This is a genomic window from Nonomuraea maritima, assembly GCF_900100395.1.
Lineage (GTDB): Bacteria > Actinomycetota > Actinomycetes > Streptosporangiales > Streptosporangiaceae > Nonomuraea > Nonomuraea maritima.
This window is the reverse complement of sequence record NZ_FNFB01000001.1, coordinates 54507-110095: the sequence shown is the minus strand read 5'-3', so window position 1 is coordinate 110095 and position 55589 is coordinate 54507. Positions and strand designations below refer to the sequence as shown.

The 55589-nt window shown below is 72.1% G+C and carries 55 protein-coding genes (2 of these 55 cut by a window edge); 33 read left to right on the top strand and 22 right to left on the bottom strand.

Going from position 1 to position 55589, the window contains the following annotated elements; all coding sequences use genetic code 11:
- From BLR04_RS00555 to BLR04_RS00505, 11 genes are all read left to right on the top strand, one after another.
- Positions 1-644, top strand: the 3' portion of a protein-coding gene (locus BLR04_RS00555; protein WP_090758421.1) for a Gfo/Idh/MocA family protein. Its footprint begins 214 nt before the window's first position; the window shows 644 of its 858 coding nt (coding positions 215-858); the start codon falls outside the window, past its left edge; its stop codon occupies positions 642-644.
- Positions 645-843: 199 nt separating this feature from the next.
- Complete coding sequence (locus BLR04_RS00550; RefSeq protein WP_090758419.1) at positions 844-1803, top strand: ABC transporter substrate-binding protein; 960 nt, start codon at positions 844-846, stop codon at positions 1801-1803.
- A 4-nt stretch (positions 1804-1807) separates the two neighbouring features.
- The gene (locus tag BLR04_RS00545) at positions 1808-2839 is read left to right on the top strand and encodes a FecCD family ABC transporter permease (RefSeq protein ID WP_245739918.1); all 1032 of its coding nucleotides are present in this window, start codon (positions 1808-1810) and stop codon (positions 2837-2839) included.
- A complete protein-coding gene (locus BLR04_RS00540; RefSeq protein ID WP_090758418.1) occupies positions 2836-3609 on the top strand; it encodes an ABC transporter ATP-binding protein in 774 nt (257 codons plus the stop codon). The genes BLR04_RS00545 and BLR04_RS00540 overlap by 4 nt, the downstream gene beginning before the upstream one ends.
- Entirely contained in the window at positions 3606-4268 is a 663-nt protein-coding gene (locus BLR04_RS00535; RefSeq protein ID WP_090758416.1) for an adenosylcobinamide amidohydrolase, read from the top strand. The genes BLR04_RS00540 and BLR04_RS00535 overlap by 4 nt, the downstream gene beginning before the upstream one ends.
- Positions 4269-4322: 54 nt before the next feature.
- Positions 4323-4925 carry a Uma2 family endonuclease gene (locus tag BLR04_RS00530; protein ID WP_176902868.1) on the top strand — a complete coding sequence of 201 codons (603 nt, stop codon included), beginning with the start codon at positions 4323-4325 and terminating at the stop codon, positions 4923-4925.
- Between the two features lie 227 nt (positions 4926-5152).
- On the top strand, positions 5153-6619 hold the full coding sequence (locus tag BLR04_RS00525; RefSeq protein ID WP_090758412.1) for a hypothetical protein: 1467 nt from the start codon (positions 5153-5155) through the stop codon (positions 6617-6619).
- Positions 6619-8265 carry a serine/threonine protein kinase gene (locus tag BLR04_RS00520; RefSeq protein ID WP_090758410.1) on the top strand — a complete coding sequence of 549 codons (1647 nt, stop codon included), beginning with the start codon at positions 6619-6621 and terminating at the stop codon, positions 8263-8265. Before BLR04_RS00525 ends, BLR04_RS00520 begins: the two co-directional genes overlap by 1 nt.
- 171 nt (positions 8266-8436) lie before the next feature.
- On the top strand, positions 8437-10512 hold the full coding sequence (locus BLR04_RS00515; RefSeq protein ID WP_090758408.1) for a DUF6421 family protein: 2076 nt from the start codon (positions 8437-8439) through the stop codon (positions 10510-10512).
- Entirely contained in the window at positions 10509-11138 is a 630-nt protein-coding gene (locus tag BLR04_RS00510) for an SDR family NAD(P)-dependent oxidoreductase (RefSeq protein ID WP_090758406.1), read from the top strand. Before BLR04_RS00515 ends, BLR04_RS00510 begins: the two co-directional genes overlap by 4 nt.
- A complete protein-coding gene (locus BLR04_RS00505; protein ID WP_090758404.1) occupies positions 11135-12187 on the top strand; it encodes a threonine aldolase family protein in 1053 nt (350 codons plus the stop codon). Before BLR04_RS00510 ends, BLR04_RS00505 begins: the two co-directional genes overlap by 4 nt.
- 1 nt (position 12188) lies before the next feature.
- On the opposite strand, the gene BLR04_RS00500 is transcribed toward BLR04_RS00505, so the two are convergent.
- Together BLR04_RS00500 and BLR04_RS00495 are read right to left on the bottom strand one after the other, a co-directional pair.
- Positions 12189-13595: a phytoene desaturase family protein gene (locus BLR04_RS00500; protein WP_090758402.1), complete on the bottom strand. Its 1407-nt coding sequence runs from the start codon at positions 13593-13595 to the stop codon at positions 12189-12191.
- A gap of 6 nt (positions 13596-13601) precedes the next feature.
- Positions 13602-14228 carry a DUF305 domain-containing protein gene (locus tag BLR04_RS00495; protein ID WP_245739916.1) on the bottom strand — a complete coding sequence of 209 codons (627 nt, stop codon included), beginning with the start codon at positions 14226-14228 and terminating at the stop codon, positions 13602-13604.
- A gap of 133 nt (positions 14229-14361) precedes the next feature.
- Between BLR04_RS00495 and BLR04_RS00490 the strand changes: the two genes are divergently transcribed.
- Positions 14362-15066: a thioredoxin-like domain-containing protein gene (locus tag BLR04_RS00490; protein WP_090758398.1), complete on the top strand. Its 705-nt coding sequence runs from the start codon at positions 14362-14364 to the stop codon at positions 15064-15066.
- 44 nt (positions 15067-15110) lie between these two features.
- Here BLR04_RS00490 and ald read toward each other — a convergent pair whose 3' ends face one another.
- Positions 15111-16226, bottom strand: a complete 1116-nt coding sequence (gene ald / locus BLR04_RS00485) for an alanine dehydrogenase (protein WP_090758396.1) — start codon at positions 16224-16226, stop codon at positions 15111-15113.
- Positions 16227-16377: 151 nt separating this feature from the next.
- Between ald and BLR04_RS39450 the strand changes: the two genes are divergently transcribed.
- Positions 16378-17457 (top strand): excalibur calcium-binding domain-containing protein, encoded by a 1080-nt coding sequence (locus tag BLR04_RS39450; RefSeq protein ID WP_143021911.1) that lies wholly within the window; start codon positions 16378-16380, stop codon positions 17455-17457.
- On the opposite strand, the gene BLR04_RS00475 is transcribed toward BLR04_RS39450, so the two are convergent.
- The 3 genes from BLR04_RS00475 to BLR04_RS00465 form a co-directional block, all read right to left on the bottom strand.
- Positions 17454-18833 (bottom strand): NCS2 family permease, encoded by a 1380-nt coding sequence (locus tag BLR04_RS00475; protein WP_090758394.1) that lies wholly within the window; start codon positions 18831-18833, stop codon positions 17454-17456. The two genes, BLR04_RS39450 and BLR04_RS00475, sit on opposite strands and share 4 nt — an antisense overlap.
- A 136-nt stretch (positions 18834-18969) precedes the next feature.
- The gene (locus BLR04_RS00470) at positions 18970-19203 is read right to left on the bottom strand and encodes an EF-hand domain-containing protein (RefSeq protein WP_090758392.1); all 234 of its coding nucleotides are present in this window, start codon (positions 19201-19203) and stop codon (positions 18970-18972) included.
- Positions 19187-21418, bottom strand: a complete 2232-nt coding sequence (locus tag BLR04_RS00465; RefSeq protein ID WP_090758390.1) for a molybdopterin cofactor-binding domain-containing protein — start codon at positions 21416-21418, stop codon at positions 19187-19189. Before BLR04_RS00465 ends, BLR04_RS00470 begins: the two co-directional genes overlap by 17 nt.
- A 95-nt stretch (positions 21419-21513) precedes the next feature.
- Between BLR04_RS00465 and BLR04_RS00460 the strand changes: the two genes are divergently transcribed.
- Complete coding sequence (locus BLR04_RS00460) at positions 21514-23007, top strand: helix-turn-helix domain-containing protein (protein WP_090758388.1); 1494 nt, start codon at positions 21514-21516, stop codon at positions 23005-23007.
- 159 nt (positions 23008-23166) lie between these two features.
- Here the strand turns inward: BLR04_RS00460 and BLR04_RS40375 are convergent, their stop codons facing one another.
- The gene (locus BLR04_RS40375) at positions 23167-23304 is read right to left on the bottom strand and encodes a hypothetical protein (RefSeq protein ID WP_176902867.1); all 138 of its coding nucleotides are present in this window, start codon (positions 23302-23304) and stop codon (positions 23167-23169) included.
- Between the two features lie 59 nt (positions 23305-23363).
- Between BLR04_RS40375 and BLR04_RS00455 the strand changes: the two genes are divergently transcribed.
- The 4 genes from BLR04_RS00455 (at position 23364) to BLR04_RS00440 (ending at position 27936) form a co-directional block, all read left to right on the top strand.
- Positions 23364-24647 carry a helix-turn-helix domain-containing protein gene (locus BLR04_RS00455; protein WP_090758387.1) on the top strand — a complete coding sequence of 428 codons (1284 nt, stop codon included), beginning with the start codon at positions 23364-23366 and terminating at the stop codon, positions 24645-24647.
- A 44-nt stretch (positions 24648-24691) separates the two neighbouring features.
- A complete protein-coding gene (locus BLR04_RS00450; RefSeq protein ID WP_090758386.1) occupies positions 24692-25312 on the top strand; it encodes a copper resistance CopC family protein in 621 nt (206 codons plus the stop codon).
- The gene (locus BLR04_RS00445; protein WP_090758384.1) at positions 25309-27339 is read left to right on the top strand and encodes a bifunctional copper resistance protein CopD/cytochrome c oxidase assembly protein; all 2031 of its coding nucleotides are present in this window, start codon (positions 25309-25311) and stop codon (positions 27337-27339) included. Before BLR04_RS00450 ends, BLR04_RS00445 begins: the two co-directional genes overlap by 4 nt.
- Positions 27340-27546: 207 nt before the next feature.
- Positions 27547-27936 (top strand): sensor histidine kinase, encoded by a 390-nt coding sequence (locus tag BLR04_RS00440; protein ID WP_143021909.1) that lies wholly within the window; start codon positions 27547-27549, stop codon positions 27934-27936.
- A gap of 61 nt (positions 27937-27997) precedes the next feature.
- Here BLR04_RS00440 and map read toward each other — a convergent pair whose 3' ends face one another.
- Entirely contained in the window at positions 27998-28846 is an 849-nt protein-coding gene (map, locus tag BLR04_RS00435) for a type I methionyl aminopeptidase (protein ID WP_090758379.1), read from the bottom strand.
- A gap of 5 nt (positions 28847-28851) precedes the next feature.
- Between map and BLR04_RS00430 the strand changes: the two genes are divergently transcribed.
- On the top strand, positions 28852-29058 hold the full coding sequence (locus BLR04_RS00430; RefSeq protein WP_090758378.1) for a hypothetical protein: 207 nt from the start codon (positions 28852-28854) through the stop codon (positions 29056-29058).
- Here BLR04_RS00430 and BLR04_RS00425 read toward each other — a convergent pair whose 3' ends face one another.
- Both BLR04_RS00425 and BLR04_RS00420 read right to left on the bottom strand, forming a co-directional pair.
- Entirely contained in the window at positions 29059-29709 is a 651-nt protein-coding gene (locus tag BLR04_RS00425; RefSeq protein ID WP_090758376.1) for a cyclase family protein, read from the bottom strand. It abuts the gene before it with no gap.
- Complete coding sequence (locus BLR04_RS00420) at positions 29706-29966, bottom strand: CBU_0592 family membrane protein (RefSeq protein WP_090758374.1); 261 nt, start codon at positions 29964-29966, stop codon at positions 29706-29708. The genes BLR04_RS00425 and BLR04_RS00420 overlap by 4 nt, the downstream gene beginning before the upstream one ends.
- A 73-nt stretch (positions 29967-30039) precedes the next feature.
- On the opposite strand from BLR04_RS00420, the gene BLR04_RS00415 reads away from it, so the two are divergent.
- Positions 30040-30981, top strand: coding sequence for a LysR family transcriptional regulator (locus BLR04_RS00415; protein WP_090758372.1), 942 nt, complete (start codon positions 30040-30042; stop codon positions 30979-30981).
- On the opposite strand, the gene BLR04_RS00410 is transcribed toward BLR04_RS00415, so the two are convergent.
- Positions 30978-31556, bottom strand: a complete 579-nt coding sequence (locus tag BLR04_RS00410; RefSeq protein ID WP_176902866.1) for a hypothetical protein — start codon at positions 31554-31556, stop codon at positions 30978-30980. The two genes, BLR04_RS00415 and BLR04_RS00410, sit on opposite strands and share 4 nt — an antisense overlap.
- A gap of 119 nt (positions 31557-31675) precedes the next feature.
- On the opposite strand from BLR04_RS00410, the gene npdG reads away from it, so the two are divergent.
- Positions 31676-32329 carry an NADPH-dependent F420 reductase gene (gene npdG, locus BLR04_RS00405; RefSeq protein WP_090758368.1) on the top strand — a complete coding sequence of 218 codons (654 nt, stop codon included), beginning with the start codon at positions 31676-31678 and terminating at the stop codon, positions 32327-32329.
- 9 nt (positions 32330-32338) lie between these two features.
- On the opposite strand, the gene BLR04_RS00400 is transcribed toward npdG, so the two are convergent.
- A complete protein-coding gene (locus tag BLR04_RS00400; RefSeq protein ID WP_090758366.1) occupies positions 32339-33760 on the bottom strand; it encodes an aminotransferase-like domain-containing protein in 1422 nt (473 codons plus the stop codon).
- Positions 33761-33819: 59 nt separating this feature from the next.
- On the opposite strand from BLR04_RS00400, the gene BLR04_RS00395 reads away from it, so the two are divergent.
- Entirely contained in the window at positions 33820-35016 is a 1197-nt protein-coding gene (locus BLR04_RS00395) for a trans-sulfuration enzyme family protein (protein WP_090758364.1), read from the top strand.
- A 41-nt stretch (positions 35017-35057) separates the two neighbouring features.
- The gene (locus tag BLR04_RS00390; RefSeq protein ID WP_090758363.1) at positions 35058-35984 is read left to right on the top strand and encodes a serine/threonine dehydratase; all 927 of its coding nucleotides are present in this window, start codon (positions 35058-35060) and stop codon (positions 35982-35984) included.
- A gap of 4 nt (positions 35985-35988) precedes the next feature.
- Here BLR04_RS00390 and panB read toward each other — a convergent pair whose 3' ends face one another.
- A complete protein-coding gene (panB, locus tag BLR04_RS00385) occupies positions 35989-36819 on the bottom strand; it encodes a 3-methyl-2-oxobutanoate hydroxymethyltransferase (protein ID WP_090758361.1) in 831 nt (276 codons plus the stop codon).
- Between the two features lie 130 nt (positions 36820-36949).
- On the opposite strand from panB, the gene BLR04_RS00380 reads away from it, so the two are divergent.
- The 3 genes from BLR04_RS00380 (at position 36950) to BLR04_RS39445 (ending at position 39155) form a co-directional block, all read left to right on the top strand.
- On the top strand, positions 36950-38191 hold the full coding sequence (locus BLR04_RS00380) for an MFS transporter (RefSeq protein WP_090758359.1): 1242 nt from the start codon (positions 36950-36952) through the stop codon (positions 38189-38191).
- 128 nt (positions 38192-38319) lie between these two features.
- The gene (locus BLR04_RS00375) at positions 38320-38613 is read left to right on the top strand and encodes a hypothetical protein (RefSeq protein WP_090758357.1); all 294 of its coding nucleotides are present in this window, start codon (positions 38320-38322) and stop codon (positions 38611-38613) included.
- 254 nt (positions 38614-38867) lie between these two features.
- A complete protein-coding gene (locus BLR04_RS39445) occupies positions 38868-39155 on the top strand; it encodes a hypothetical protein (RefSeq protein ID WP_143021908.1) in 288 nt (95 codons plus the stop codon).
- Positions 39156-39411: 256 nt separating this feature from the next.
- Here BLR04_RS39445 and BLR04_RS41555 read toward each other — a convergent pair whose 3' ends face one another.
- Positions 39412-39909 (bottom strand): DUF6518 family protein, encoded by a 498-nt coding sequence (locus tag BLR04_RS41555; protein WP_281191292.1) that lies wholly within the window; start codon positions 39907-39909, stop codon positions 39412-39414.
- The gene (locus BLR04_RS42655) at positions 39795-40082 is read right to left on the bottom strand and encodes a DUF6518 family protein (RefSeq protein WP_425413422.1); all 288 of its coding nucleotides are present in this window, start codon (positions 40080-40082) and stop codon (positions 39795-39797) included. Before BLR04_RS42655 ends, BLR04_RS41555 begins: the two co-directional genes overlap by 115 nt.
- A 1071-nt stretch (positions 40083-41153) precedes the next feature.
- Between BLR04_RS42655 and BLR04_RS00365 the strand changes: the two genes are divergently transcribed.
- Together BLR04_RS00365 and BLR04_RS00360 are read left to right on the top strand one after the other, a co-directional pair.
- Positions 41154-42704: an MFS transporter gene (locus BLR04_RS00365; RefSeq protein WP_090758355.1), complete on the top strand. Its 1551-nt coding sequence runs from the start codon at positions 41154-41156 to the stop codon at positions 42702-42704.
- 7 nt (positions 42705-42711) lie between these two features.
- The gene (locus BLR04_RS00360; protein ID WP_090758353.1) at positions 42712-43314 is read left to right on the top strand and encodes a TetR/AcrR family transcriptional regulator; all 603 of its coding nucleotides are present in this window, start codon (positions 42712-42714) and stop codon (positions 43312-43314) included.
- A 125-nt stretch (positions 43315-43439) separates the two neighbouring features.
- Here the strand turns inward: BLR04_RS00360 and BLR04_RS00355 are convergent, their stop codons facing one another.
- Both BLR04_RS00355 and BLR04_RS00350 read right to left on the bottom strand, forming a co-directional pair.
- Complete coding sequence (locus BLR04_RS00355; protein ID WP_090758351.1) at positions 43440-45215, bottom strand: NAD+ synthase; 1776 nt, start codon at positions 45213-45215, stop codon at positions 43440-43442.
- A 79-nt stretch (positions 45216-45294) separates the two neighbouring features.
- Positions 45295-46500 carry an MDR family MFS transporter gene (locus tag BLR04_RS00350; RefSeq protein WP_090758349.1) on the bottom strand — a complete coding sequence of 402 codons (1206 nt, stop codon included), beginning with the start codon at positions 46498-46500 and terminating at the stop codon, positions 45295-45297.
- A 59-nt stretch (positions 46501-46559) separates the two neighbouring features.
- Here BLR04_RS00350 and BLR04_RS00345 point away from each other — a divergent pair, with 59 nt between their 5' ends.
- Positions 46560-47525, top strand: a complete 966-nt coding sequence (locus BLR04_RS00345; RefSeq protein WP_090758347.1) for a DUF5937 family protein — start codon at positions 46560-46562, stop codon at positions 47523-47525.
- A gap of 21 nt (positions 47526-47546) precedes the next feature.
- Here BLR04_RS00345 and BLR04_RS00340 read toward each other — a convergent pair whose 3' ends face one another.
- Together BLR04_RS00340 and BLR04_RS00335 are read right to left on the bottom strand one after the other, a co-directional pair.
- Entirely contained in the window at positions 47547-48533 is a 987-nt protein-coding gene (locus tag BLR04_RS00340; RefSeq protein ID WP_176902865.1) for a terpene synthase family protein, read from the bottom strand.
- Positions 48534-48724: 191 nt separating this feature from the next.
- A complete protein-coding gene (locus BLR04_RS00335) occupies positions 48725-49270 on the bottom strand; it encodes an EF-hand domain-containing protein (protein WP_090758345.1) in 546 nt (181 codons plus the stop codon).
- A gap of 153 nt (positions 49271-49423) precedes the next feature.
- Here BLR04_RS00335 and glnA point away from each other — a divergent pair, with 153 nt between their 5' ends.
- Entirely contained in the window at positions 49424-50785 is a 1362-nt protein-coding gene (gene glnA, locus BLR04_RS00330; RefSeq protein ID WP_090758343.1) for a type I glutamate--ammonia ligase, read from the top strand.
- Here glnA and BLR04_RS00325 read toward each other — a convergent pair.
- Complete coding sequence (locus BLR04_RS00325) at positions 50767-51363, bottom strand: AAA family ATPase (protein WP_245739912.1); 597 nt, start codon at positions 51361-51363, stop codon at positions 50767-50769. The two genes, glnA and BLR04_RS00325, sit on opposite strands and share 19 nt — an antisense overlap.
- Before the next feature lie 462 nt (positions 51364-51825).
- Between BLR04_RS00325 and BLR04_RS00320 the strand changes: the two genes are divergently transcribed.
- A complete protein-coding gene (locus BLR04_RS00320) occupies positions 51826-52539 on the top strand; it encodes a PaaI family thioesterase (RefSeq protein WP_090758339.1) in 714 nt (237 codons plus the stop codon).
- A gap of 52 nt (positions 52540-52591) precedes the next feature.
- Here the strand turns inward: BLR04_RS00320 and BLR04_RS00315 are convergent, their stop codons facing one another.
- Positions 52592-53446, bottom strand: a complete 855-nt coding sequence (locus tag BLR04_RS00315; RefSeq protein WP_090758336.1) for an alpha/beta hydrolase — start codon at positions 53444-53446, stop codon at positions 52592-52594.
- Between the two features lie 89 nt (positions 53447-53535).
- Between BLR04_RS00315 and BLR04_RS00310 the strand changes: the two genes are divergently transcribed.
- Entirely contained in the window at positions 53536-54222 is a 687-nt protein-coding gene (locus BLR04_RS00310) for a type 1 glutamine amidotransferase (protein ID WP_090758334.1), read from the top strand.
- Here BLR04_RS00310 and BLR04_RS00305 read toward each other — a convergent pair.
- Positions 54216-54500, bottom strand: coding sequence for an HXXEE domain-containing protein (locus tag BLR04_RS00305; RefSeq protein WP_176902864.1), 285 nt, complete (start codon positions 54498-54500; stop codon positions 54216-54218). The genes BLR04_RS00310 and BLR04_RS00305 overlap by 7 nt on opposite strands.
- Before the next feature lie 126 nt (positions 54501-54626).
- Here BLR04_RS00305 and BLR04_RS00300 point away from each other — a divergent pair, with 126 nt between their 5' ends.
- Positions 54627-55589 carry the start of a bifunctional [glutamine synthetase] adenylyltransferase/[glutamine synthetase]-adenylyl-L-tyrosine phosphorylase gene (locus BLR04_RS00300; RefSeq protein WP_090758332.1) on the top strand. Its footprint extends 1959 nt past the window's final position, so 963 of the gene's 2922 nt are visible here — the first part of the coding sequence; the start codon lies at positions 54627-54629; its stop codon lies off the right edge, out of view.

Genomic DNA, 55589 nt, shown 5'->3' with positions numbered 1-55589 from the left:
AGGCCGAGTACGCGATCCTCGCCGCCCGCGCCGGCAAGGCCCTGCTGCTGGAGAAGCCACTCGCCGACAGCCTGGACGACGCCCGCCGGGTGGCCGACGTGGTCGCCGAGACCGGTGTCGCCTCCCAGATGGTGCTCACCCTGCGCTACGCCGCCGAGACCCGCGAGTTCCTGGCCCGCTGCGCCGAGATCGCGCCGCTCGGCGGCCACGCCGCGAACATCTCCAACGTGCTGCTCGGCGGGCACGTCTTCGGCACGCCATGGCGGCTGGAGCGCGGCGCGCTGCTCGACGTCGGCCCGCACGTCGTCGACCTGCTCGACGCCGCCCTCGGCCCGGTCACCGGCGTGCGCGCGCACGGTGACCCGCTCGGCTGGACCGGGCTGATGCTGGAGCACGAGGGCGGGGCCGTCAGCGAGGCGTCCCTGTGCATGGCCGCCGGCGGCGACCTGCCGCCCTCCACCGTCGCGGTGTACGGCCGCGAGGGCAACGCCGTGCTGCGGCCCGCCGGCGGCAACGCCCTGGAGGTCGTCGCCGAGGAGTTCGCGGCGACCGTGCGCGCGGGCGGCGGGCACCCGCTCGACGCCGCCCACGGGCTCCGGCTGCAGCGGGTCATCGCCGAGGCGGAGGCGCAGCTCACCCCTTGACGTCGGGCCGTTTTACGGCGTTGATAACGTACGTTCGATGCGCAGGGCGCAGCGAAGTCCGGTGCGAGTCCGGCGCTGTTCCCGCAACTGTCACAGCCAGGTCGCCTGCCTCTGCGCTGACGTCGTCATCCCTCGTGGAAAAGGGTGATCCGTCGATTCAACGGGTCTCTCGGTTCCGACAGTCGCGAAAGGACTTCTCGTGAGGCCCGTACGCACGGCCTTCGCGGGCGCGCTGCTGGGAACGCTCGTTCTGGCCGGTTGCGGTCAGGGCGGCACCTCAGCCTCCCCCTCCCCGGCGCCCGCCGCTTCCTCCCCCTCCGCAGGCACACCCGCCACCGGCTTCCCCGTCACGGTCGAGGCCGCCAACGGCAAGGTGACCATCACCGAGAAGCCGCAGCGCATCGTCTCGCTCTCCGCCACCCACACCGAGACGCTCTTCGCCATCGGCGCGGGCCCGCAGGTCGTCGCGGTCGACGACCGCTCGAACTTCCCGCCGGAGGCCCCCAAGACGAGCCTTTCCGGCTTCAAGCCGAACGTCGAGGCCATCGTCGCCCAGAAGCCCGACCTGGTCGTCGTCTCCGACGACCTCGACGACATCGTGAACGAGCTCGGCAAGGTCAACGTGCCCGTCCTGCACGAGCCTTCCGCCACCACCCTCGACCAGGCGTACGAGGAGATCGAGGAGCTCGGCGCGGCCACCGGCAACAAGGCGAAGGCCGACGAGGTCGCGGCCGGCATGCGGACGTCCCTCGACCGCCTGGCCGCCGAGGCGCCCAAGAACGCCGGGCTGACCTTCTACCACGAGCTCGACCAGACCCCGTACGCCGCCACGTCGAAGACGTTCATCGGCCAGATCTACGCGATGTTCGGGCTGACCAACATCGCCGACAAGGCGCCGGACGCGGCGGGCGGCTACCCCAAGCTGTCGGCCGAGTTCGTCGCCCAGGCCGACCCCGACCTGATCTTCCTGGCCGACGTGAACTGCTGCGGGCAGAACCGCGACGCCCTCGCCGGCCGTCCTGGCTGGAAGGACCTGTCGGCGATCGAGAAGGGCCACGTGGTCGAGCTCGACGACGACATCGCCTCCCGCTGGGGTCCGCGCGTCGTCCAGTTGGCCGAGACCATCGGCGCGGCCGTGGCGAAGGCCGGCGCGAGCTGACGTGGTGACCCGGGCCCGCCCCTCCAGGGCCAGACCGTTGTGGGTGGCCTGCGCCCTGGGCGTGCTGGCGGTCGCCATGCTCGCCGGCCTGCTCGACGGGGCCGCCGACATCTCGCCGTGGCAGGTCGTGCTGCAGGTGGCCGACTGGCTGCCGTTCGGGCACGTCGACTCCGGCCTCGCGCCCGTCGAGCAGGGGCTGCTGCTGGAACTGCGGCTGCCGCGGGTGCTGGTCGCCGCCGTCGTCGGCGGGCTGCTGGCCATGGCGGGGGCCGCCTACCAGGGGGTGTTCCGCAATCCGCTGGCCGACCCGTACCTGCTGGGCGCCGCCGCCGGGGCGGGGCTCGCGACGACCGCGGCGATCGTGCTGCTGCCGGCGGCCACCGCGAGCATCCCGGTCGCCGCGTTCATCGGGGCGCTGGGGGGCGTGCTGCTGGCGTACACGCTGGGCAACACGGCAGGGCGCTCGGGCGGCACGGCCACGCTCGTGCTGGCCGGGGTGGCGGTCACGTCGTTCCTGACCGCGATCCAGACGTTCATCCAGCAGTTCGACGTCGAGGAGCTGCAGCGCGTCTACGCGTGGATACTCGGCGACGTCGGCGGCGGCTGGGAGCAGCTGTGGATGATCCTGCCGTACGCCGCGGTCTCCTCCGTCGTGCTGCTGCTGCACGGCCGGATGCTGGACGTGCTCTCCGTCGGCGACGAGGAGGCCTCCGGGCTCGGCGTGCGCGCGGCCCGCGTGCGCTTCACCGTGCTGGTGGCCGCCTCCCTGGCCACCGCCGCGGCCGTGGCGGTGAGCGGGCTCATCGGGTTCGTCGGCATCGTCGTGCCCCACGTCGTGCGGCGGCTGGCGGGCGGGTCGTACCGGATCGTGCTGCCGCTGTCGCTCATCGGCGGGGCGGCGTTCCTGGTGCTGGCCGACCTCGTGGCCCGCACCGTCCTCGCGCCGGCCGAGCTGCCGATCGGGGTCGTGACGATGTTCGTGGGGGCGCCGTTCTTCGTCGGCGTGCTGCGGATGACCAGGCGGGCCGTCACATGATCCGCACCCGTGACCTGTCGGTGCGCCTCGGCGAGCGCGACGTCCTGTCCGGCGTCGGCCTGCACGTGCGGCAAGGGGAGTGGGTGGCCGTCATCGGGCCCAACGGCGCAGGGAAGTCCACCCTGCTCAAGGCCCTCATGGGGCTGGTGGGGCACCGGGGCGAGATCCTGCTCGGCGACCGCCCGTCCGGCGCGCTCAAGCCGCGCGCCCGTGCCCGGCTCGTCGCGTACGCGCCGCAGACGCCCGCGCTGCCCCGCGACATGACGGTGCTCGACTACGCGCTGCTGGGACGGACGCCGTACATCCCGTACCTGGGGCGCGAGAGCGGCCACGACAGGGAGGTGACGGAGTCCGTCCTCGACCGGCTGGACCTGACCCGGCTCGCCGCGCGGCCCGTCGGCGAGCTGTCCGGCGGCGAGCGGCAGCGCGTCGTGCTCGCCAGGGCGCTCGCGCAGCAGGCGCCCGTGCTGCTGCTGGACGAGCCGACGACCGCGCTCGACCTCGGACACCAGCAGCAGGTGCTGGAACTGGTCGACCGGCTCAGGCGGGCCGACGGGCTCACCGTCGTCACCTCCCTGCACGACCTGACCGTCGCCGGCCTGTACGCCGACTCCCTGCTCCTGCTCGCCGACGGCCGCGCGGTCGCGTCGGGGGCGCCGTCCCAGGTGCTGACCGAGGAGTCGGTGGGGCGGCACTTCGAGGCGAATGTCAAGATCGAACCGGGCCCCGACGGGCGGCCCGTCGTCCACCTGGTCAGGGGAGGGCCGTGAAGCTCACGTACCGGGAGGAGGACGGCGAGCGGCTCGGGACCCTGCTCTGGGAGTTCGGGCCGGGCTGGCGGATGATCTCCTCGGCGATGCTCGGCGGCGGTATCGGGCCCCGCGAGTGGGTGCTGAACGCCCAGGTCGTCGCCGGGTACGCGCGGATGGACCCGGCCGAGCACCTTGCGTCTTTGGGGGCGTCCCTGGCGCCGGGCGGCGACGGGGTCGGCATGATGACCGCCGCGTCCGTCGACCGCTGCGTCCGTGCCGTCGACGGGGGCGTGGATGCGTACGCGACCGTGGGGTTGCGCGTCCCCACCTGGGCGGCCGCGCCCGAGGGGCGCGCGGACCCGGAGCTCGCCCCCCTGCGGGCAGTCCCTGCGGTCGGCACGGTCAACATCCTCGTCGTGGCGCCGGTGGCCATGACGGACGCGGCGCTGGTCAACACCGTGATGACGGTGACCGAGGCCAAGTCGCAGGCGCTGCTGGAGGCCGGGTACGCCGGCACCGGCACCGCCTCCGACGCCGTCTGCGTGGCCGTGCGGGCGGACGGGCCGGCCGAGCTGTTCGGCGGTCCGCGCTCGGAGTGGGGCGCCAGGATGGCCCGCGCCGTGCACGCCGCCGTCCGGCAGGGCGCCGAGGCGTGGCATCACCGTCACTCCACGTGACGGAATTCCGGCAAGTACGATGTGGCGCAGGGTAAGGATCGCGATACTGGGCGGGTGACCGTTTTGGCGACGAGCGAACCGACCACGAGGCGCACGGTTCTTCCAGGTGCGCCGCCGTTCACGGTCGACGACGTGCTGAAGTTCCCCGACGACGGGAACCGTTACGAGCTCTTCAACGGGAGCCTTGTCGTGAGCCCTGCCCCCACCCCCCTGCACCAGCGCGCCATCTCCCGGTTGCTGCTCATTCTGGAGAGAGCGGCGCCACCGGGGCTGGAATGCCTGACGACCGTCAATGTCAGGCAAAGCCCGACCGACTTCTACATTCCGGATCTCGTCGTAGTGAGTGAAGCCGTCTCGGATGCGGTCGACCTCATGTTCGCGCCGAGCGATCTGCTGCTGGCCGTGGAGGTGGTCAGTCCCAGTACCCGGGTGCACGACAGGGCGACCAAGAAGGCGGCCTACGCTGCGGCGGGTATTCCCCTCTACTGGCGTGTGGAGCTCGATGAGGGGCCGGCCCTCTACATCTACCGGCTCGACGGCGAGTCCTACCCGGAACCTGAGGTCCATAAGGCCGGGACCGCGGTGACGCTGGTGGAGCCCTACCGCGTCGGCCTGGATCCCGCCAGTCTGGTCGGGTCGCGGAGCCAGAGCCGGTAACCCCATCGCGGCGGGTGCCCCGCCCGGTAGTAACGCCGGGCGGGGGTTCTGCGATTCGTCGGCGTGGGTGTTCAGTCGTCGAGGCCGCGGGGCGCCGGCACGGTCTCGCCGACGTGCGTTCCGTTTCGTCACGTTATGTCGTCGAGCAGGCGCGACGGTGCACGGCGGTCTCTTGACTTACGGCACCTGCTTGGGACGCTGGTCGTATTCCTGCGTTGGGAGCGGAGATGGCGCGCCTCACAGCCCTTGCCGGTGGCATCGTGGTCGTCCTCGCGCTGACCGCGATGCCCGTCGCGGCGCACGAGCACCCGAGCGGGATCACCGATCTGGTCACCCCCGCCGTCGTACGGGTGGAAGCGGTGTCGCACGTCGAGATCACCCTGCTCGACCACGTCGGCGAGTTGCGCCACGTGGAGCGGTCCTACGACTTCCCGTTCGGCGCGGGCACCGGCACCGTCGTCAACCCCGACGGCACGATCGTGACGCTGCGACGGCTGGTGGAGAACCCCGACGACGTCGCCGTCCTCGCCGCCAACAAGATCTTCGCCGAGCACCACAAGGTGAAGATCCCGGCCGACGACGACAAGCACCGGCTGTCCGACCCGATCCTCGACCGGCACCTGCGCGACTGTTACCCGCCGAAGAACGACACCGCCACCTGCATCATCGACGTGACCACCGAGATCACCGTCTTCCCCAACGTGTCGCCGGCGAGCCCCGACGGGTTCAAGGTCAAGCTCGCGGAGAAAGGGCCCGACCCCGACAGCCCCGCCGTGCTGGTGCCCGTGACGCCCGTCGTCGGAGGCGTCGGCATGCCCACCGCGCCGCTCGCCGACAAGGTGCCCGCGCAGGAAGGCTCGCCGACCAGCGTGGCGGGCTTCCTCGGCAGGCCGGGCCCGAAGGTCGCCCACACCGTCGAGATCGCCCACCTCGGCAAGGGCGGCTCATCCGGCGAGTCGGGCCGGCCGTTCGCCGACCCGGAGAAGAAGACGGACGAGCCGGTCAAGATGGGCGGCCTCGCCGACAAGGGCCTGGCGGGCGCGCCCGTGATCGGCGAGAAGGACGGCCACGTCATCGGCCTGCTCGTCGGCGGTGGCAAGGACGGCAGGATGATCGGCGTCAGGGAGATCACCGGCCTCCTGACCAAGGCGAAGGTGGTGCCCCGCCGAGGCGCGATCGACACGGCGTTCGAGGCGGCGCTGACCCGCTACCACACGAAGTACTACACCGAGGCGGCGCCGGGCTTCCAGCGCGTGCTGGAGCTCTATCCCGGCAACGTGGTCGCGGCGGAGCTGCTCAAGACGTCGCTGGCCAAGCGGGGCGGCCCCGAGGACCAGGGCACCCGCAAGACGGCGGTCACGCCGGAAGCCTCGACGCCGCTGTGGCCGTACCTGATCGCGGCCGGGGTCCTGTTCCTGGCCGCAGGGGGCGGGGCGTACCTGCTGTGGCGCCGCCGCGCCGCTGACGAGGTGGAGGAGGAGGACGCGCCACAGCCACTGGCGGGCAGTCCGGCCTACGACGACGGCGCCGGCCAGACCGTGGTCGTGCGCAGGTCCCCATCGTTCCCCGCGGTACCTCAGCAGCAGGTGCTGACCGCGCCCGACCCGGTGATCAAGTACTGCACGTCGTGCGGCATGCGGCTCGGGCCGGCGCATCGCTTCTGCGGCTACTGCGGTCACCCGAGCGAGACGTGATGCCCGTGAACGAAAGATCGCTCATCGGCCAGGAGGTGGCCGGGTACTTCATCGAGAACATCGTGGGCAAGGGCGGCATGGCCGTCGTGTACCTGGCGCTCGACCCCCGGCTCAGCCGCCGCGTGGCGCTGAAGATCCTCAACCCGGTGCTCAGCGTCGACGACCGCTTCAGACAGCGGTTCATCCTGGAGTCCAGGACGGTCGCCAGCATCGAGCACCCCAACATCATCCCGATCTACGAGGCCAACGCCGACGACGACGGCGTGCTGTACATCGCGATGCGCTACGTCGACGGCCTCGACATGCGCCGGCTCATCCACGACCGCGGCCCGCTGCCGCTCGGCCAGGCCAACCAGATCTTCGCCCAGGTGGCCGCCGCCCTCGACGTCGCCCACGCTCACGACCTGATCCACCGCGACGTCAAGCCCGCCAACATCCTGCTGGCCGGCGACCACGTCTACCTGACCGACTTCGGCATCACCAAGCACCGCTCGTCCATCTCGGGGCTGACGCAGACCGACCACTTCATCGGCACGCCCCGCTACATGTCGCCCGAGCAGATCAACAAGGAGCACATCGACGGCCGCTGCGACCAGTACGCGCTGGGGTGCGTCGTCTACGAGGCGCTGACGGGGCAGCTGCCGTTCGCGCGCGAGAACGACATCGCGCTGCTGTGGGCCCATCTGGCCGAGCAGCCCCCGCTGCTGTCGCAGCTGAGGCCCGAACTGCCGCCCCGGGTGGACGACGTGGTGATGCGGGCGCTGGCCAAGTCTCCCGACCAGCGTTACGCCACGTGCACCGAGTTCGTGACCGCGCTGCGCGACGCGATCAGCGGGCCGTCGCACGCGCGGTCGCACGCGCAGCCGTACGAGCTGGTGGGCGGGCAGCCGCCGACCCCGCGGCCCGAGCAGCCCTACCCCGTCCGGCCCGCCCCTGTTCCCCAGGACGCCCAGGTCGAGCGTGGGGCGGCGGCCGGGCGGTCGAAGGGGACGCGCAGGGTGCCCGTGACGCGGCCCGCGCGGCACTCGGCGGCCCGCAGGCGGCCCGGCAGGCTGCCGATCGTGGCGGCCACGCTGGTGGCGGCCGTCGCGGCGCTCGCGCTGGTGGCGTTCATCGTGGTGAACCACCGCGGCGAGACGTGGCTGCGCTACAGGACGAGCGCGGCCGCGCCGGTCTCCTTCGAGTACCCGGGCGACTGGGTCGTCCGTACCCATCAGGACCTCTTCGCCGTGGTCTCGCCGCAGGCGCCGGTGTTCGAGGAGCTGTTCGTGGCCGGTCCAGGCGCCGACTGGAGCCAGATCTCCGCGATCGTCGCCGACGACCCCGATGCGGCGTCCGGCGTGTACGTGCAGGTCGCCGACACCCTCGACGCGAACGGCACGTCCGAGCTGATGAAGGCCAAGATGGAGGCCCTGCTGCCGGGCCGGGTCGACGTCGGCAATCCCGTGCCCGACCAGGCGGGCGACAGCCCGGCGACCCGCTTCAACGGCGCTCTGCACGATCCCGACACCGGCACCCGCCTCGGTTTCGTCAGCTACGTGATCGAGCGCGAGCCGAAGACGATGCTCGTCCTGTACTTCTGCGCCAGGACGAACTGCGACGACGCCACCCAGACCCGCATCCGCCAGAGCGTCCGCGTGAACTGACCCGCACCGCCTGTCCCGCCGGGGTTTCCGGCCGCCGTCCCCGGCACGCGGCCGCGTCGTCGCACGTCCCCGAGCCCGCTGGGCTGTCTCGGCATGCGGAAGGCATGCAGGACTTTACCTAGGACGTGTGTATATTTTTCGGCGTAAAGACGCATATACGGGAGAAATTTCATGCAAGCGTTCCCGCGAGTGCTGTTCGACGAGGCCCACAGCGAGTCCTGGACCATCCGGCGTGACGTCGCCGAGGCCGTCAACCCCGCACATCCCGACGACTCCAGCTACGCCCGCGCGGCAGAGGTGCTGCGCCACCTCGGGCACACGGTCACGGCCCGCACCGAGGGGACGCTCGACGCCGCCACGCTCGCGGACCAGGACGTGCTCGTGATCGCGCACCCGTCGGACCACCGGTGGGAGCGCACGGTCGGCCAGGGCAGCCCGCTCCTGTCCGCCGCCGAGCAGGACGCGATCGAGCAGTTCGTCGCCTCCGGCGGCGGTCTGGTCGTCCTGGCCGAGGAAGAGCAGGACAAGTACGGCAACAACCTCAACGAGCTGCTCGCCCGGTTCGGCGTCCGGGTCGAGCACGACACCGTGCGCGACCCGAAGAACGCCCACCGAGACGTGGCCACCTGGGTCCTCGCGACGCCCGCCACCGAGTCAGGGCTGCTGGCCGGGGCCGGGACGGCGTGCTTCTACCGCGCGGGCACCCTCACCGTCTCCGCGCCCGCCGCGCGCGTGCTGTTCGCGTCCTCGCCGTCCGCCGCCCCTGCGGGCGCGCCGCTGGCCGTGACGCTCCCGTACGGCAAGGGCCGCGTGGTGGTCTTCGCCGACTCCGACCTGTTCGGCGACGACTCGCTGGACGACTACGACCACCGCAGGCTCTGGGGCAACGTGGTCACCTGGGCCGCCAGGGTGCCCGACGCCGGCGCCGAGCCGGTGGCGCCCACCGAGGAGCACAGCGGCAAGGCGGAGGTGTTCGCGCGGCTGAGGGCGGCCGTGGAGGAGTTCCGGCCGCTGCAGGTCAAGGACGGCTCGGTGCCGGAGGAGAAGGAGCGAGGCAGGGAACTGCTGGCCCGGGTCGGCGCGTGCGTGGCCGAGCTCGCGCCGTACTTCCCGCACGACGAGGCCTACCTTACGGCCGTGCGCGACGACCTCGCCGACTGGGCCGCCCAGGACCTCGGCGTGCCCGACTTCCTGCGCTCGCTGGAGCTCTTCCACCCCGACACCCAGCGCGTGGACGGGCTGGAGCACCTCGTGGTCTTCCCGATGTACACCCAGAACGGCAACCCCAACCGCAACCTGGAGGCCGTCTGGATCCGGACGATCTGGCCCGAGTGGCTGGCCCGGCTGGAGGCCGGCGGCTACGACAACCCCATGTTCGTGCCGATCGCGTTCGTCGACTTCACCTCCGGCTACGACACCCACTCGGCCGTGCTCTTCCCAGAGACGGTGGCCGTGCGGCACGCGCCGGAGCGCTTCACCTGGGGCGGGATCTTCGCCGACCGCGAGGCGGGCCGGTTCCGGAGGGTGTCGCGAGCCGCGACCGAGACGCTGAAGCTGGACCTGCCGCCGGACGCCGACCGGCTGCTGCAGTCGCAGCAGCTCGCCCAGGACACCTTCGTGCTGTGGGACCTGGTGCACGACCGTACGCACAGCCACGGCGACCTGCCGTTCGACCCGTTCATGATCAAGCAGCGGATGCCCTTCTGGCTGTACGCGCTGGAGGAGCTGCGCTGCGACCTGACCGCCTTCGGCGAGGCCGTGAAGCTGGAGAAGCAGGGGGTGCCGCACGCGAGGTACGTGCAGCTGGCGATCCTGTTCGACCGGTTGTTCCGGTTCCCGATCACGGGCGCGCGGGTGCGGAACTACGACGGGCTCGGCGGCCAGCTGCTCTTCGCCTACCTGCACCGCAACGACATCGTCCGGTGGACCGACAACCGGCTGTCGATCGACTGGGACCGGGTCGCCGACGGGGTGGCCGACCTGCGCGGCGAGGTGGAGAAGCTCTACCGCGACAGCATCGACCGGCCGAAGCTGGCCCACTGGCTGGCGGCGTACCAGCTGGTGAGCGCGTACGTGGCCCCGCACCCTGCCTCCACCTGGGCCAAGGGCGTCGAGGCGCTGCCGGAGGAGCAGAAGGCCAAGGTGGACGCGGTCCTGCCGGACGAGTTCCCGCTCAGCATGTTCTACGAGGCCCTGCGTCGTAAGCTGACCGACGTGGTCGAATCGACTAAAGGACTACGAGCATGATCATTCTGGTAACCGGGGCACGAGGCCCGACAGGTAAGGCTGTTTCGAGATATTTCGAGAAAGATGGCCACACCGTCATCGGCGTCGGCAGGGACGACGTCGACCTGCTCGACCGCGCCGCCGTCCAGGAGCTGGCGGCACGCGTCGAACGCGAGCACGGCGTCATCGACGGGGTGGTGCACCTGGTCGGCGGCTGGCGCGGCTCGCCGTCGTTCGCCGAGACCAGCCTCGACGACTGGGACACCCTGCACGACCTGCTGATCCGCACCCTCCAGCACGTCTCGCTGGCGTTCGAGCCGCTGCTGCGGCGCAGCTCCGACGGCCGCTTCGTGATCGTCTCCGGCAAGGCGGTCGAGCACCCGACCGCCGGCGGAGCCGTCTACGCGGCGGCCAAGGCGGCCTCCGAGGCCTGGACCCTCGCGCTGGCCGACGCGCTGAAGGGCACGAACAGCGCGGCGACGATCCTCGTCGTCAAGGCCCTGGTGAACGACGCCATGCGCGCCGCGCGGCCGAACGCCGCCTTCTCCGGCTTCACCGACGTCAACGACCTGGCCTCGGCGATCGGCGGCCTCTACGACCGCCCCGCAGCCGAGGTCAACGGCATCCGATTGGACCTCACCACGTGAATTCCCGGCACGACCCCCGGCTCAAGGCGTTCGCCAGCGACAACTACGCCGGGGCCCATCCCGAGATCCTGCAGGCCATCGTCGCCGCGAACGGCGGCCACCAGGTGTCGTACGGCGACGACGTCTACACCGAGGCCCTGCAGGACGTCTTCAAGCAGCACTTCGGCGAGCAGGCGCAGGCCTGGCCGGTGTTCAACGGCACCGCGGCGAACGTCGTCTCCCTGCGCTCGATGACCGCGCCGTGGGAGGCCGTCATCTGCGCCGAGAGCGCCCACATCAACACCGACGAGGGCGGCGCGCCCGAGGTGGCGGGCGGCATCAAGCTGCTGACGGTGCCCACGCCCGACGGCAAGCTCACGCCCGAGCTGATCGACCGGCAGGCGTGGGGCTTCGGCGACGTGCACCGCGCCCAGCCCAAGGTGGTGTCCATCTCCAACACCACCGAGCTCGGCACCGTGTACTCGCCCGACGAGATCGCCGCGATCTGCGCGCACGCCCACGACCTCGGCCTGCGCGTCCACCTCGACGGCTCCCGCCTCACCAACGCCGCCGCCGCCCTGGACGTGCCGCTGCGCGCGCTGACCACCGACGCCGGCGTGGACGTGCTCTCCTTCGGCGGCACCAAGATCGGCCTGCTGTACGGGGAGGCGGTCGTGGTGCTCGACCCGGCCGCGGCCGCGGGCGTCGACTACATCCGCAAGACGTACATGCAGCTGTCGTCCAAGATGCGGTTCGTGTCGGTGCAGTTCGAGGCGCTGCTGTCGGGCGACCTGTGGCTGCGCAACGCGCGCCGGGCCAACGCCATGGGCCGCCGCCTGGCCGAGGCCGTGCGCGGCATCCCCGGGGTGGAGGTGTCGCGGGCGGTGGAGGCCAACGCCGTCTTCGCCGTCCTGCCGAAGGACGTCGCCGACCGGCTGCGCAAGCGCTTCCGCTTCTACACCTGGAACGAGGCCACGGGGGAGGTGCGGTGGATGTGCGCCTTCGACACGACGGAGGAGGACGTGGAGGCGTTCGCCGCCGCGCTGGCCGAGGAGATGGCGACCGGCTGAGTCAGCGCAGGGCGAGACGGGCGGCCTGCCAGCCGCCCATGCCGTGCACACCCGCGCCGGGCGGCGTGGACGCCGAGCACAGGAACACCCCGGGCAGCGGCGTGCGCCACGGCGCGGGAGACCAGACCGGGCGGCGGACGAACTGGCCGAGGCTCGCGAGCCCGCCGCCGATGTCGCCGCCCACCAGGTTGGGGTTGACCGCTTCCAGCGCGGCCGGACCCATCGCGTGGCGGGCGAGCACCCGCTCGCGGAACCCCGGCGCGTACCGTTCGAGCTGCGCCTCGATGACGCCGGTCATGTCGAGGCGCGAGCCGTTCGGGACGTGGCAGTAGGCCCACAGCGTGTGCCCGCCCCGCGTCGGGTCGGCCGCGTACGGCTGCACGACCAGCACGTACGGCCGGGGGGAGTGCCGCCCGGCCGCGGCCTCCGCCTCGCTGAGCGCGATCTCCTCCAGCGTGCCGCCCAGGTGCACGGTGCCCGCGCCGGCCACGGCCGGATCGCGCCACGGCACCGGCCCGTCGAGCGCCCAGTCGAGCTTGAAGACGCCGGGCCCGTAGCGGTAGCGCAGCAGTCTGCGCCGGTATGCGGGCGGCAGGTCGGCCATCGCCGCGAACTGCCTGGGCGTCACGTCCAGCACCACCGTGGGCGCGTCGAGTTCCTCGAGGCGGCGTACGCGGTGGCCGCTCACCGCCTCTCCGCCGAGCGACCTGAGCTCGGCGACCATCGCGTCGGCCAGCCGCTGCGAGCCGCCCCGCACCAGCGGCCAGCCGACGACGTGGGCCAGCGCGGCGAGCACCAGCCCGTACCCCGCCGAGATGGGGGAACGCAGGTCGAGCATCGAATGCGCGGCCATGCCCGCGACCACCGCGCGCCCCTCCACGGTGCGGAACGCGCTGCGGGCGAGCGTCGTCGCGGGCAGCGCGGCGGCGAGCCCGAACCGGGCGGCCCGCGCGAGCGTGACCGGCCGCGGCGGCGGCCACAGCGGCCACGGACCGAGCGGCTTGAGCAGGAACTCCATCAGCGGCAGCCCCACCCGCGCCGCCGCGCCGACGGTCGCCAGCCACGCGCCCGCGTCACCCCCGAGCCCCTCTGCGGTACGGCTCAGGTCGCGGTGCACCAGCACGGCGGGACGGTCGTCAAGGGGATGGGCCGCGGCCACCGGCGGATGGGCGAACTCGACGCCCGGCAGCCGCAGCTCGCGGAAGGCGGGGGAGGCGAGAGCCATCGCGAGGACGGTCGCGCCGAGGTCGTGCACGCGGCCGGGCAGCGTCAGCTCCGCCGACGCCAGCGCGCCGCCGAACCGCTCGGCGGCCTCCAGCAGCAGCACCTTGCGCCCGGCGCGGGCCAGCGCGAGCGCCGCGACCAGCCCGTTCGGACCCGAGCCCACAACGACCGCGTCGGCGCGCACGGGCTACTACCGGGGCAGGATGGACGGAAGTGGCTGCGCCCCGCGCCGGTGGAGCAGCTCGGTCATGAGCTTGATCTCGCTGGTCTGCCCGGTGATGATCTTCTGGGCCATGCTGACCACCTCGGGACGGGTGGACGACTTGAGCAGGCTCTGCGCCATCTCGACGCCACCCTCGTGGTGACGGATCATGAGCTGCAGGAACAGAACCTCGGCCTGCTTGCCCGTCGCCTCCTTGAGCTTCGTCATCTCCTGCGACGTGGCCATGCCGGGCATCGCGCCGTCAGGGCCCATCGCCATCGCGCCGACGCCGTGCCCGTGAACCCTCATCCAGTCCATCGGGCGCTGGTCGCTCACCTGGCTGAGCCCCCACGACTGCAGCCAGCCGAGGAACATGCCGCGCTGGCTGGACTGGGTGGTGATGATGTCGTACGCGAGATTCCTGATCTCAGGGGTGGGGTCCTTGTCCCTGATGATGAAGGACATGTCGACCGCCTGGGCGTGGTGAGCCGCCATGTCGCGCGCGAACCCCGCCTCCGGTGAGGCGTCGTCGGGCGTGCCGCCCCTGCCGAACAGCAGGGCAGCGGCCACGGCGAGCACCAGCACGCCGCAGGCGACCAGGACGGGATTCCGCACAGCTTTTTCCATGGCCCCACCAGGGTACCCATCCGGCGGACAGCTCGGACTACCCCACTTAAGCGGCTCTTATTCTCCACATAGGCCATGAGGGCATAGGGTGACCCGGAATTGGTACGCCGATGGAGGGACGATGACGAAGGAGAAGGCGCAGGCGAGGCGCGAGACCCTGCAGAAGATGCGGGCCGAACAGAAGCGCAAGGAACGCCGAGCCGCGCTGCTCATGTGGGGTTCCGGAGGGTTCGTCGTCGTGCTGCTCGTCGGTCTGGTCGGCTTCTACCTGGTCAAGCAGGCCGAAGAGACCAACCTCGACGCCGTGGTCAGCGTGAAGTACGACGCCGGCCAGCACGTCTGGAACACCGTCTCCTACAAGGAGACGCCGCCGATGGGTGGCGAGCACAACAACTACTGGCAGCAGTGCGACATCTATGAGAAGCCGATTCACAACGAGCACGCCGTCCACTCGCTGGAGCACGGCGCGGTGTGGATCACCTACCGGCCCGACCTGCCCAAGGCCCAGGTCGACCAGTTGAAGGAGGTCGCCGGGTCCACCGGCGACAGCGGGTACATGCTGATGAGCCCGTTCCCCAACCTGCCGTCGCCCGTCATGGTGTCGTCGTGGGGCCACCAGCTGCGCCTGACCGACCCGGGAGACCCGAAGCTGGCGGCGTTCATCAAGCGCTACCAGAACGGCGCCGACACGCCTGAGCCGGGCGCCGTCTGCGGCGGCCCCGACGCGATCAGGACCACCGCCGACGAGGCGCCGCTGCCGCCCGAGCCCACGGGCGACCAGCCGGTCCCGATGGAGACTCTCGCTCCTTCGCCCACCCAGAAGTAGCAGTGGCAGGGGGTCCGGCGCGCGTCGCCGGGCCCCTTTCCTGTTCAGCGCAGCACGTCCTCCAGAGGCGTCCACTCCAGGCCGTGCGCCGCGGCGACCGGCGGGCTGACCACCCGGCCGCGGTGGGTGTTGAGCCCGAGCGCCAGCGCCGGGTCCGCGCGCATCGCCTCCCGCCACCCCAGCTCGGCCATGGCCAGCGCGTACGGCAGCGTCACGTTCGTCAGGGCGTACGTCGAGGTGTGCGGCACGGCCCCTGGCATGTTGGCCACGCAGTAGAAGACCGAGTCGTGCACCCGGAACGTCGGCTCCTCGTGCGTCGTGGGCCGTGAGTCCTCGAAGCAGCCGCCCTGGTCGATCGAGATGTCGACCAGCACCGAACCCGGCTTCATCCGGCTGACCAGGTCGTTGCTGATCAGCTTCGGCGCCCGCGCGCCCGGCACCAGCACCGCGCCGATGACCAGGTCGGCGTCGAGCACCGCGCGCTCGATCTCCAGCGTGTTGGACGCCACCGTCTGGCAGTGGCCCTGGTAGATCAGGTCGGCCTGGCGCAGCTTGTCGATGTTCCTGTCGAGCAGCAGCACCTCGGCCTGCATGCCGAGGGCGATGGCGGCGGCGTTCATGCCGGAGACCCCGGCGCCGATCACCACGACCTCGGCCGCGCGCACGCCGGACACCCCGCCCACGAGCACACCCCTGCCGCCGCCCGAGCTCATCAGGTGGTACGCGCCCACCTGCGGCGCGAGCCGTCCGGCCACCTCCGACATGGGCGCGAGCAGCGGCAGTGCGCCGTCGGCGGTCTGCACGGTCTCGTAGGCGACCGCGGTGCAGCCGGACTCGAGCAGCGCCCGCGTGCAGCTCGCGGACGCGGCCAGGTGCAGGTAGGTGAACAGCACCAGCCCAGGGCGCAGCCGGTGGTACTCCTCCGGCATCGGCTCCTTGACCTTCATCACCAGGTCGGACGTGCCCCAGAGCTCGTCGGCGTCGGGCACCACGACGGCGCCCGCGGCGGTGAAGAACTCGTCGGGGATGGCGGAGCCGGTGCCCGCGTCGCGCTCGACGAGGACGCGGTGGCCGTGGCGTACCAGTTCGTGGACGCTCGCGGGCGTCAGCGCAACGCGGTACTCGCTGTTCTTGACCTCTCGTGGCACACCGACCTTCATGACGTCACCAGTTCCCAGCAGGCATGAGATCCTTCCTGCGCAATCCCCAGTTTTCTGGTGAAGCGAGAGGAATGCCCGGTTGATTACCCCGGGATGACCACTCCTCGATAGGCTCACCGGCAGCCCGAACGTCGAGATGGGATCGTCATCGATGGACATGCCCGAAGAGCCGCGGACGACCGCGGACCCGGGAGAGCCGAAGGCCAGCAGACTCACCACCATCGTGCTGATCGTCTCGCTCGTCCTCGTCGTGATCGTGGCCGGTGTGGCGGGCACGGTCGCGGTGCTCATGACGAGGAACCCCGACGCGCCGCTGTTCGGCGGCACGCCGCCGCAGCGGCTGGCGGTGCCCATCCACTTCGCGCCGGTGCGTGACACCAAGCCCGCGCCCTGCCCCGGTGAGCCCGCCGTCCTCGACGAGGAGCAGCGCACCTGCTACCTCCTGGAGGACGGCGTCACGGTCGCCGCGGTGCAGCGGGTCGAATCCGTACGGGAGAAGGACGGCACCTACTCCGTGCGCATCGCGATCGCGCCCGGGTTCAAGGAGCGCCTCGTGGAGCTCATCGACGAGCTCGCGCCCGAGCAGCGCCAGGTCGCGGTCGTGCTCGCCCCCGAGGACCCCGCGCAGCCGAAGACCGTCCTCGTCGCGCCCGTCGTCACCCAGGGGATGGACGGCGACAGCCTGAGCGTCGCGGGCTTCACCGAGGACGAGGCCACCGCCCTCGCCGCCCGCCTCCTCGGCGACACCAGCACCCCCTCCACCAGCACCCCCGACACAGGCGCCAACACGGGGACCGGCACCAACTCCGGAACGGGCACCAACCCGGGAACCGGTGCCAATACGGGAACGGGCACCAACCCGGGAACCGGTACGAACGGAGGAACCGGCACCAACGGGGGAACCGGCACCAACGGGGGAACCGGCACCAATACGGGGACCGGTACCAACCCCGGAACGGGCACCAACCACGGAACCGGTACCAACCCGGGAACGGGCACCAATACGGGGACCGGCTCCAATACCGGCACCGGAATCGGGACCGGTGGGACGACCGCCGGGGGGACAGGGGCGACCGGCTCCGGCCGCGTCCCCGACAGGCGCTACCCCTCCTGCAAGGAGGCCGTGGCCGCCGGCGACGGCCCCTACACCAAGGGCGTCCACGTCGAGTACGCGTGGTACCCCGACCTCGACAACAACGGCGTGGCCTGCAACAGCGCCGACATCCGCTAGCCGAACACCCCCTCCAGCACCTCGATGCCGAAGTAGCAGAGGAACAGCAGCGAGACCAGCCACAGCAACCACGGGACCTCCGAGTACCGCCCCCTGGCCGCTTTGACGAGCGTGTAGACGATCACGCCCGCCCCCACGCCGTTGGTGATCGAGTACGTGAACGGCATCAGCGCGATCGTCACGAACGCCGGCACCGCGACGTCGAGGTCGTGCCAGGGGACGTTCCTGCTCTGCGTCATCATGAGCGCCCCCACGAGCACCAGCGCGGGGGCCGCCGCGGCGGCGGGCACGACCTCCGCCAGCGGGGTGAACAGCAGCGTCAGCGCCAGCAACGCGCCGGTCACGACGCTCGCGAGCCCGGTGCGGGCGCCCTCGCCCACGCCGGTGGCCGACTCGACGAAGATCGTGTTGGCCGATGAGCTGGACACGCCGCCGATCACGCCGGCGACGCCGTCCACGGTGAGGATCCGGCCCAGCCGGGGCACCTGTCCCTGCCGGTCCACGAGACCGGCCTCGTCACTGACCCCGATGATCGTGCCCATCGCGTCGAACAGGCCCGACAGCACCAGCGTGAACAGCACCACGGTGGCGGTGAGCACCCCCGCCCGCGCGAAGCCGCCGAACAGGTCGAACGCGCCCAGCAGCCCGAAGTCGGGCGCGGCGACGAGCCTTTCCGGCACGCGGGGCGTCACCACCCCCCACGAGCCGGCCGGGACCTTGGCCACCGCGTTCACCAGCACGCACAGGGCGGCGGTGACCACGATGCTGATGAGGATCGCGCCCGGCGTCCGGCGGACGTACAGGGCGATCATGAGGAGCAGGCCGAAGCAGAACATCGCGACCGGCCAGCCCGTGAGGTGGCCGGTCGCGCCGAGCTGGACGGGCGTGCCGCTGCCGCGGCTGACGAAGCCCGCGTCCACGAGCCCGATCAGCGCGATGAACAGCCCGATGCCCACGCTGATCGCGTGTTTGAGCGCCAGCGGGATGGCGTTCATGATGAGCGTGCGCAGCCCGGTGACCGCCAGCACGATGATCACGATGCCTTCCAGCACCACCAGCCCCATGGCCTCGGCCCAGGTCATGAACGGCGCGGCCTGGTAGGCCACGACGGCGTTGAGGCCGAGCCCGGCGGCCAGCCCGAACGGAGCGTTGCCGACGACGGCCATGAGCACTGTCGAGACGGCCGCGGCCAGCGCCGTGGACGTGGTCAGCTGGGCGATCGACAGCCGCGCGCCGGTGACGTCCGTGGCGCCCGCGAGGATGAGCGGGTTGAGCAGGACGATGTACGCCATCGCCATGAACGTGGTCACGCCGCCGCGCACCTCGCGGCCGACAGTGGTGCCGCGCGCGGTCAGCTCGAAGAACCTGTCGAGCACCGACTCAAACCCCCCTCGTGGAACAGTGGGGGTGTGGCCGGTGGGGTCAGAAGGCAGCCGCGAGCGCCACCCCAGTGCCTGGCTCGCTGAAGAGCCTAACGGCGGGGCGCCGGCTCCCGCCGGGTGGGGGCCGAGATCACGCCTTCTCGTGACGCCCGTGGCCGACGAGCGCGACGAACTCGGCCAGCTCGATCATGCCGTCGCCGTCGCTGTCGGCCGCCGCGATGAACGCCTCGATCTCGCTCTCCGCCGCGCCCTGTCCGCCCAGCGCGTCGTTGGCCGCCCTGATCTCGTCGGCGGTCAGCAGGCCGTCTCCGTCGGCGTCGAAGCGCTTGAACTCCGCCTCGGCCGCTTCATGCGCGCTGGACATCGGGTGCCCCCTCTGGAGAGCCGTCATCGGACAAGGCGATATCTTCCGGCCTGATCGGAACGCGCGTCAACCGTAGCCCTGTCGCCGCGCGCACCGCGGCGGCGATGGCGGGGGTGGCCGACAGCGTCGGCGGCTCGCCCGCGCCGCGCAGCCCGTACGGCGCCGACGGGTCAGGAAACTCCAGGATCTTGAGCTGCATGGGCGGCATGTCGAGGATGGTGGGGATGAGGTAGTCGGTGAACGACGGGTTCAGCACCCGGCCGTCGCGGACCTGGATCTCCTCCATCAGCGCCAGCCCGAGCCCCTGCGCGCTGCCGCCGTGGATCTGGCCCTCCAGCGCCTGCGGGTTGAGTATCCGCCCCACGTCCTGCACGGCCGCCAGCTCGACCACCTTCACCAGGCCGAGCTCCACGTCCACGTCCACGACGGCCCGGTGCACGCACAGCGCGAGCTGGGTGTGCGAGTCGCCCTGCCCGGAGCGCGGGTCCAGCGGGTACGTCGGCCGGTGCCGGTACTCGCGCGTCTCCTCGATCGGCCCGAACGCGGCGAGCGCCTCGCGCGGCGACAGCCCCTTGAACCGGTCGCGCACCGCCTCGCAAGCCGCCTTGACCGCCCCGCCCGTCACGTACGACTGCCGCGAGGCCGACGAGGAGCCCGCCGAGCCGACCGAGGTGTCGGCCGCCGCCACGACGACGTCCTCGATGCCCAGCTCGGTACGGGCGATCTGGGCCTGCACGGTCACGAGCCCCTGACCCACCTCGGCCGCCGCGGTGTGCACGGTGACGCGCGGCTCACCGCCGACGAGTTCGGCACGCACCCTGGCCGTCGAGTAGTCGTCGAAGCCCTCGGAGAAGCAGATGTTCTTGATGCCCACGCCGTAGCCGACGCCCCGGCGTACGGACTCGCCCCGGGTGGTCTGGGAGACGCCGCCCGGCAGCAGCCGCAGGTCAGGCGCCGCGGCGGCGGGGGGCGGCTGCGGCAGCGGCATGGCGTCGAGCTGCCGCAGCATCTCGGCGAGCGGCGCAGGGGAGTCGATCACCTGCCCGGTCGACAGGCGCGAGCCCTGCGTGACGGCGTTGCGCAGCCGGATCTCGACCGGTGACAGATCGCACGCCTCGGCCAGGCGGTCCATCTGCGACTCGTACGCGTAGCACGCCTGCACCGCGCCGAAGCCGCGCATCGCCCCGCACGGTGGGTTGTTGGTGTAGACGCCCGTGGCGTCGAGACGCACGTTCGGCACCTCGTAAGGGCCCACGCCGAGCGAGGCGGCGTTGCCGACCACGGCCGGGCTGGTGGAGCAGTACGCGCCTCCGTCCAGCAGCAGCTCCGCCTTGACGTAGACGATCCGGCCGTCGCGCGTGGCGCCGTGCTCGTAACGCATGCGGGCCGGATGCCGGTGCACGTGGCCGAAGAACGACTCCTCGCGGCCGTAGACCATCTTGACCGGGCGGTTCAGGCGCAGGGCCAGCATGCAGGCGTGGATCTGCATCGACAGGTCCTCGCGGGCGCCGAACGCGCCGCCCACGCCCGCCAGCGTCAGACGGATCTTCTCGGGCGGCAGGCCCAGGCAGGGGGCGATCTGGTCGCGGTCGACGTGCAGCCACTGGGTGGCGACGTACAGGTCGACACCGCCGTCCTCGGCCGGCACGGCGAGGCCCGACTCGGTGCCGAGGGGCGCCTGGTCCTGCATGCCGACCTCGTACTCGCCCGTGACGACGACCTCGGCCTCGAACGTGTCGCCCCGGCGGATCGGCTGGTGCCTGACGACGTCCAGGGACAGGCGGGGGTCGGTGACCGCCTCGCGCGGCTCGTAGCCGACCACGACGGCGGCGGCCGCGCGCCTGGCCGTCTCCGGATGGTCGGCCGCCACGACCGCCACCGGCTCGCCCTGGTAGCGGACCTCGCCGGCGGCGAGCACCGGCTGGTCCCTGACGTCGAGGCCGTAGCGCTTGTCGCCCGGCACGTCCTCGTGCGTCAGGACGGCGAGCACCCCGGGCATCGCCAGCGCCGGGCCCACGTCGATCGAGCGGATCCACGCCGACGGGTGCGGGCTGCGCAGCGTCACGCCCCACACCATGCCGTCGAGCCACAGGTCCGAGGCGTAGGCGAACTCGCCGGTGACCTTCAGCGTGGCGTCGGGCCGCCGGGCGCTGGCGCCGACGCCCTGGTCCGCCGCTGTTCCTGTCGCCGCCGGAGGCGGCACCGTCTCCGTCATCCTCCGAGTAGAGCACCGCGGCCGCGGCCCGACCTATGCGCCCGGCGTGAAATCCAGGTCAGCGGTTGACCGGCCCGGCTTGTATATTCCTCCAAGTGCGGCTCTCCGACCTGCTCGCCATCGACGGCCTGCGGCTCACGCTGCTCACCGGAGATCCCGACCGCGAGTTCACCGGCGTCCACATCACCGACCTGCCCGAGCCGGGGCGCTATCTCGGCGGCGGCGAGCTGGTGCTGACCGGCCTGCTGTGGCGGCACGACGCCGACGACTCACCGCGTTTCGTGGCCGCGCTGGCCGCGGCGGGGGTCGCGGCGCTCGGTGCCGGCCAGGCCTGGCTCGGCCACGTGCCCGACGACCTGGTGTCCGCCTGCAGGGCCGCCGGGCTGCCGCTGATCGAGGTGCCGACGGAGGTGTCGTTCCGCACGCTCGCAGAACGGGTGGCGCCACGCCTCGCGGGCGACGTGCGCGCCGCCCTCGCCCGCCACCGTACGCTGGTCACCGCCCTGGCCGAGGGCGCCGGGCTCGCCGAGCTGTTCCGGCTCACCGCCTCCGAGCTGGGGGTCACGGGCGCGGTGCTGTCCAGCGCGGGCGAGCTGATCGTGGGCGCGGCCGACGATCCGGTACGGCTGGCGAAGGCGTACCTGACGGCCCCGCGGCTGCCCGCCCGCGTCGGCGACCACACGATCTTCGCGGTCGGTCGCGGCCACCGCGCCGCGGGCTGGGCCCTCGTGTGCGACGGCGACCTGACGGACCGCGCCGACGTCGGCTTCGAGCTGGCCGCCTGCGTGGTCCTCGCGCGCGGCCGTACGGACGAGGGCCGCCGGGTCGAGCGCCGCCTGACCGAGCAGCTCGTCTCGGCCGCGCTCGCCGAGGCCGGTGCCGCCGAGCTGAACGCCCGGCTGCGCACGTGCGGGATCGACGCGGCGGAGCCGTACGCGGTCGTCAGCGCCGCGGCCCGGCGGCCGGGCGCGACCAGGGGGCCCGGCCCCGCCACGCTCGGCGGCCAGGTGGTCGAGGAACTGCTGGGACGCGAGGTCGTCTCGGCGGCCGGCGCCGACGGCGCGGTGGCCGTCGTGCCGCTGCGCGGGCGCACCGCCGCCGAGCTGGCCGCGCACCTGCGCGCGGGCGCGCGGGTGCTGGCGGCGCTGCCCGACACCCACCTGTGCGTGGGGCTGAGCGGGGCGCTGACCGGCGCGGACGCGCTCAGGGGCGGGGTCGAGGAGGCGGGCCACGCGCGGCGGCTGGCCGAGGCGCGGTCGGGCGGCGTGGTGACGAGCGACGAGATCTACACGTACGTGCTGCTGCTGGCGGCGGTGCCGGGCGACGTACGGAGCTCGTTCGCGGCCCGGCTGCTGTCGCCGCTGATCGACTACGACCGCCGGCACCAGTCGGGCCTGGTGCGCACGCTGGGCGTCTTCCTCGACTGCGCCGGCTCGTGGCACGCCTGCGCCGAACGGCTGCACGTGCACGTCAACACCGTGCGTTACCGCGTCCGCAGGATCGAGGAGCTGACCGGCCGGGACATGTCCACGATGGCCGACCGGGTGGATTTCTTCCTGGCTCTGCGAGCCATGGGGCCGTCCGGGTGAGGGACGACGCCCCCCGGAGTGGGGGAGGGAGACCGGCGAAGAGGGAGCGACGAGCGGCGGCGATGCGGCGCCGGTCGCTCGTCTCAGGTCAGAGGTCTGACGGCAACGTGCGGTTCGCCGTCAGAAAGTTGGACATGGCCCCCTCTTGCCGGAAATGCCTCAGCAGCAGTACATCTCGTCCAGAGTGTTGTAGATCTGCGGTGCCGATGCGGCGTTCGCCGCCGTAGCATTGCCTCCGACGGTCACCGCGACAGCAAAGGCGGCGATCAGAGCGGACAGGGCAAAACGCATGCGCATGGGGGTTCTCCCTCGCCTCGTGGGTTGCTCGGACAACATCTTCTCAGGGAGCGACGACTGTGACCACATCTGACCAGGTCGGACTCCGCATCAAGACGGTTCGGCGGCAACGGGGCCTATCTCAGGCACAGCTCGCACACCCCGAGTTGTCGGACAGTTACGTCTCGTTGATCGAGAGTGGCAAGCGTACCCCGACGGCCGCCGTTCTTGAACTTCTGGCGCAAAAGCTCGACTGCTCGTTGTCCTATCTGATCAACGGGGTGACCGCCGAGCAGATGCAGGACATCGAACTCGCCCTCGGCTACGCGCGCATGGCCCTCGAGAACGGAGAGGTTCATGAGGCCCGCACCCGCTTTGCCGAGTTGCTGGCGGACAACAACCTGACAGGATTGACCACGCTTCGTCAAGACACGGAATTCGGCCTGGCACTGGCCCATGAGTCGTGCGGTGATCTTGACCAGGCGATCTCCATTCTGCTGCGCCTGAGAGAAGAAGAATTGTCGCCCGACCGCCGGGTCGAGGTGTCCATGGTGCTCTGCCGCGTCTACCGCGACAGCGAGCGGCTGACCGAGGCGGTCGAGATCGGCGAGCAGACGCTCGGCGCCGGGGTCCGCCTGCCCTGGACCGACCGCCTGGTGGAGCTGGGCGCCACCCTGCTGTCGGCCTACATCCTGCGCGGCGACCTGCTGCGCGCCCGCCAGTTCGCGGCCGAGCTGCTCAACGCGGCCGACGCGCTCGGCACCCCGCGCGCCGTCGTGGCCGCCAACTGGAACGCCACCGGCGTCGCCCACTCCACCGGCCACTACCAGGAGGCGCTGTCGTTCGCCGAGCGGGCGATGGCGGTGCAGGCAGAGACCGGCGAGCCGCGCAACATCGCCCGCGCCCGCGTCTCGCTCCACCAGCGGCGCCTCAGGGCCCGTCCGCAGGAGGCGGAGTCGGTGCGCGACGCGCTGCGCGCCTCGCTGGAGGAGCTCGACCAGACCTCGGTCGCCCAGGTCGACCGCGCCCGCGTCCGGGTCGAGCTGGCCTGCGCCGAGTACATGACGGGCGACTACGCCGAAGCGGCCGAGCACGCCCAGGCCGGCATGGCGCTGGTGCCCGAGTTCGGCCACGTGCTGGGCGCCGAGGCCCACCTCGTCCTCGGCCGCGTCTACGGCGCCGTCGGCCGCTCCGAGGAGGCCGCCTCCCATGTGGCCGCCGTCCGCGACTGGCTCGCCCCGATGCCCGACTCGCGCCGTTCGGCCGCCACCTGGTACGCCACGGCCGAGACGCTGGAGGAGCTCGGCGACAACGACGGCGCCGTCGACGCCTACCAGCGGGCGCTCGCCTGCGCCGGGCTGTAGCGGGGTGAGGAGCGGACGGTGGCGTCGGTAGCCTTGGGGGTGCCATGAAGACTTCCCCGTTCGCGGCACTCACCGCGATTCTCGCCGCTTTGCTGGTGTTCGGCACGGCCGCTCCCGCGCATGCGCACGACCGTCTCAAGAGCAGTTCGCCGGCCAGGAACGCCACGGTCGAGTCCATCGACGAGGTCAGGCTCGAGTTCAGCAGCAAGGTCCGCGTGCCGTTCGTCAACGTGCGGGGCCCCGGCGACGTCGAGCACAAGGCCGGTGAGCCCGAGGTCGACGGCGCCGTGGTGACGCAGGCCGTCGACGGGCCGCTGCCCGACGGGCGCTACACGATCGCCTACCGCGTCGTGTCGTCCGACGGGCACCCGATCGAGGGCGAGATCCCGTTCGAGGTGAAGGGCGCCCCGACGCCGTCGCCGAGCGCGGCCGCGACCGCGAGCGCAGAACCCGCGACGGCCGCCTCGCCGAGCACCGAGGCGAGCGGGGACGTGAGCGCCGGCTCGGCGGCGAGCGCCGCGCCGTCCGCGCCGGATGCCGCGCTCGCGGCCGAGGAGACGCCGGCCGACCCCGTCACCTTCCCCGTGTGGCTGATCGTCGTCATCGGCGCGCTCGTCGGCATCGGCATCGGGTTCCTGCTGAGCTCCAGGAAGAAGGCGCCGTGAGCCGCACCGAGAGTGCCGCTGAGAGCGAGACCGCAACAGGAAGTGGCGCCGCGAGCCGCGCCGTGCGTCTCGGGGTCGCCGGCGCGGTGGCCGCGATCGTCGCGCTGGCGATCGGCATGATCGCGGGTGGCCGCGCGTTCCCGCGGATCATCCCCGGCCTGCCCGACGCGGGCGTGGTCGTCAGGTGGGGCCTGCCGCTGTCCAAGCTCCTCATGGACGCCGCCGGCCTGGTCACCGTCGGCGTGCTGCTCATGGCGGCCCTGCTGCTGCCCAACGACAAGGGCGTGCTCGGCAAGAGCGCCCTCACCTACGTCAGGGCCGCCTCGTGGTCCGCGCTGGCCTGGGCCGGAGCGGCGTTCCTGGCGATCGTCTTCAGCGTCGCCGACAGCTTCGGCCGCACTGTGCCGCAGATCCTCGAACGCACGATGCTGACCAGCTACGCCACCCAGACCACGCAGGGCGTCGCGCTGACGCTCGTCGTGCTGTTCGGGGTGGCCATCGCGCTGTTCTCGCGCGGCGCGATCACCGCGGGGGCCGCGGCGGGGCTGCTGGTGTTCGCGATGGCGACGCTGCTCCCCGCGCCGCTCACCGGCCACACCTCCTCCTCGCCCAACCACGACCTCGCCACCTCCTCGGTGGCCCTCCACCTGCTCGGGCTCGCCCTGTGGGTGGGCGGGCTCGCCGTGCTGGCCGTCCACGCCGTACGCCGGCAGCCGCACCTCCAGGTGGCCGCGGCCCGTTTCTCCCGGATGGCGCTGTGGTGCTACGTCGCGGTGGGCCTGTCCGGCGTGTTCAGCCTGGTGGCCCGCCTCGGCGCGGTGTCCGACCTGTGGACCTCCGAGTACGGCGTGCTCGCCGTGGTCAAGATCGTGCTGTTCGTGCTGCTGGGCTACGCCGGCTACTGGCACCGGCAGCGCACCCTGCCCGACCTCGAGGCGAGCAGGCCGCGGGCGTTCGCCCGGCTGGCGGGCGGCGAGCTGCTGCTCATGGCCGCCACCGTCGGCGTGGCCGTGGCGCTGTCGCGCACGCCGCCGCCCGACTTCAGCGTGCCCGCCGACCGGGCCTTCGAGCTGCTCGGCTTCCCCGTCCCGCCGCCGCTGACGCTCGGCAACGTGTTCACGCTGTGGTGGTTCGACCTGTTCTTCGCCGTGGTGGCGGGCCTGCTGGGCGTGCTCTACCTGCTCGGCGTGGTCAGGCTGTGGCGGCGTGGCGACCGCTGGCCGGTCGGGCGCACCGTGTCCTGGTTCGTGGGCGTGGCCGTGCTGGTGTTCGCCACCCAGAGCGGGCTGGCGCGCTACTCCAAGGTCATGTTCGACATGCACATGATCGAGCACATGACGCTGGCGATGATCGTCCCGATCTTCCTCGTCCTGGGCGGTCCTGTCACGCTGGCGCTGCGGGCGCTCAAGCCGGCCGCCAAGAGAGGCGACCGGGGGCCGCGCGAGTGGGTCGTGACGATCCTGCACAGCAGGTTCACCAAGGTCATCTCGCATCCGGGGGTCGCGACGGCCATCTTCGTGGCCTCCACGTACGCGCTCTACTTCACGCCGCTGTTCGAGTCGGCCATGAACGAGCACCTCGGCCACATCGCGATGACGCTGCACTTCCTGCTCAGCGGATCCCTGTTCTTCTGGGTGATCGTCGGCGTCGACCCGGGGCCGAGCCGCCTGCCGTACGTGGGGCGGCTGCTCATGCTCTTCGTCACCATGCCGTTCCACGCGTTCTTCGGCATCGCGCTGATGATGATGGGCGGGGTCATCGCCCAGGGCTGGTACGAGCAGATCGGCCGTACCTGGGGCGACACGCTGCTGCAGACCCAGAGTGACGGCGGCGCCATCGCGTGGGGGTTCGGCGAGATCCCGACGCTGATCGTGCTGCTCGCGATCGCCGCGCAGTGGTACCGCGACGACGACCGGCAGGCGCGGCGGGCCGACCGCCAGGCCGACCGCAGCGGCGCGGGAGACCCCGAACTCGACTCCTACAACGACTACCTCGCCCGGCTGAACCGGGCTGACAGGGGCGAGTAGCCGTACGGCCATGGGCTTGTGGCTTCGCACTACAAGTCCCTGGACCCGGCAGGTAGCCTTTGCCCTTAGGGGACACGGGCATATCCCTGTCAGGTAGGTGCGCGGCCTTGGGGGAGACACGCACCGCCGCATCGGGAGCGCCGGAGTGGGGCCGGCCAGGGCTCGGGGTGCCGAGGAAGGCGAATGCCAATGGCGGAAGAGACACGCATGCGCGGGGGGCAGAGCCTGGCCGAGGAGCTGGAGAGCTGCCTCGCCGAGTGGTCGCACCGTACGGGCATCGCGGTCGAGACGTGGGCGCTGCCCGCCGCTGACGTGCCGTCCCGGGTCCGCGGCGGCGTGATGACCGCGCTCCGCGAGACCCTGTCGAACGTCGAACGGCACAGCCGGGCGAAGACCGTCTCCATCGCCGTCACCGTCGGCGGGCAGGGCCTGCGCATGACCGTCAGCGACGACGGCATCGGCTTCCTCGAGCCGGGGCAGGGCTCCGGCATCGCCCGGATGCGGGCCGCGTTCGCCGAGGCCGGCGGCACCCTCTCGGTCAACAGCGTGCTCGGGCAGGGCACGACGGTGACCGGGGTGGTGCCCCGCCAGAGGTGACGGCCTGCCCAGCGCTCGCGGCACCCGGGCGCGTTCGTCGAGCTGCGTGGGACGCCGTCGGTCAGGGGAGGGTGAGGATCTCGCTGCCCGTCTCGGTGACCACGATGGTGTGCTCGAACTGAGCGGTGCGCTTGCGGTCCTTCGTGACCGCGGTCCACTTGTCGGGCCAGATCTCGTAGTCGATCGTGCCCAGGGTCAGCATGGGCTCGATGGTGAACGTCATGCCGGGCACCAGCTCGACCTGCAGCGACGGGTCGTCGTAGTGGGGCACCATGAGGCCCGAGTGGAACGTCGTGCCGATGCCGTGGCCGGTGAAGTCGCGGACGACGCCGTAGCCGAAGCGCTTGGCGTACGCCTCGATGACCCGGCCCACGACGTTGAGCTGGCGGCCGGGGGCGACGGCCCTGATGGCCCGCATCGTCGCCTCACGCGTGCGCTCGACCAGCAGCCGCGACTCCTCGTCGACCTCGCCCACGAGGTAGGTCGCGTCGGTGTCGCCGTGGACGCCGCCGATGTAGGCCGTGATGTCGACGTTGACGATGTCGCCGTCGCGCAGCACGGTGTCGTCGGGGATGCCGTGGCAGATGACCTCGTTGATCGACGTGCACAGCGACTTGGGGTAGCCCCGGTAGCCCAGCGTGCTGGGGTAGGCGCCGTGGTCGAGAAGGAACTCGTGGCCGACCCTGTCGAGTTCGTCGGTGGTGACGCCCGGCCGGATGTGCTTCTCGACCTCGTCGAGGGCCTGGGCGGCGATCCTGCCGGCCACGCGCATGCGCTCGATGATCTCGGGGGTCTTCACGTCGGACTCGCCGGTGCGGGGGCGCTTCTTGCCGACGTACTCCGGCCGCTCGATGTGGGCGGGGACCTTCCGCATGGGCGAAACTCGCCCTGGCTGGAGCAGTGTCGTCATGAAACATGAGTCTACGGGGCAGAATTGACCGCGTGAGCGATGGCCAGTGGTGGTTCTGTCTCAAGCACATGCGGGTGGAGCCCGACAAGGGCTGCCCCAACAAGGACCGGTTGGGTCCCTACGCCTCGGAACAGGAGGCGGCCGGGGCGCTCCAGCGCGCCGCCGACCGCAACAAGGCCTGGGACGAGGCCGACCTCGACGACGACGACTAGCTAACCGGGTACGACGGCGTACGCCCTGACGGTGAACGACCCCATGCCGGCGATCATCGGGGGCGCCGCGTGGAACCGGAACCCGTCGCCGGGCAGCGCCTCCAGCCCGGTCAGGTGCTCCACGACGGGGATGCCCGCGCCCAGCAGGATCGTGTGCGCGGGCCGCTCGCCGCGCGGCGGGGTGTCGTCGACGTTGAGCGAGTCGATCCCCACCAGCGCGGCACCCTGCTCGGCGAGCCAGGCGGCCGACTCGGGGGCGAGGTAGGGGTGGCCGTCGGCGTAGGCGTCCGTGCCGAAGTGGCGGTCCCACCCGGTGTCGATCAGCACGGCGCGTCCCCGCACGTCGAGCGACCGGTCCAGCACCACCGCGCGCCCGCCGCCGCGAGCCCGTACGACGAGGCCGGGCAGGTCGGCCAGCTTCTCCAGCGGCACCCGCGACAGGTCGGCGCCGTCGGGGTAGCGGTGGTACGGCGTGTCCACGTACGTGCCGGTGTTGGCGGCCAGCGTGACGACGCCGATGTGGAACTCCGTGCCAGGGGCGTACAGGTCGCGTGAGTCCTCCCTGCTCAGGTGCACGCCCATGACGGGGCCTGGGATGCCGGGGTAGGTGGTCATGCCCTCGGTGACGCGGTGGCTCAGTTCGATGATCACGTGGCGGCTCCCCGCGTGCGCAGACGGGCCAGCTTGGCCAGGGCCACGATGCCGATGACGGCCCACACCAGGTTGAGCCCGACCGACGGCCAGGCGGAGCTGTAGGCGCTGTTGACCATCAGGCTGACCGACCCGGTGAAATTGATGAGCTGGTACGCGACCCCGTCGCCGGACATGCGGGAGGACGAGACGAGGGCGTAGCCGGTGAGGAGCAGGGCCGCGCCGGCCCATCCGACGACGGTGAGCAGGAAATCCATAGGGGGCATTGTCCGGAGCCGCCATGGTCAAGGGCAACCGACGAATCAGGCGACGCTGCGTAAGCTGACCCCCATGGAGATTGACCCCCGGCGGTTGCGCGTCCTGCGCGAGGTCGCCCGCCGCGGCGGCGTCATGCGGGCCGCCGAAGCGCTCCACCTCACCCCCTCGGCCGTCTCCCAGCAGCTCGCCCAGCTCGAACGCGAGGTCGGGCTGGCGCTCATCGACCGGTCCCAGCGCAGCGTCTCGCTCACCCCGGCAGGGCGGGTCCTCGCCGGCTACGCCGACCGGGTCGAGGAGGAGCTCACCGAGGCCAGGCGCGAGCTCACCCGGTTCACCGAGCGGCTGGCCGGGCCCGTCAGGATCGCCGCGTTCCCCACCGTCATCACGCACGTGCTCGTCCCCGCCATGCGCGCACTGAAGGAGCGCCATCCCCGGATCGAGCCGGTCATCCACGAGGTCTACGGGCAGCCGGCGCTGCAGGAGCTGCGGCTCGGCGCGGTCGACCTGCTGATCACCGAGCAGGACATGAGCCTGCCCGTCCTGTCGCAGCCGTCGCTGAGCACCCGGCTGCTCTACGTGGACGAGTACCGCATCGTGGTGCCGCCCGGATGGACCGACCCGCCGTCCACCATCGACGAGCTGGTGCGGGCGCCGTGGATCGCCGGAGAACCCCACCAGGCGTGCGGCCAGGCGCTCGACCGGCTCGCCGGGCTGCACGGGTTCGAGCCGCGCAAGACCCACGTCATCACCGAGTTCGGGCCGACGCTGGCGCTGGTCGCGGCCGGGCACGGGGTGGCGATCGTGCCCGCGCTCGCGCTGCTCGACGTCCCGGAGGGCGAGGTGCGGGTGAGCGACCTGCGCGACGTCGGCGCGCGCCGGATCGACGCGGTGACGAGGGCCAGCCGTACGCGGTCGGGGGAGCCCGATCCGGTGCTGGGCGTCGTCATCGGGGCGATCGAGGAGGCCACCGCCGAGCTGGAGGCGTCGCTGCGGGGACGGCTGGCACAGGTCTAGTCGGTGACTCGTGGCCCGCTGAGCTTGTCGAGCAGGCGGGCCAGCCGCTCGCGCAGGCCGCGCCGCTGTTCGACCTCGCCCGCCGCCGCGCTGACCAGGTGCTGGGCGCCGTCGAACGACACCGGCCCGCTGCGCGGCACCGCGATGGCGTCGTGCGCGAGGCCGGCCAGCTCGGGGTCGCCGCCTTCGATCGCGAGGATCGTCGCCCCCGTGCGGCGGGCGTCGTCGACCCGTTCGAGCAGCGGCACCGGCGCCTGCTGCTCGCTCAGCACGAACAGGGTCTCGCCGCGCGCGGCGCGCTCCAGCCGCTCGACGCCGACCCCCAGATGGGCGGGCGCGTCCGGGGGCGGGTTCCAGCGGACGAGGGTCGGCGTGAGCTGCGGCAGCCCCGCGAACCTGGCCTCGTCGCTCAGGTGCGCCGTCACGTGCCAGGGCTCGTCGTCGGGCGTGCCCACCACCAGCAGGCCGCCGGGTGACCGCGTGGCGCGCAGCGCCAGGCCGAGTTCACGGGTGCGTTCGAGCCAGCCGGAGCCGTCCAGGAGTTCGCGCAGCAGGGCCACCGATCCGGAGTCCATGGACACCATGGTGCCCGACGAAGCCGTGCTTCGCCGGTGATGCCGGGATCTGCGGGTGTTCTGCCGCTGTGTTCGGGCGGCGCTCAGGACGGTTCGGCGCTGCTGGCATCATCGAGGCTATGACAACTGTGAGTGGGCTTACCGTCGGCATCCTCGGCGGCACGGGTGACCAGGGCAAGGGGCTGGCGCGGCGGTTCGCGCTCGGCGGGCTCAAGGTGCTCATCGGGTCGCGCAGCGCGGAGCGCGCCCGCGAGGCGGCCGCGTCGATCGGTGCCGGCGCCGAGGGCGACGAGAACGCCGCCGTCGCCGCCGCGGCCGACCTCGTGATCGTGGCGGTGCCGTACGAGGGGCACAAGGCGTTGCTGGAGTCGCTGCGGTCCGAGCTGGCAGGGAAGATCGTGGTCGACTGCGTGAACCCGCTCGGGTTCGACAAGCAGGGGGCGTACGCGCTGCCGGTCGAGGAGGGCAGCGCCGCCCAGCAGGCGGCGGCCGTGCTGCCCGACAGCCGCGTCGTGGCCGCGTTCCACCACGTGTCCGCGGTGCTGCTGATGGACCCGGCGGTCGAGAAGGTCGACCTCGACGTGCTCGTGCTGGGCGACGACCGCGAGGCGACCGACACGGTGCGGGCGCTGGCCGAGGTCCTGCCGGGGGTGCGCGGCGTCTACGGCGGACGGCTGCGCAACGCCCACCAGGTCGAGGCGCTCACCGCCAACATCATCTCGATCAACCGCCGCTACAAGGCCCACGCCGGCCTCCGCATCACCGACGTCTGAGCCCGCCGGTCAGACGATCAGGGGCTGCCGGGACACCGCGCGGCCGTCCCCGCGGTAGGAGTCCCAGGCCACGGCCAGGGTGTGCACCGCTCGTGACAGGTCCTCCTCCGGCAGCAGGAAGTGCAGCCGGAGGTGGTCGGCGTGCCCGCCGCGGGGGTCGAACGACCGTCCAGGCGGCACCGCCACGCCGTGCCGGAGGGCGACCTGCGCGAAGGAGTCGGCGTCGCCGCGCGGGAGGCGTACCCACACGGTGTGGCCGCCCCGCGCGGGCGTGAACGTCCACGGAGGCAGGCAGGCCCGCAGCTCGGCGCACAGGTGGTCGTGGCGGGCGCGCAGCGTGCGCACCTGCGTGGCGCGTACCTCGTCGAGGCGGCGCAGCAGGGCGACGGCGGCGAGCTGGCTGACCACCTCACCACCGAGGTCGTGGACGGCGCGCAGCCGCGCCAGCCGCGACGCCAGCGGCGCCGCCGCGCGGATCCACCCCACCCGCAGCCCGCCCCACACGAGCTTGCTCAGCGACCCGATGGTGATCACCTGCTCGCCGCGCGCGAAGGAGGCCAGCGGCGGGGGCCGCTCGCCCGAGAAGCACAGCTCGGCGCGGACCTCGTCGTCGATCAGCGGCACGTCGTACGCCGCCGCGAGCCCGGCCAGCCGCCTGCGGGACAGGTTGTCCATGACCGCGCCGTCAGGGTTGCGGACCGTCGGGACGAAGTAGGCCAGGGCCGGACGTTCCCGAGTGTCCTCGATGCTCGCGGCCGGTCTGACGACCGCGGCCGCGTGCCGGAAGACCTCCAGCGCGCCCGGGTATGTCGGCGTCTCGGCCAGCACGGTGTCGCCGGGCGACACCAGCAGCCCGGTCACCAGGGTGAGGGCCTGCTGGGCACCCGTCGTCACGATGATCTCCTCGGGCGCGGTGGGCAGGCCGCGCTCGGTGTAGTACGCCGCCAGCGCCTCCCGCAGCGCCGGGTGACCCGCCGGCTGGTAGCCCAGGCCGTACGCGCCCGGCAGGAGCGCCGCCGCCTCGGCGTACGCCTCCGCCACCACGCCGGGCGGGTCGACCGGGGCGGCGCAGGTCAGCAGCAGCACGCCGTCGGGCGGGTGCAGGAGGTGCTGGAGCAGCGGGTTGGCCGGCACGCCGTCGGCGGCCCGCGTCGCGGACAGGTCGAGCGGGGCCACCCGGGTGCCGCTGCCCTGGCGCCGCGTCAGGCGGCCCTCCTGCCGCAGCAGCTCATACGCCGCCACCACCGTGCCCCGGCCCACCGCCAGCCGTGCGGCCAGCACCCGGTCGGGCGGCAGCGCGTCGCCGGGGGCGAGGACGCCGTCGTCGATCAACGCCCGCAGCCGGGCGGCCAGCAACAGGTAGAGGGGGCCGCGTCCGGACGCCCATCGGCCGAGCAGGTCGACGAGGTCGGCAAGATTGGTCCCATTCACGGTCCAATTCTCCGGGATTGGCGCTCAACTCGCGGCTTGTCGCGGGGGATTCTCAAGCCATGACCGATTTCCGCGCGAACCTCCGGCCCGGCACCAGAGCCGTGCACGTGCCGCAGCCCGTCGTCGACAACAGCCGTCCGATCGCCATGCCGATCTACCAGACGTCGGGGTTCACGTTCGACGACCCCGCGGTGATGGCCGAGGCCATGGGGCGTCCCGACGGCGCGTTCGTCTACGGGCGCTACAGCAACCCGACCGTACGTTCCCTGGAGCAGGCCGTCGCCGACCTGGAGGGCGCCGTCGCAGGCGTCGCGACGGGCTCGGGCATGGGCGCGATCAACATCGTCCTGCTCGGTCTGCTGAAGCCGGGCGACCACCTGGTCGCCCAGAACTCCCTGTACGGAGGCACGGCCGCCATGCTCGGCGAGCTGACCGCCCGCTTCGGGATCACCGTCACGTACGTGCCGGGCGACGACCCAGCCGCCCTGCGGGCCGCCGTCCGGCCGGAGACCCGGCTCGTGTACCTGGAGACGATCAGCAACCCGATGACGCTGGTCGCCGACCTGCCCGGGATGTGCGCGCAGGCGCGTGAGCTCGGGCTCGTCTCGGTGGTGGACAACACGTTCGCCACGCCTCTGCTGTGCCGTCCGATCGAGCACGGCGCCGACATCGTCGTCCACTCCGCCACCAAGTACCTGGGCGGGCACACCGACGTGGTCGGCGGGATCGCCGTCTTCGCCGACACCGCCCTGTACGAGAAGGTGTGGCACTTCGCGATCGAGCTGGGGGCCTCGGCCGACCCGTTCGCGGCCTGGCTGACGCTGCGCGGGATGCAGACGCTGGAACTGCGCATGGAACGGCACTGCTCCAATGCCGCCTTCCTGGCCGCCCGGCTGGCCGAGCACCCCGCCGTGGCCGCCGTCCACTGGCCGGGGCTGCCGTCGCACCCGTCGTACGAGCCGGCGGGCAAGCTGCTGTCCGGGTTCGGCGGGGTCCTGTCGTTCGACCTGGCCGGCGGGCGCGCGGCGGGCGAGGCGTTCATGCGCTCCGTACGTCTGGCGCTGCTCGCCCCCTCGCTCGGCGGCGTCGAGACGCTCGTCCTGCACCCGGCCACCACCTCGCACCGCTCACTCACCCCGGAGGAGCTCCGGCGCAGCGGCATCGGCGAGGGCACCGTGCGCCTGGCCGTGGGCGTCGAGCACCCCGAGGACCTCTGGGCGGACCTGGCGCAGGCACTGCGACAGCCCCTGCAATAGCCTCGGCGTACGTCCGCCGTCGCCGTGAACGAGGAGATACCGTGACCGCCGTTGCCCACGAAGATGTGCTCGCCGCCGCCGGGAGGATCGGCGGTCACGTGCTCCGCACGCCCGTGCTCGAGGTCGCGCCCGGGCTCACGTTCAAGCTGGAGCTGCTGCAGCACTCCGGGTCGTTCAAGGTGCGGGGCGCGTTCAACCGCATGCTGGCCGCCGGCGAGATGCCCCCAGGCGGCGTGGTCGCGGCGAGCGGCGGCAACCACGGGCTGGCGGTCGCGCACGCGGCCCGCGCGCTCGGTGTGCGGGCCGAGATCTTCGTGCCCGAGGTGACCAGCACCGTCAAGGTGGCCGGGCTGCGCGCGCTGGGGGCGCACATCACGCAGACCGGCGCCGTCTACGCCGAGGCGGCCGAGGCCGCGGCCAAGCGCGCCGCCGAGACCGGCGCGCTGCAGGTGCACGCGTACGACCAGCCCGAGGTGATCGCCGGGCAGGGCACCACCGGGCTCGAACTCCTGGAGCAGACCGGTGGGGTCGACACCGTCCTCGTGGCGGTCGGCGGCGGCGGGTTCGCGGCCGGGATCACCGTGGGCACGTCCGCCGGCGGCTCGGGGCCGCGCGTCGTGGCCGTCGAGCCCGAGCGCATTCCGACCCTGAACGCGGCGCTGCGGGCCGGCGAACCGGTTCCGGTACAGGTCAGCGGGGTGGGCGCGGACGCGCTCGGCGCCACCACGATCGGCGGCCTGGCTTTCGAGATCCTCTCCGGGCCGCGGGTCGAGAGCGTGCTGGTGAGCGACGACGCCATAGTGGCGGCCCGGCGCACCCTCTGGGAGCGGCACCGCCTGGCGGCCGAGCACGCGGGCGCGGCCGCCTACGCGGCGCTGCTGTCGGGCGTCCACCGGCCCGAGCCGGGGGAGCGGGTGGCGGTGGTGGTGTGCGGCTCCAACACCGACCCGGCCACGCTCACCGGCTGAGCCCTCACGTGTAGGTGTGCTCCGGCGCGGGGAAGGCGCCCGTCCGCACCTCGTCGGCGAACGCGCGCACGGCCTGGTCCATCACGCCGGTCAGGTCGGCGTACTGCTTGACGAACCTGGCCGGGCGCGGGGTCAGCCCCATGAGGTCCTGCCACACGAGCACCTGCGCGTCGGTCGCCGCCCCTGCGCCGATCCCGATCGTCGGGATGGCGAGCGACGCGGTCACCCGCTGCGCGAGGTCGGCGGGCACGCACTCGAGCACCAGGGAGAACGCCCCGGCCCGCTCGAGGTCCTTCGCGTCGGCCATGAGCTCGTCGCCGGCCTGCCCCCGGCCCTGGACCCGGTAGCCGCCGAACGTGTTGACCGACTGCGGCGTCAGCCCGAGATGCGCCATGACCGGCACTCCCGCCGAGACCAGCGCCTCGACCTGCGGCAGGACGCGGCGGCCGCCTTCCAGCTTGACCGCGTGCGCGCCGGCCTCCTTCATGAAGCGCCCGGCCGACTCGAGCGCCTGCGCGGGGGAGGCCTGGTAGGAACCGAACGGCAGGTCGGCGACCACGAGCGCGCGCGACGAGCCGCGCACGACGGCCGCGGTGAGCGGCAGCAGGTCGTCGACCGTGACCGGCAGGGTCGACTCGTGGCCGTAGACGACCATGGCCGCCGAGTCGCCGACCAGCAGGACCGGGATGCCGGCCGCGTCGAAGATCCGGGCCGTCATCGCGTCGTAGGCGGTGAGCATCGGCCACCGCTCTCCGCGCTCCTTGGCCGCGGCGAGGTCACGGATGGTGACGCGACGTCCCTGCGCGCCCCCGTACAGCGTGGTTGAAGAGGACATGTGTGAACACTCCAGAAACGTCTCGAGGCGCCTTATGCGTCCCCGGACTGCCTCCGATGATGTCACGCGCTGAACCGTTTCGAAACTGTCGGCGTGACCTGCCACAATCACCCAGGAGGTAACGAACACCATGGCTCTCGGCTCTTACCGGCGCTTGCTCGCCATCCCCGGCGTACGCACCCTTCTGCTCGTGGGGCTGCTCGCCCGGGTGCCGTCCACGGCCATGGGCATGGCACTCACCCTGCACGTCGCGGTGTCGATGGGTCTCGACTTCGTCCCCGCCGGGGTGATCACCGCGGCCAGCACCATCGGCAACGCGATCGGCTCGCCCCTGTCGGGCCGCATGGTCGACCGCTACGGCCTGCGTCCCGTGCTCATCGTGACCACGGCCGCCCAGGCGGTGTTCTGGTCGTGCGCGTGGGCGCTGCCGTACTGGACGCTGGTCGTGGCGGCGCTGTTCGCCGGCTTGCTGTCGCTGCCGGTCTTCAGCGTGACCCGGCAGTGCCTGGCCGCCCTGGTGCCCGTCGACCAGCGGCGCACCGGCTTCGCCCTCGACTCCATGCTGGTCGAGGTGTCCTACATGGTGGGGCCCGCGCTGGCCGGCGCGGGCATCGTCACGCTCGGCAGCGGCGTCACGATGATCACCATCGGAGCGGGCCTGACCGTCGCGGGCATCGGGCTGATCCTGCTCAACCCGCCGGTCCGCTCGGCCGAGGAACTGGAGGAGCCGCAGCGCGGGGTGCCGCGCAGGCAGTGGCTCACGCCCGCGTTCGTCGCGCTGCTCGGCACGACCGCGGCGGCCACATTCGTGCTCACCGCGAGCGAGCTGTCCCTGGTCGCGACGATGGAGCACGCCGGGCAGACCGCGTGGGTCGGCATCGCCGTCGCCGTCTGGTGCCTCTACTCGCTGATCGGCGGGTTCGTCTACGGCGGGCTGTCGCGGGGCCTGTCGCCGCTCGTCCTGATCGGCGCGATGGGGGTGCTGACGATCCCGGTGGGGCTCGTCGGCGGCGGCTGGCAGTGGGTGGTGCTGGCGCTGCTGCCCGCGGGCCTGCTGTGCGCGCCGGCGCTGTCGTCCACGGTCGACGTGCTCACCCGGTGGGTGCCCAGCGCGGCCCGTGGCGAGGCGATGGGCCTGCACGGCACCGCCCTGCTGATCGGCGGCGCCGTCTCGGCCCCCATCGCCGGAGCGGTGATCGACTCCGGTGGTCCGTCGTGGGCGTTCACCGTGGCGGGGCTGATCGGAGCCGCCATCGTCCTCGCCGCCCTCCCCTTCTGGCGCTCCCGCCCTGCGCCCACACCCGACCTTTCCGCCGCCCCCGCGGCGGACCGTGCGTACGGCGAGGAGACCGCCGCCGCGACGTCCGAGTAACGCCGCGACGGTGACGGCGAGCCGCCCCGCCCCGTACGAAGCTGTGGCGCCGCCGCTGGTCCGGCGCCTTCTCCGCAGGGGTATTCCTCAGGTGCACCACAGGTCACAGCAGTCTCTTGAGGAGGCCCATGCTCACGAAGAAGGCGCTTACCGCGGTGCTCGGCGCGGTGACGTCCGTAGCGCTGCTCACGGCAGGAACAGCGGCACCCGCCGGCGCCCGGACCCCGTCGGCGAGCTCGGCACCGTCCGGCGCGGGGGCGGGGCCGTTCCTCTGGTACGACTGCATGAAGTACTACGGCGACCTCAGCCACTGCTGCCACTACACCTACGACGCGCCCGTGAGCGCGTGCCTCCACATGCGGTACCCCGCCTGGAGCGGCGCCGCCCGGAGCGCGCCCGCGTCACCGGGCCGCACCGACTGACCGAACACCTGGCCGCACCGACGGACCGCCGAAGGCGGCGTCACCCGTCCCTCCCGAGTGGCGCCGCGCCTGCGGCGAACCGCGTCGTACGGTGAGGAGGCCGCAGTCGCGGCGTCCGACCAGTCGCCCGCGACGGTGACGGCGAGCTGCCCCGCCCCGTACGAAGCTGTGGCGCCGCCGCTGGTCCGGCGCCTTCTCCTGGCGGGATAGTCCTCAGGCGCACCACAGGTCACACCAGCCTCTGGAGGAGGCCCATGCTCAGAAAGACGCTTACTGCGGCGCTCGGCACGATGATGTCCGTAGCGCTGCTCACAGCAGGGACAGCAACACCCGCCGGCGCCCGAACCCCGTCGCCGAGCTCCGCAGCATCCGGCGCAGGGGCAGCGGGGTCGTACTCCTGGTACGACGACTGCTCGTCCTACTACAGCTGCTGCTACACCACCAGCTACTACGCGTCCATGGACCTGTGCTCCCACCTTTGGTACGAGGCCTGGAGCGGTGCCACCCCGAGCGGGCCCGCGTCACCAGGCCGCACCGACTGACCAGCGAAGGCGGCGCCACCGTCCCTCCCGAGTGGCGCCGCGCCGCCCACCGATTCAGCGGCCCCCACATCACCGTCACGGCGAGCCTGTGCAGAGCTCTGCTGCAGGCACGCACATCACTCTCATCGCGAGCCTGCGCGGCACCCTCAGCCGAAGCAACGGACCAGAACCCCGCCGCAGGCCCGCACGACGCCACCTGCCGCGGGCCCGTGAACACGTCCGCGTAGGCGCCCGGGGCGCGCTCGCGCCGGCGTGCTCAGAGCATGAACGCCTGGTCGATGACGAGGCTCGCCACGGCGACGGCTCCCACGCCGGCGATCAGCACCAGCAGCGCGTACACGCGATCCCGTGCCGAGCGGGCGAGCGCGACGGGCAGCAGAACGCTGATCAGCAGGAAGGACCATCCAGCGGTCGCCCCTGGCCCGCTGTTGGACTGCGCGTCCGAGGCCAGCCACAGGAAGCGCAACCCGTCCGCCCCCCAGGCCGACCCGGTCAGCCCCGTCGCCACCGCCCGGAGGATGCGGCGGTCGGCACGCAGCAACGCGCCGGCCGCGCCGTAGACCGGGCCCGCGACGACGCCGGCCACGGCCCAGATCACGACCGCCCCCAACCCGGCGGGGTACCCGCGCAGTTCCGCGGTCACGTAGTAACCGGCCAGCAGCCCGAGCTGTGAGAGCACTCCCGCCACGGCCGCCCTGCGCCAGTGGCCGGGGGCGCACCGCGCAGGCCGACGAGGAAGGCGACCGTGGCCCACGGAGCAGTGGAGTTCACCAGCGCGTGCCACCCGCCGCTGAGCACGGTCTGCCCGAAGGAGGTCGCCGCCCCTCCCACGAGGCCCACACCGAGGGCGAGCGCGGCCAGCGTCCAGGGCGAGGCGGGAACGCGACGGGCGGCGGAAAACTGCGCCGGACGCGCGGTCGTGGACATGAGCGGGGGTTCTCGTACCAACGTGTCGTTCACGGCCCGGACCAGCGGGCCGGAGAAGGCCGACGGCCAACGAAAGCCGCAGGCCACGCCAGCGTCTCACCGTAGTTCATCCAACCTAGGCCCCACTCCACCACTCCGGACACCCACCCCCACAGCCCCTCTCCGAGCCACCCCACAGCCCGTTGCCCGAGCCGCCGCCACAGTCCCTCTCCGAGCCGCCGCCAGCCCGTTGTCTGAGCCGCCCCGATGGTTCGTGTCCTGAGCGGCCGTTACAGCTCGTGTCCTGAGCTGCTGTCCTGGCTCGTTTCCTGGGTCGTCGCCGTGGCGAGTGTTCCGGGCCGGTGCCACGGCGCATGTTTCACGCCGCTGCCACGGCTCGTCTTCCGGCCCGCTGCCACTGCCCGCCTTCTGAGCCGCTGCGCGCGGCGGGTGGTCGACATTGATGTGGCATCGGGGGAATGCCAGGTCTCGCGGAGACGTTGCAAGGTCTCTGTCGAGGGTGACGGCATTGACGCGGTCCCCGGGCGCGGTTGGGTCCCAAGATCCGGCGGCTTGCCGGCCGGTGGGAGGGCCGGAGTGCCACGGGCCCGGTGAGGACGGCTGTGGCCGGTCGTTGTCGTCACTGATCTGTGCCGTGAGGGCGCGGTCGCGAGCCGCTTCCCTCGTGCTTCCTGACGGCCCGGTTGCCGCACACTCCGGGTGGTCAGTGCCGGGCTTTCGGTACCCGGAGGCCGCACTTCCTGCGGCCCGGTTGCCTTGCCTCCGCACAGCCCGGTTTCCGTGCTTCCGCACGGTCCGGTTGGGCATGTTTTCGCACGGTCCGGTTGGTGTGTGCGCCGCACGGGGCGCTTGCCTCGCGCTTGTGGCAGCACGGCTGCCCGGCGTGGAGGGGCACGTGGGTGGCGGGGAGCCCGCGTAGGGGTGGGTCTCACGGTGGGCCAAGGCTGCTGTTGCGGGCTGGGACACAGGGCGTTCGTCCGGAATTTACGAAACGGTACCGTTGCGTATCGGAATACATTGCGATACGCTGCCGTTGCGAAACTCAGACGTATCGAAATTAAGGACTCTTTCATGGACCCGACAACGGGGCATCCACGCCGCTGGGGCATCCTCGGCGTGCTGGTCTTCAGCCTGCTGGCCGTCGTGTTGGACAACACGATCCTCAACGTGGCGATGAAGACCATCGCCGACGAGACCGTCGGTCTCGGCGCCACGCAGAGCGAGCTGGAATGGGCGATCAACTCCTACACGCTGGTGTTCGCCGGTCTGTTGTTCACCTTTGGCGTGATCGGTGACCGAACAGGCCGCAAGCGGATGTTGTTCATCGGTATGGCGCTGTTCGGGCTGGCCTCCCTCGCCAGCGCGTACTCGCAGGACCCGATGCAGCTCATCATGGCCAGGGCGGCGATGGGCATCGGCGGCGCCGCGATCATGCCGGCCACGCTGGCCATCATCTCCAACGTCTTCCCGCCCGCCGAGCGCGGTAAGGCGATCGGCGTCTGGGCGGGCGGTGTCGGGCTCGCGGTCGCCATCGGCCCGATCACCGGTGGCCTGCTGATCGAGCACTTCTGGTGGGGCTCGGTCTTCCTGGTCAACGTGCCGATCGTCGTGATCAGCATGATTCTCATCGCGCTCTTCGTGCCGGAGTCGCGCGACCCGAAGCCGTCCAAGCTCGACCCGGTGGGCGTGGTGCTGTCGATCATCGGCCTGGTGGCCCTCGTCTACGGCATCATCCGCGGCGGCGAGCTCGGCACCGTGACCGACGTCCAGGTGCTGGCCCCGACGCTGGTCGGCGTGGCCGTCCTCGCCGGGTTCGTCTGGTGGGAGCGGCGCATCGACCACCCGGTGTTCGACGTGCGCAGCTTCTCCAACGTCCGGTTCAGCTCCGCCATCGGCATGATGGGCATCGTCTTCTTCGCGATGATGGGCGGGATGTTCTTCCTGACGTTCTACCTGCAGCTGGTGCTGGGCTTCTCGCCGCTGCAGGCGGGCGCGCTGATGATCCCGTTCGCCGCGGCGCAGCTCATCTTCGCGCCGCTCAGCCAGCGGGTGAACGAGCGGTTCGGCGGCAAGCTGTCGGCCACCGTGAGCATGATCGTGCTGACGCTGGTGCTCGCCAGCTACTCGCTCATGGACCAGAACACGCCGATCGTGCTGATCGAGATCATCTTCTTCGTCCAGGGCATGGCGATGGCCAACCTCATGCCGCCGGCGACCACCGCCATCATGGAGTCGCTGCCGCGCGAGAAGGCCGGCGTCGGCTCGGCGATGAGCAACACCGTCCGCCAGGTGTCCGGCGCCCTCGGTGTGGCCGTGCTCGGCTCGGTGCTGTCGTCCAGCTACCGGGGCGAGATCGCGCCCGCGCTGACCGCGCTTCCCGAGGGCGTCCGGCACGCGGCCGGTGAGTCCATCATGGCCACCATGGGCGCCGCGCAGGCGATGGGCGAGCAGGGCCAGGCGCTCGTCCAGCCCGCCTTCACCGCCTTCATCGACGGCATGCACCTCACCGCCCAGGTGGCGGCCGTGATCGCACTCGTGGGGGTCGCGGTGGTCGCGAAGTGGATGCCCGGTAAGGTGCGTGCAGCCAAGCACGCGGAACAGAAGGAACCAGCGGTAGTGTGAGGCCTCGATGTCGACCCAGGAATCAGGGGCCGCCCGCCCGGCGGGCCGTCCTCGCAGCGAGAAGGCCGAGAAGGCGATCATCGAGGCGACTCTCGATCTGATCGGCGAAGGCGTCGGCGTGGCAGAGCTGTCCATAGAGGCGATCGCCTCCAGGGCGGGCGTCGGTAAGACGACGATCTACCGGCGCTGGTCCAACAAGGAAGATCTCGTCGTCGACGCCCTGGCCACGATGAAGGCGCCGCTTCCGCCGCTCTCCGGAACGTCGGTGCGCGACGACCTCATCAGCCTGCTCGAGGCGATGCGTTCGGAGTCCGGCCAGGCGCGCAGCCGCTGCGTGATGAACATCGTGATGAGCGAGGCCGACCGGCACCGCCGGATCACCGAGCGCTTCATGGAGCGCGCGGTCGAGCCACGCCGGCGGGCGATGCGCGAGGTGATCGAGCGCGGCATCGTCACCGGCGAGCTCAGGCCCGATCTGGACGTCGACATGGGCATGGCGATCATCTCCGGCACCATGCTGTGGCACACGAAGTGGGGTCCCGCCGGAGACCTCTCCCCTGAACTGCCCGAGCAGATCATCGACGCCGCCCTCGCCGGGATGGCCCCCTGACCGACGGCTGACCGTCCGCGAAGGCCGCAGAGCGGCGGAGCCCGCGAAAGGGCCGCGCGGCGGCGCCGGGGGCCGCGCGCCGCCGATCCGCAGGAAGGTCGCGCGGACGGACGGCGGTGTCGCGGCTACGTCGTGGTCTCGCGCCAGCGGTTGGTGATGGGCAGCCGGCGGTCGCGGCCGAAGTTCTTCGGCGTGATCTTCGGGCCTGGTGGGTACTGCCGCCGCTTGTACTCCGCCAGGTCGACCAGCCGGATCACCCGCGTGACCAGCTCAGGGTCGTGGCCGGCCGCGATGAGCTCCTGCGAGCCCATGTCCTTCTCGACGTAGTCGTCCAGCAGCCGGTCGAGCACCTCGTACGGCGGCAGCGAGTCGGTGTCGCGCTGGTCGGGCCGCAGCTCCGCGCTCGGCTCCTTCGTGATCGAGTCCTCCGGGATCGGCCGCTCGGCCGCCAGCAGGAAGCCGGGCAGGGTGTGGGCGTTGCGCCACCGGGCCAGCTCCCACACCATCGTCTTCGGCACGTCCTTGATCGGTGCGAAGCCGCCCGCCGAGTCGCCGTACAGGGTGGAGTAGCCGGTCGCCAGCTCGCTCTTGTTCCCTGTGGTCAGCACCAGGTGACCGTGCTGGTTCGACAGGCCCATGAGCAGCATGCCGCGCACCCGCGCCTGGAGGTTCTCGGCGGCGAGACCCGACAGCTCGATCTCCTTCTCGTACGCGTTCACGATGTCGGCGATCGGGACGACCCGCGCCGTGACACCCTGGCGGCGCACCAGCTCCTCGGCGTCGGTGAGCGAGTGGTCGGAGGAGTAGCGCGAGGGCATGAGCGCGACGTTCACCCGCGAAGGACCGATGGCGTCGGCGGCGATCGTGGCGGTCAGCGCCGAGTCGATGCCGCCCGACAGGCCCAGGATCACCGACCGGAAGCCGTTCTTGGCCACGTAGTCGCGGACCGCGAGCACCAGGGCGGAGTAGACCTCGGCGTGCAGGTCGAGCCGTTCGGCGATGCGGGCGGGCTCCGGCTCGTACGGCTCGACGGGGTCGTTCGACAGGACGACCCGCTCGACCGTGATGGTGCTGCCGTCGCCCGCGTCGTACGGGACCGTGCCCGGCTCGGCGTCCGACACCGGCAGGCCGTCGAGGTCGGCGATCAGCAGCTCCTCCGCGAACTGCCCGGCCCGCGCGAGGAGCCGGCCCGCGCCGTCGACCACGATCGAGTCGCCGTCGAACACCAGCTCGTCCTGCCCGCCGACCTGGTTGACGTAGGCGAGCGCGCATCCGGCCTCACGGGCCCGGCGATGGCACAGCTCCAGCCGTACGTCGTCCTTCTCCTTCTCGTACGGGGAGGCGTTCGGCACCACGAGCAGCCCGGCGCCGGCCTGCCCGACGACGGACACGGGGCCGCCGTCCTGCCAGAGGTCCTCGCACACCGCGACGGCGACGTCCACACCGTGCAGCCGGAAGATCGGCAGTCGGTCGCCGCGCACGAAGTAGCGGTACTCGTCGAACACGCCGTAGTTGGGCAGGTGGTGCTTGGCGGTGCGGGCGACCACCTCGCCCCGGTGCAGGACGGCGGCGGCGTCGAGCGGGGCGCCCTTCGGCTGCCCCACGCGTGGGGCGAGGCCGGCGCGGTCGACGTAGCCGACGACGACGGGCAGCTCGCCGAGCCCTTCGTCGCGCAGCCTGCGCGCCACCTCCTCGAGCGTCCGGATGCTCGCGTCCACGAAGGACGTGCGCAGCACGAGGTCCTCGACGGGGTAGCCGGTGAGGAACATTTCGGTGAAGACGGCGAGGTGGGCTCCGCGTTCGGCCGCGTCGCGGGTCCATGCGACGAGCTTGTCCGCGTTGGCGGCCAGGTCGCCGACAGTCGGATTCGTCTGTGCCAGAGCGATGCGCAGTTGGGCCACGCCATCAGCCTATTTGCCGGGATTTTTATCGTCAAAGCGACGAAAAGCGGCAATTGGGTCATCTGGGCAAATTGCGCTTTCACTCCGTCCGGCGGCTCCTGATCGCCGGACGCAGCAGCAGCATGCCCATCGCCGACAGCACGCCGACCCCGCCGACCGTGAACCACAGCGTCCGCGGGCCGATCTCGAGCAGCGCGCCACCCAGCAGGGGCGCCAGCACCGCCGCCGCCGACCAGGCGAACCCGAACAGCCCCATGTACCGGCCCCGCAGCTCGGCCGGGGCGAGCGCGGCCACGATGGCGCCCGGGATGCCGGCCGTGATGATCTCGCCGGCCGTCCACACCATGATCGTCGCCGACAGCCCGAGGATGTTCGTCACGAACGCGGTCAGCGCGAACCCGGCGCCCATCACGCCCATCCCGATCGCGAGCGTCCGCGCGGGGTCCCTGCGCCCCAGCCAGGCCGACGCCAGCGGCTGGACGACGACGATCAGCACGCCGTTCAGTGCCATGGCGAGACCGTACTCGCCGGGCGTCAGCCGTACGGCGCCGCCGGTCATCGCCACCGGCAGCATGCTCATCGTCTGCGAGTAGACGAGCACGTTGCCCAGCACGACGACGGTGAAGCAGACCATCGTCCGGTCGCGCAGCACCGCGAGGAGCCCGCCCGCCTCCTGCCGTCCCTCGGGCCGCGTCTCGGGAACCGCACGCCAGACGAGTACGGCGAACACCACGCTCGACAGCGCGTCGGCCCAGAACAGCCAGGTGAACCCCAGCCCGGCCAGCCAGCCGCCGGCCGTCATGCCGGCCGCGTACCCGAGGTTGATCGCCCAGAACAGCAGCCCGTACGCCCGGGGGCGCTCGGCGGGGGAGACCAGGTCGGCGACGAGGGCGCTGGAGGCCGGCCGGTAGACGTCGATCACCAGGCCGAGCGCGAACATCGACGCGAGGATCGCCGGCAGCGAGGAGCTGTAGCCGAGCGCCAGCATCGTCGCGGCGGTGGCGATCATGCCGCCGGAGAGCGTCGCCCGGCGTCCGATCCGGTCGGTGAGCACCCCGGCGAGCAGCTGCGACAGCAGCGAGCCCGCCCCGAACACCGCCATGACGAGCCCCGCCGCCGTCACCGAGAGGCCGCGGCTCTGGGTCAGGTAGACGCCGGTGAACGGCATGACCATGGCGCCCAGGCGGTTCACCAGCGTGCCGCCCCACAGCGCCCAGAACGGCCGCGGCAGCCCCCCGATCCGGGCCTGCAGGAACGATTGCTTCTCAAGAGGTACGGTCGTCACGTGGTAAAGAGTGATATGTCGGATTTTGGGACGCGAACGATTTAGCGCAAACTAAAAGCATGTCCATCGAATGGGTGCTGAAGCCGGAGGACGTCGCCCGCATCCGGTTCGCCTTCTCGCCGATGTGGGAGCTCGTCGCCAGCCTGCGCACCCTGCGGCAGCCGGCCCGCCAGTCGATCCACCTGCCCTGGCTCAAGGCCGTACGGCCCCGCCTCGCCGGGCTCGACCTCACCGAGCTGCTCGCCCTCGTGCCGCCGACCGGCTACCTGGCCGACTTCATCACCCCGCCGCCCGACACGCCCATCCCCGACTTCGCCACCGAGCTCGACCGGGTCAGGCGCACCGACCCCGAGCGGGCGCGCGCCGAGGCGGCCCAGGTCAGGGACACCGACCCGGCGCTGATCGAGCGCTTCCGCGCCGACCCTGAGGCGGGCATCGCCCGGATCGCCGACGCGCTGGAGGCGTACTGGGAGACGTGCTTCGCGGAGTTCTGGCCCCGCGTGTACGCGCTGCTGGAGCGCGACGTGCTGCGACGCTCGCGCGAGCTGGCCCAGGGCGGCGCGCGCCAGCTGTTCGCGGGCCTCGACCCCGCGGTGTCCTGGACGGGGGAGCGGCTGCTCGTCGACCGGCCCTGGTGCACGATCGGCGGCCTGCACGGCGACGGGCTCGTGCTCGTGCCGAGCGCGTTCTACTGGCCGTCGGTGGCCGTGATGTCGGCGCCGTACCAGTCGATGCTCGTCTATCCCGTGCAGGGCGTCGGGACGCTGTGGGAGCAGGGGCCGCCGCCCGCGCCGGGGGCGCTCGCCGCGCTGATCGGCCGCAGCAGGGCGCAGATCCTGCTCGCCCTCGGCGAGCCCACCACCACCTCCGCGCTGGCCACCCGCATGACGCTCACCGCCGGGGCGGTCAGCCAGCACCTCGGCGTCCTCAGCGCGGGCGGGCTCGCGGTCGGGATGCGGGTCGGCAAGCAGGTCGTCTACCGCCGCACCCTCGCCGGCGACATGCTCGCGGCCGGCGCCGCCTGAGCCGGGTCTCCTCGATCCGGCTCAGGCGTAGCGGTCTGACTCGAGCAGCCAGTCGAGGTGGGCGCGCGGCGCCGCCAGGTAGGCGCACGCGACCTTGCTGACGTCGCGGGCGATCTTCGGGTGCAGGTCGTCGAGCGGCAGCCGCAGCGCCGCGTGCCGCATGTCCTGGCAGCGCTCGGCGATCCGGTCGAGCACCCAGGCCGTCGCCTCCCGCTCGCCCAGACCGAGCTGCCGCATCGCGAGCACCACGAAGTTGTGCACGTCCCCGCGCTCCTTGGGCCGCGAGGCCACGTCGTTGCACCACGCCGTGACGTCGCCACAGGCGTTCACCAGCTCCTGCCACGGCTCGGAGGCGTGGAACCAGCCAGGAACCTCGACCCGCAGGCACGGCTCGACCAGGTCGTACACGTACGGGCCCACCGTGCCCCTGCGCAGCTCGGGGTACTCCTCCAGCGACGGCATCCGGCCCGTCGCCCGGTTGTCGGCCTCGGTACGGCAGGCGTCGTACTGGCGTTGCAACCCCACCGCGAACCTGGCCCGCCACCGGTCGCTCATCCGGGCGCTCGTCACCCGCCACAGGTCGGCGAAGGCGGCCTCCAGCGGATGCCGGGCGGTGCCCTTGAGCAGGCCGTGGAAGACGTCGAGCGGCCCTGAGCGCTCGTCCAGCTCGTCGTCCAGGTGGAACAGCCAGGTCAGCCACTGCGCGAACAGTGCCGCCGCGGCCGCGTCGAACTCGGCGAACGCGCGGGCCGCCATCCGGTGGAAGCCGACGCCCGGGTCGGCCCGCAGCCCGGTACGCCGCGCCCAGTCGAGGACCGCCGCCTCGATCGCGTACACGGCGGGATGCATCCGGCACGGCGCCGCCATCGCGGGCACCCGCTCGACCAGCGGCAACAGCGCCACCGCCGCCGAGGCGCCCCTGCGCGGCTGCGGAAGCACGGAGGTCAGGGCCGAACGCAGCGCGCTGCGCACGGTCGTGCGTACGGTGGCGAACACGGTGATGGTCATGGTGTGCTCACAGGGGTTTCAAGGGGTTCTGCCAACAGGACCTTCTGGGGCCTTCACACAGGGCCCATCACTGCGCCGGTCGTCGAGCTTGACTGGGTGCTCTGTCCTCGGCGCGCTGTCACTCGGGATGCCACGAAGGCCGTGCAAGCCCTCGCAAGGTCGCGGGGCCTTCCCCCGGCCTCACCCGTACCTCACAGCGGGCCGAAGAGCCAGTTGCCGGGTGCGTGGGGGTCGTCGCTGCGGTAGTAGTCGTGCGCGGCGGCCACCAGGTCGTCGGGGGTGAGCACGCCCCGCCCCGCCTGGTCGAGCCGGTCGAACGCCTCGTCCACGTCGTCGTAGGCCACGCCGAAGGCCGACAGCAGCGTCCGGAACTCCTTGGGCCCGATCTCGCCGTCGCGGTCGTCGTCGCACAGTTCCGCCACCGCCACCGTCGCCGGGCGGAACACCGGCTCGTAGCGGTCGCCGGTGACGAACGCCGCCGTCATCGCGGTACGGAAGTCGGAGCAGGTGATGCCCGAGTCGCCGTCGCGCCCGAGCGCCTCGGCGAGGGTGGACCAGATGGCGTCGAAGCTGTCCACGAGGCTCGCCCCGGTGACCGAGGTGGGGGACTCGCCGAACCCGATGAGGATGCGGGCGCCCAGCCCCAGCAGGTCCTCGCGTTCGACGACGCCGACGCCGCCCACGTCGATGTGCGCGAACGCCCGATCGAGCTTGTGATCGAGCAGGTCGATGGCCATTGGTGCCTCCCCCGAGACTGACTGCGTTGATCACAGTAGGTCGGGCCGGGCCCTTTGTCAGCGAGGCTCGCACCGGCACCGCACGTAACCTGGGTGAAACACGGGCGCGGCATCCTGGGTAGGAGACCCGTACTGTCTTCGCGAGGGGATGCCTTGGACCGCCAGCAGGAGTTCGTGCTCCGCACGCTCGAGGAACGCGACATCCGGTTCATCCGGCTGTGGTTCACCGACGTGCTCGGCTTCCTCAAGTCCGTCGCCATCGCACCCGCCGAGCTCGAAGGCGCGTTCACCGAGGGCATCGGGTTCGACGGCTCGGCCATCGAGGGCTTCGCCCGCGTGTACGAGTCCGACATGCTGGCCAAGCCCGACCCGTCGACGTTCCAGATCCTGCCGTGGCGCAGCGAGGCGCCCGGCGCGGCGCGCATCTTCTGCGACATCCTGATGCCCGACGGCTCGCCGTCCCACGCCGACCCGCGCTGGGTGCTCAAGCGCACCCTCGCGAAGTGCGCCGACATGGGTTTCACCTTCTACACCCACCCCGAGATCGAGTTCTTCCTGCTGAAGAACCGTCCCGAGTCGGGTATGCGGCCCGAACCGATCGACTCCGGCGGCTACTTCGACCACACGCCGCACAGCGCCGGCCACGACTTCCGCCGCCAGGCGATCATGATGCTGGAATCGATGGGCATCTCCGTCGAGTTCAGCCACCACGAGGGCGCACCCGGCCAGCAGGAGATCGACCTGCGCTACGCCGACGCGCTCACCACGGCCGACAACATCATGACCTTCCGACTGGTCATGCGGGAGGTCGCGCTCGAGCAGGGCATCTGGGCCTCGTTCATGCCCAAGCCGTTCACCGAGCACCCGGGCTCCGGCATGCACACGCACATGTCGCTGTTCGAGGGCGACCGTAACGCCTTCCACGAGGCCGGTACCGACTACCGGCTGTCGAAGGTCGGGCGGTCGTTCATCGCGGGGCTGCTCCGGCACGCCGCCGAGATCACCGCCATCACCAACCAGTGGGTCAACTCCTACAAGCGGCTGTGGGGCGGCGCCGAGGCCATCGCCGGCCAGGGCGGCGAGGCCCCCTCCTACGTGTGCTGGGGCCACAACAACCGCTCCGCGCTCGTCCGGGTGCCGATGTACAAGCCGCACAAGGGCGGCTCCACCCGCATCGAGTTCCGCTCGCTCGACTCGGCATGCAACCCCTACCTCGCGTTCGCGCTGATCCTCGCGGCCGGGCTGAAGGGCATCGAAGAGGGTTACGAGCTGCCCGCCGCGGCCGAGGACAACGTCTGGACGCTCACCAGCGCCGAGCGCCGGGCCCTCGGCATCCGGCCGCTGCCCGGCTCGCTCGACGAGGCGATCTCGGTCATGGAGCACAGCGAGCTGGTCGCCGAGACGCTGGGCGAGCACGTCTTCGACTTCTTCCTGCGCAACAAGCGCTCTGAGTGGCGCGAATACCGCCGCACCGTCACCGAGTTCGAGCTGGGCCGCTACCTGCCCATCCTCTGACGCTCCCCGGGCTGGTCGAAGACGATGGCCTCCAGTAACGCGGCCTGGGCGCGGTCGATGACCCGCGCCCCGGACGCCGGGGCCGGGTCGCCGTCCCTGACCCGCAGCAGCAGGCTCTCCCAGCGGCGCCGGTAGCGGGTGAACGCCCGCGGCTCCACCACCCGGCCGCGCGCCACCTGCCCGGCGAGGGCGTCCTCGGCGGGGGCGTCGAGCAGGAGCAGGTGAAAGCTCGCGCCGTGCCGGCGGGCCAGCCAGGCGAAGCCCCGCAGCACGGGCGCGCCGCAGCCGCGGTTGTGCGCCACCACCGCCCGGCCCTCGGCCAGGGCCCGGCGGATGCGGTTCACGTGGGTGACGAAGACCACGATGCGGCGCACCGCGTAGGGGGCCCAGGCGAGCCGGCCGTGCCAGCGCTGCCGGGCCTGCGACGAGTCGATCACCACGGTGGTGCCGGCGATGACGGGCGCGCTCTCCGTGCCCAGGCCGTACAGGCGGCGCAGCAGGGTGGTCTTGCCCGCGCCAGGGAGCCCGGTCAGGATCACCAAGGACCCCGGCGGATAGCTCAGCCTCGAGTCGCGCACTGGCACACCCCCGCATGATCGCCGACTTCGGGCCAGCATAGGCCGCGCTACCGACAGCCTCGCTGACGTCGGGGAAATTCGCGCGCTCGAAGGTCGTGGAAGTCCGTACGGAAAGGCTGGACGGAATCGGGGGATTGGTCGCGGGAGGAGGGGAAAGGCGGTTAAGGTACTGCCGACGCCTTGATCGGCCTCACGTCCGGAGCGCTCCGGAGTGGGGCCGATTTTCGTTGCTTGCGCACGTCCAGGGGCTGTCCGGCGGCCGGTGGGCCGTGCGGCGCCGTCCGCGATCGGCAGGTCGAGGCCGGGCGGGAAGTTTCGGCCCCATATGAGGCGTTATGCAGGAGCGTTGAGCAGCCGCAGACCCCCGGCACTGAGGCGAAACCAAGCGTCGAGTAAAATAAGGCTGCTCATTATTGTATTTCCGGACTTGTCGCGCTATGTGGCGCTGTAGGAGGGTGTGGCATGACGACGGCTGCCCTGCAGACCGTGTTGACCGTTCCCGAGCGTTTCCGCGGGCCCGTGGGCGTCGCCAACGGCGGCTGGATCGCCGGCACCATGGCGGAGGCGTTGAACGGCGGTCGATCAGCCGTCGAGGTCACGCTGCACGCGCCCAGTCCGCTGGAGACGGAGCTGCGTCTGGAGCACCTGGCCAACTCCGTGTCCCTCTCCCACGGCGACCAGCTGCTCGTGGAGGCCATCCCCGTGGCCGAGGACCTGGAGGGCCCGGGGTTCGTGCCGTTCAACGACGCGGCCAAGGCCGAGGCCGGGTTCCTCGGCCTGCAGGTGCACCCGTTCGCCGAGTGCTTCGCCTGCGGCCTGCGCGAGCCCGGTGACGGCCTGCGCATCTTCCCCGGCCGGGTCGAGGGCACCGACCTCGTCGCCGCCGGCTGGCGGGTGCCGTTCACCGTGACGGGCGACGACGGCGTGCCCGCCTCGATCGTCGGCGCGGTGCTCGACTGCATCACCGGCTGGGCCCACTTCGGCCCCGGCGAGACCGCCCTGCTCGGCCGGCTCGCCCTGCAGATCCACCGGCCCGTCTTCCCCGGCGGACGCTACTCGGTGGTCGCCCGCCCGACCGGCCGCGACGGCCGCAAGATGTACGGGCAGAGCGCCATCTACGAGGTGGACGGCACCCTGGTGGCCGCCGGCCGCGCCACCTGGATCGCGCCCCGCTGAACCAGCGTCGTCACGAGGCCCCAGGAAGCCGTTCCGGGGGCCTCGTGCCGTATCAGGACGTGAGGTGGTCGACCACCGTGGCGACGCAGCGCTCGTCGAACAGCACGGTGTAGTGGTTGCAGTCAGGCACCAGCTCGTCGCGCAGCCCCGGCAGCCGGGCCGTCCACGGGCGGACGAGCTCGTCGGGCAGCAGGCCCGGCTCCTGGTCGAGCAGCCCACGCGGGGCGCGGATCAGGTGCAGCGGTGAGGTGATCGCCGTGAGCGCCGCCGTGATCGCCTCCGCCTCCAGCAGCATCCACCGCCCGTCGGCCAGCACCGCCTCGCCGACGGCGCGCGAGCGCAGCGCCCCCTCCGGCCCGGTGAGGTCGTAGCGGACGTACTCCTCCACGTCGGGGCTCCACTGGTCGCCCGCGAAGGCCGGGTGCTCCTTCCAGAACCCGACGTACGCCTCCGCCGAGGGGAAGGTGCGGCGCAGCCGTTCCAGCGCGGGGCCCAGCGTTGCGCTCAGCACCGTGTCGGGGTCGGCGCCCTCGGGCATCGGCAGCGGGAGACCGCCGTCCACGAGCACCACGCGGGAGAACGCGCGCCGCGCCCCTGCCAGGGCCGCCACGTACGCGCCCATCGAGTGGCCGGTCAGCACCGCGTCCTGGCCGGCTCCCACGTGGTCGGCGACGCGCAGCACGTCCTCGGCGTGCCGGGGCAGCCCGTACGGGCCGGGCAGGGACGCGCTGTGGCCGCGCCCGCGCAGGTCGACGGCGACCAGCGACCATTCCTCCGGCAGCTTGCGGGCCACGGCGGCCCAGGCCATCAGCGAGGCCGTGATGCCGTGCACCGCGATGATCACGCGCGGGCCGGTGCCGAAGACGGCGATCCGCTGCCCGTCCACGTCGTCGAATGCGAGAGTCATGGTCGGAGCTTAGGCCGTGGGATCCGGCGCGCACCCGAGCATCACAGCCCGTTTCGGATTTACGCGCATAAATCGGGATAATTGCTGGCATGCGGATCACCGTCATCGAACACGAGGCCGAGGCCGGCCTCGGCTACCTCGCCGACTGGCTGGGGCTGGAGTGCGACGTCGTCCGGCCGTACCTGGGGGACGAGGTGCCCGAGCGGGCGGCCGACGGGCTCATCGTGCTCGGCGGCGCGGCGGCGGCCTGGGAGGACGAGCGCAGCCCCTGGCAGCCCGCCACCCGCGACCTGCTGCGCCGCGCGGTCGAGGAGTCCACCCCCACCCTGGCGATCTGCCTGGGCGCGCAGCTGCTCACCATGGCCTGCGGCGGAACCGTCGAACGCGGCGACAACGGCCTGGAGGTGGGCGTGTGCGAGGTGGCCCCGCTGCCCGCCGCCGCCTCAGACCGCCTGATGTCCGGGGTCGGGCCGGCCGTCGCCGTCCAGTACCACCAGGACGCCATGACCCGCCTGCCGGAAGGGGCGGTGCCGCTGCTGACGAGCGCGCAGTACCAGAACCAGGCCTACCGGCTCGGCGAGGCCGCCTGGGCGGTGCAGTTCCACCCGGAGGCCACGCCGGAGATCTTCGCCTCGTGGACCGCCGACTCGGACCTGGAGTCGGCCGCCGAGCTGGACGCCGAGGTCAAGGCCGCCGAGGACCGCCTGGTCGCCACGTGGCGTCCGGTGGCCGAGTCCTTCGCGAACGTGATCAGGGACCGCTCGCCCCGTCACTGACGGTGGCGCGCCGGGTGAGGACGTGCGCGACCGTGCCGGCCGAACCCGGCCGGCGCCGCCTGGAACGTCGCGCTCCGCCCGCCCATCGCGGCGGCGCCCGCCATGACGCCGCCCATGAGCCCGATGGCGGTGGTGACGCGCCGCTGCGAGAGGTCCAGCCGGTCCCACGGCGGCAGACGCCGTTCCAGTCGGGGGCGCGCCCGGCGGGTCCATCCCGCCATCGTCATCAGCTCCTCGGCGTCGTGCACCGCCCACGCTGCCGGCAGCCCCCACGCCACCCCGCCGGGAACCCCCCTGAGCTGCGGGTCACCCGGAACTCGCCGGTTTGCCGCGTTTCATCTCAGTTTCGGGGCAACGGTAAGGGCTGTCGTGGCGGATCACGAGACGGCTGTCAAGATGGAGGCGTGCCCAGGATCGAATCCACCGCGGCGAGATTCGCCAAGCTCGGCTTCGCCGACGGCGCCAGGGCCGCCCAGCTCGTCCGGCAGTCGCCGGCCGACCTCGACGACCTCCTCGACGGCCTGGTCGACGTCGCCGATCCCGACCTGGCGCTGGCCTCGCTGATCCGGCTGGCCGAGCGTGAGCCGTCCGTGCTCGACGCCGTCCGCCGCGACGCGGAGCTGCGCACGAGGCTCTTCGCCGTGCTCGGCGTCAGCGCCGCGCTCGGCGAGCACCTCGTACGCCATCCCGGCCAGGTACGGCTCCTCGCCGAGCCGCACCTCGGCGAGGCGCGGGCCGAGCTGCTGGTCGCCGTCGGAGCCGAGCCGGGCGGCGACGAACCGCGCGCCACCCACCCCGACCCGCTGGTCGCGCTGCGCGTCGCCTACCGCGGACGGCTGCTCCACCTGGCCGCCCGCGACCTCACCGGGCACGCGTCGCTGTCGGAGGTCACCTCAGAGCTGTCCGATCTCGCGGGAGCGGCGCTCGAAGCGGCCCTCGCCGTCGCCCGCACCGAGGTCGACGCGACGGACGTGCACCTCGCGGTGATCGGCATGGGCAAGTGCGGCGCCCGCGAGCTCAACTACATCAGCGACGTCGACGTGATCTTCGTGGCCGAGCCGCGCGACGGCGCCGACGAGGACAAGGCGCTGCGCGCGGCCACCCGGCTCGCCCAGGCCATGATGCGGGTCTGCACCACGACCACATCCGAGGGCGCGCTGTGGGAGGTCGACGCCGGGCTGCGCCCCGAGGGCCGTTCGGGGCCGCTGGTGCGCACGCTGGCCAGCCACCTCGCCTACTACCGGCGCTGGGCCAAGACGTGGGAGTTCCAGGCGCTGCTGAAGGCCCGTCCGGTGGCGGGCGACCTCGACCTCGGCGCCGCGTACGTCGAGGCCGTCAACGAGCTGGTGTGGTCGGCGGCCGCCCGC

Coding starts and splice junctions, on each gene's coding strand:
- BLR04_RS00540 (WP_090758418.1), top strand. CDS start 2,836: ATGATCCGCACCCGTGACCTGTCGGTGCGCCTCGGCGAGCGCGACGTC.
- BLR04_RS00525 (WP_090758412.1), top strand. CDS start 5,153: ATGGCGCGCCTCACAGCCCTTGCCGGTGGCATCGTGGTCGTCCTCGCG.
- BLR04_RS00520 (WP_090758410.1), top strand. CDS start 6,619: ATGCCCGTGAACGAAAGATCGCTCATCGGCCAGGAGGTGGCCGGGTAC.
- BLR04_RS00515 (WP_090758408.1), top strand. CDS start 8,437: ATGCAAGCGTTCCCGCGAGTGCTGTTCGACGAGGCCCACAGCGAGTCC.
- BLR04_RS00510 (WP_090758406.1), top strand. CDS start 10,509: ATGATCATTCTGGTAACCGGGGCACGAGGCCCGACAGGTAAGGCTGTT.
- BLR04_RS00490 (WP_090758398.1), top strand. CDS start 14,362: ATGACGAAGGAGAAGGCGCAGGCGAGGCGCGAGACCCTGCAGAAGATG.
- ald (WP_090758396.1), bottom strand. CDS start 16,226: ATGAAGGTCGGTGTGCCACGAGAGGTCAAGAACAGCGAGTACCGCGTT.
- BLR04_RS39450 (WP_143021911.1), top strand. CDS start 16,378: ATGGACATGCCCGAAGAGCCGCGGACGACCGCGGACCCGGGAGAGCCG.
- BLR04_RS00470 (WP_090758392.1), bottom strand. CDS start 19,203: ATGTCCAGCGCGCATGAAGCGGCCGAGGCGGAGTTCAAGCGCTTCGAC.
- BLR04_RS00465 (WP_090758390.1), bottom strand. CDS start 21,418: ATGACGGAGACGGTGCCGCCTCCGGCGGCGACAGGAACAGCGGCGGAC.
- BLR04_RS40375 (WP_176902867.1), bottom strand. CDS start 23,304: ATGCGCATGCGTTTTGCCCTGTCCGCTCTGATCGCCGCCTTTGCTGTC.
- BLR04_RS00450 (WP_090758386.1), top strand. CDS start 24,692: ATGAAGACTTCCCCGTTCGCGGCACTCACCGCGATTCTCGCCGCTTTG.
- BLR04_RS00440 (WP_143021909.1), top strand. CDS start 27,547: ATGCGCGGGGGGCAGAGCCTGGCCGAGGAGCTGGAGAGCTGCCTCGCC.
- map (WP_090758379.1), bottom strand. CDS start 28,846: ATGACGACACTGCTCCAGCCAGGGCGAGTTTCGCCCATGCGGAAGGTC.
- BLR04_RS00430 (WP_090758378.1), top strand. CDS start 28,852: ATGAGTCTACGGGGCAGAATTGACCGCGTGAGCGATGGCCAGTGGTGG.
- BLR04_RS00420 (WP_090758374.1), bottom strand. CDS start 29,966: ATGGATTTCCTGCTCACCGTCGTCGGATGGGCCGGCGCGGCCCTGCTC.
- BLR04_RS00415 (WP_090758372.1), top strand. CDS start 30,040: ATGGAGATTGACCCCCGGCGGTTGCGCGTCCTGCGCGAGGTCGCCCGC.
- BLR04_RS00410 (WP_176902866.1), bottom strand. CDS start 31,556: ATGGACTCCGGATCGGTGGCCCTGCTGCGCGAACTCCTGGACGGCTCC.
- npdG (WP_090758368.1), top strand. CDS start 31,676: ATGACAACTGTGAGTGGGCTTACCGTCGGCATCCTCGGCGGCACGGGT.
- BLR04_RS00395 (WP_090758364.1), top strand. CDS start 33,820: ATGACCGATTTCCGCGCGAACCTCCGGCCCGGCACCAGAGCCGTGCAC.
- panB (WP_090758361.1), bottom strand. CDS start 36,819: ATGTCCTCTTCAACCACGCTGTACGGGGGCGCGCAGGGACGTCGCGTC.
- BLR04_RS00380 (WP_090758359.1), top strand. CDS start 36,950: ATGGCTCTCGGCTCTTACCGGCGCTTGCTCGCCATCCCCGGCGTACGC.
- BLR04_RS00375 (WP_090758357.1), top strand. CDS start 38,320: ATGCTCACGAAGAAGGCGCTTACCGCGGTGCTCGGCGCGGTGACGTCC.
- BLR04_RS39445 (WP_143021908.1), top strand. CDS start 38,868: ATGCTCAGAAAGACGCTTACTGCGGCGCTCGGCACGATGATGTCCGTA.
- BLR04_RS42655 (WP_425413422.1), bottom strand. CDS start 40,082: ATGTCCACGACCGCGCGTCCGGCGCAGTTTTCCGCCGCCCGTCGCGTT.
- BLR04_RS00365 (WP_090758355.1), top strand. CDS start 41,154: ATGGACCCGACAACGGGGCATCCACGCCGCTGGGGCATCCTCGGCGTG.
- BLR04_RS00360 (WP_090758353.1), top strand. CDS start 42,712: ATGTCGACCCAGGAATCAGGGGCCGCCCGCCCGGCGGGCCGTCCTCGC.
- BLR04_RS00345 (WP_090758347.1), top strand. CDS start 46,560: ATGTCCATCGAATGGGTGCTGAAGCCGGAGGACGTCGCCCGCATCCGG.
- BLR04_RS00340 (WP_176902865.1), bottom strand. CDS start 48,533: ATGACCATCACCGTGTTCGCCACCGTACGCACGACCGTGCGCAGCGCG.
- BLR04_RS00335 (WP_090758345.1), bottom strand. CDS start 49,270: ATGGCCATCGACCTGCTCGATCACAAGCTCGATCGGGCGTTCGCGCAC.
- BLR04_RS00320 (WP_090758339.1), top strand. CDS start 51,826: ATGACGACGGCTGCCCTGCAGACCGTGTTGACCGTTCCCGAGCGTTTC.
- BLR04_RS00315 (WP_090758336.1), bottom strand. CDS start 53,446: ATGACTCTCGCATTCGACGACGTGGACGGGCAGCGGATCGCCGTCTTC.
- BLR04_RS00310 (WP_090758334.1), top strand. CDS start 53,536: ATGCGGATCACCGTCATCGAACACGAGGCCGAGGCCGGCCTCGGCTAC.